The organism is Serratia sp. NA_112.1 (assembly GCF_052691715.1).
In genome coordinates, this window is the sequence record NZ_JBQZFO010000001.1 from 566462 (window position 1) to 623076 (window position 56615).

52 protein-coding genes and 3 pseudogenes (2 of these 55 running past the window's edge) are annotated in these 56615 nt (G+C 54.4%); 24 read left to right on the forward strand and 31 right to left on the reverse strand.

Translation table 11 applies throughout. The features are described 5' to 3' along the window. The 4 genes and pseudogenes from ACUTQ5_RS02835 to ACUTQ5_RS02850 form a co-directional block, all read right to left on the reverse strand. Nucleotides 1-106 (reverse strand): annotated as a pseudogene (locus ACUTQ5_RS02835) (5'-nucleotidase, lipoprotein e(P4) family); its annotated part reaches 299 nt to the left of the window's first position; the annotation flags it as partial. Nucleotides 107-138: 32 nt separating this feature from the next. Then, nucleotides 139-978, reverse strand: coding sequence for a GNAT family N-acetyltransferase (locus ACUTQ5_RS02840; protein WP_445649990.1), 840 nt, complete (start codon nucleotides 976-978; stop codon nucleotides 139-141). A 192-nt stretch (nucleotides 979-1170) separates the two neighbouring features. After that, nucleotides 1171-2268, reverse strand: a complete 1098-nt coding sequence (gene ompC, locus ACUTQ5_RS02845) for a porin OmpC (protein WP_445649991.1) — start codon at nucleotides 2266-2268, stop codon at nucleotides 1171-1173. A 44-nt stretch (nucleotides 2269-2312) separates the two neighbouring features. Further along, complete coding sequence (locus ACUTQ5_RS02850; protein WP_445649992.1) at nucleotides 2313-2459, reverse strand: hypothetical protein; 147 nt, start codon at nucleotides 2457-2459, stop codon at nucleotides 2313-2315. A gap of 181 nt (nucleotides 2460-2640) precedes the next feature. On the opposite strand from ACUTQ5_RS02850, the gene ACUTQ5_RS02855 reads away from it, so the two are divergent. From ACUTQ5_RS02855 to dinG, 3 genes are read left to right on the forward strand one after another with little or no spacing between them, the layout of a single operon-like run. Further along, a complete protein-coding gene (locus ACUTQ5_RS02855; protein ID WP_174353484.1) occupies nucleotides 2641-2958 on the forward strand; it encodes a carboxymuconolactone decarboxylase family protein in 318 nt (105 codons plus the stop codon). A 4-nt stretch (nucleotides 2959-2962) separates the two neighbouring features. Then, complete coding sequence (locus tag ACUTQ5_RS02860) at nucleotides 2963-3397, forward strand: tautomerase family protein (RefSeq protein ID WP_445649993.1); 435 nt, start codon at nucleotides 2963-2965, stop codon at nucleotides 3395-3397. A 14-nt stretch (nucleotides 3398-3411) separates the two neighbouring features. Then, entirely contained in the window at nucleotides 3412-5610 is a 2199-nt protein-coding gene (gene dinG, locus ACUTQ5_RS02865) for an ATP-dependent DNA helicase DinG (RefSeq protein ID WP_445649994.1), read from the forward strand. On the opposite strand, the gene ACUTQ5_RS02870 is transcribed toward dinG, so the two are convergent. After that, nucleotides 5611-6045, reverse strand: coding sequence for an Lrp/AsnC family transcriptional regulator (locus ACUTQ5_RS02870; protein ID WP_012005895.1), 435 nt, complete (start codon nucleotides 6043-6045; stop codon nucleotides 5611-5613). A 136-nt stretch (nucleotides 6046-6181) separates the two neighbouring features. Between ACUTQ5_RS02870 and ACUTQ5_RS02875 the strand changes: the two genes are divergently transcribed. After that, nucleotides 6182-7096, forward strand: coding sequence for a DMT family transporter (locus tag ACUTQ5_RS02875; protein ID WP_445649995.1), 915 nt, complete (start codon nucleotides 6182-6184; stop codon nucleotides 7094-7096). Between the two features lie 70 nt (nucleotides 7097-7166). Next, nucleotides 7167-7796, forward strand: coding sequence for a LysE family translocator (locus ACUTQ5_RS02880; RefSeq protein WP_445649996.1), 630 nt, complete (start codon nucleotides 7167-7169; stop codon nucleotides 7794-7796). 2 nt (nucleotides 7797-7798) lie between these two features. On the opposite strand, the gene ACUTQ5_RS02885 is transcribed toward ACUTQ5_RS02880, so the two are convergent. Next, entirely contained in the window at nucleotides 7799-8029 is a 231-nt protein-coding gene (locus ACUTQ5_RS02885; protein WP_445649997.1) for an MmyB family transcriptional regulator, read from the reverse strand. A 3-nt stretch (nucleotides 8030-8032) separates the two neighbouring features. On the opposite strand from ACUTQ5_RS02885, the pseudogene ACUTQ5_RS02890 reads away from it, so the two are divergent. The 4 genes and pseudogenes from ACUTQ5_RS02890 to ACUTQ5_RS02905 form a co-directional block, all read left to right on the forward strand. Continuing rightward, a pseudogene (locus ACUTQ5_RS02890) lies at nucleotides 8033-8655 on the forward strand (MFS transporter); the annotation flags it as partial. A 64-nt stretch (nucleotides 8656-8719) separates the two neighbouring features. Then, nucleotides 8720-9352 carry an FMN-binding negative transcriptional regulator gene (locus tag ACUTQ5_RS02895; protein WP_445649998.1) on the forward strand — a complete coding sequence of 211 codons (633 nt, stop codon included), beginning with the start codon at nucleotides 8720-8722 and terminating at the stop codon, nucleotides 9350-9352. Nucleotides 9353-9391: 39 nt separating this feature from the next. Beyond that, nucleotides 9392-10351 (forward strand): DNA-binding protein YbiB, encoded by a 960-nt coding sequence (ybiB, locus tag ACUTQ5_RS02900; RefSeq protein ID WP_445649999.1) that lies wholly within the window; start codon nucleotides 9392-9394, stop codon nucleotides 10349-10351. A gap of 49 nt (nucleotides 10352-10400) precedes the next feature. Continuing rightward, a complete protein-coding gene (locus ACUTQ5_RS02905; protein WP_445650000.1) occupies nucleotides 10401-12257 on the forward strand; it encodes a M3 family metallopeptidase in 1857 nt (618 codons plus the stop codon). Between the two features lie 62 nt (nucleotides 12258-12319). On the opposite strand, the pseudogene ACUTQ5_RS02910 reads toward ACUTQ5_RS02905, so the two are convergent. Next, nucleotides 12320-12427 (reverse strand): annotated as a pseudogene (locus ACUTQ5_RS02910) (flavin reductase family protein); the annotation flags it as partial. A gap of 146 nt (nucleotides 12428-12573) precedes the next feature. Here ACUTQ5_RS02910 and rlmF point away from each other — a divergent pair. The 3 genes from rlmF (at nucleotide 12574) to ACUTQ5_RS02925 (ending at nucleotide 18384) form a co-directional block, all read left to right on the forward strand. Then, nucleotides 12574-13539 carry a 23S rRNA (adenine(1618)-N(6))-methyltransferase RlmF gene (gene rlmF / locus ACUTQ5_RS02915; protein ID WP_445650001.1) on the forward strand — a complete coding sequence of 322 codons (966 nt, stop codon included), beginning with the start codon at nucleotides 12574-12576 and terminating at the stop codon, nucleotides 13537-13539. 222 nt (nucleotides 13540-13761) lie between these two features. After that, entirely contained in the window at nucleotides 13762-16770 is a 3009-nt protein-coding gene (locus ACUTQ5_RS02920) for a DUF4214 domain-containing protein (protein ID WP_445650002.1), read from the forward strand. Nucleotides 16771-17079: 309 nt separating this feature from the next. Then, a complete protein-coding gene (locus ACUTQ5_RS02925; RefSeq protein WP_445650003.1) occupies nucleotides 17080-18384 on the forward strand; it encodes a methyl-accepting chemotaxis protein in 1305 nt (434 codons plus the stop codon). A 385-nt stretch (nucleotides 18385-18769) separates the two neighbouring features. On the opposite strand, the gene glnQ is transcribed toward ACUTQ5_RS02925, so the two are convergent. The 7 genes from glnQ to rhtA all read right to left on the reverse strand — a co-directional run bounded on the left by glnQ (nucleotide 18770) and on the right by rhtA (nucleotide 24123). Next, a complete protein-coding gene (gene glnQ, locus ACUTQ5_RS02930) occupies nucleotides 18770-19492 on the reverse strand; it encodes a glutamine ABC transporter ATP-binding protein GlnQ (protein ID WP_445650004.1) in 723 nt (240 codons plus the stop codon). Continuing rightward, nucleotides 19489-20148, reverse strand: coding sequence for a glutamine ABC transporter permease GlnP (gene glnP / locus ACUTQ5_RS02935; protein ID WP_012005911.1), 660 nt, complete (start codon nucleotides 20146-20148; stop codon nucleotides 19489-19491). Before glnP ends, glnQ begins: the two co-directional genes overlap by 4 nt. A gap of 105 nt (nucleotides 20149-20253) precedes the next feature. After that, on the reverse strand, nucleotides 20254-20997 hold the full coding sequence (gene glnH, locus ACUTQ5_RS02940) for a glutamine ABC transporter substrate-binding protein GlnH (RefSeq protein ID WP_046374121.1): 744 nt from the start codon (nucleotides 20995-20997) through the stop codon (nucleotides 20254-20256). A 349-nt stretch (nucleotides 20998-21346) separates the two neighbouring features. Then, nucleotides 21347-21613, reverse strand: coding sequence for a DksA/TraR family C4-type zinc finger protein (locus tag ACUTQ5_RS02945; RefSeq protein ID WP_445650005.1), 267 nt, complete (start codon nucleotides 21611-21613; stop codon nucleotides 21347-21349). 161 nt (nucleotides 21614-21774) lie between these two features. Then, entirely contained in the window at nucleotides 21775-22278 is a 504-nt protein-coding gene (dps, locus tag ACUTQ5_RS02950; protein ID WP_012005914.1) for a DNA starvation/stationary phase protection protein Dps, read from the reverse strand. 344 nt (nucleotides 22279-22622) lie between these two features. Then, nucleotides 22623-23090: an N-acetylneuraminate anomerase gene (gene nanQ, locus ACUTQ5_RS02955; protein ID WP_445650006.1), complete on the reverse strand. Its 468-nt coding sequence runs from the start codon at nucleotides 23088-23090 to the stop codon at nucleotides 22623-22625. Between the two features lie 145 nt (nucleotides 23091-23235). After that, nucleotides 23236-24123 (reverse strand): threonine/homoserine exporter RhtA, encoded by an 888-nt coding sequence (gene rhtA / locus ACUTQ5_RS02960; protein ID WP_445650007.1) that lies wholly within the window; start codon nucleotides 24121-24123, stop codon nucleotides 23236-23238. A 398-nt stretch (nucleotides 24124-24521) separates the two neighbouring features. On the opposite strand from rhtA, the gene ompX reads away from it, so the two are divergent. Then, the gene (ompX, locus tag ACUTQ5_RS02965) at nucleotides 24522-25040 is read left to right on the forward strand and encodes an outer membrane protein OmpX (RefSeq protein ID WP_445650008.1); all 519 of its coding nucleotides are present in this window, start codon (nucleotides 24522-24524) and stop codon (nucleotides 25038-25040) included. A 104-nt stretch (nucleotides 25041-25144) separates the two neighbouring features. Here the strand turns inward: ompX and ACUTQ5_RS02970 are convergent, their stop codons facing one another. Beyond that, the gene (locus tag ACUTQ5_RS02970; RefSeq protein WP_445650009.1) at nucleotides 25145-26128 is read right to left on the reverse strand and encodes a nitrilase family protein; all 984 of its coding nucleotides are present in this window, start codon (nucleotides 26126-26128) and stop codon (nucleotides 25145-25147) included. A 93-nt stretch (nucleotides 26129-26221) separates the two neighbouring features. Here ACUTQ5_RS02970 and ACUTQ5_RS02975 point away from each other — a divergent pair, with 93 nt between their 5' ends. Beyond that, entirely contained in the window at nucleotides 26222-27100 is an 879-nt protein-coding gene (locus ACUTQ5_RS02975; RefSeq protein WP_445650010.1) for a LysR family transcriptional regulator, read from the forward strand. On the opposite strand, the gene ACUTQ5_RS02980 is transcribed toward ACUTQ5_RS02975, so the two are convergent. From ACUTQ5_RS02980 to ltnD, 6 genes are all read right to left on the reverse strand, one after another. Continuing rightward, nucleotides 27095-27625: a GNAT family N-acetyltransferase gene (locus tag ACUTQ5_RS02980; RefSeq protein ID WP_445650011.1), complete on the reverse strand. Its 531-nt coding sequence runs from the start codon at nucleotides 27623-27625 to the stop codon at nucleotides 27095-27097. The two genes, ACUTQ5_RS02975 and ACUTQ5_RS02980, sit on opposite strands and share 6 nt — an antisense overlap. 51 nt (nucleotides 27626-27676) lie before the next feature. Further along, nucleotides 27677-29047 carry a GntP family transporter gene (locus tag ACUTQ5_RS02985; protein WP_445650012.1) on the reverse strand — a complete coding sequence of 457 codons (1371 nt, stop codon included), beginning with the start codon at nucleotides 29045-29047 and terminating at the stop codon, nucleotides 27677-27679. Between the two features lie 107 nt (nucleotides 29048-29154). Continuing rightward, nucleotides 29155-29931 (reverse strand): HPr family phosphocarrier protein, encoded by a 777-nt coding sequence (locus ACUTQ5_RS02990; RefSeq protein ID WP_445650013.1) that lies wholly within the window; start codon nucleotides 29929-29931, stop codon nucleotides 29155-29157. A gap of 3 nt (nucleotides 29932-29934) precedes the next feature. Further along, a complete protein-coding gene (otnC, locus tag ACUTQ5_RS02995) occupies nucleotides 29935-30567 on the reverse strand; it encodes a 3-oxo-tetronate 4-phosphate decarboxylase (RefSeq protein WP_445650014.1) in 633 nt (210 codons plus the stop codon). Beyond that, the gene (otnK, locus tag ACUTQ5_RS03000) at nucleotides 30564-31826 is read right to left on the reverse strand and encodes a 3-oxo-tetronate kinase (RefSeq protein ID WP_445650015.1); all 1263 of its coding nucleotides are present in this window, start codon (nucleotides 31824-31826) and stop codon (nucleotides 30564-30566) included. Before otnK ends, otnC begins: the two co-directional genes overlap by 4 nt. Beyond that, entirely contained in the window at nucleotides 31826-32740 is a 915-nt protein-coding gene (ltnD, locus tag ACUTQ5_RS03005; RefSeq protein ID WP_445650016.1) for an L-threonate dehydrogenase, read from the reverse strand. Before ltnD ends, otnK begins: the two co-directional genes overlap by 1 nt. 281 nt (nucleotides 32741-33021) lie before the next feature. Between ltnD and ygbI the strand changes: the two genes are divergently transcribed. Continuing rightward, a complete protein-coding gene (gene ygbI / locus ACUTQ5_RS03010; protein ID WP_445650017.1) occupies nucleotides 33022-33786 on the forward strand; it encodes a DNA-binding transcriptional repressor YgbI in 765 nt (254 codons plus the stop codon). 166 nt (nucleotides 33787-33952) lie between these two features. On the opposite strand, the gene ACUTQ5_RS03015 is transcribed toward ygbI, so the two are convergent. Genes ACUTQ5_RS03015 through ACUTQ5_RS03025 form a run of 3 tightly spaced genes read right to left on the reverse strand, consistent with a single transcriptional unit; the run spans nucleotide 33953 to nucleotide 35959 of the window. After that, entirely contained in the window at nucleotides 33953-34720 is a 768-nt protein-coding gene (locus ACUTQ5_RS03015; RefSeq protein ID WP_445650018.1) for a molybdopterin-dependent oxidoreductase, read from the reverse strand. Beyond that, nucleotides 34713-35318 carry a cytochrome b/b6 domain-containing protein gene (locus ACUTQ5_RS03020; RefSeq protein WP_445650244.1) on the reverse strand — a complete coding sequence of 202 codons (606 nt, stop codon included), beginning with the start codon at nucleotides 35316-35318 and terminating at the stop codon, nucleotides 34713-34715. The genes ACUTQ5_RS03015 and ACUTQ5_RS03020 overlap by 8 nt, the downstream gene beginning before the upstream one ends. 14 nt (nucleotides 35319-35332) lie before the next feature. Beyond that, nucleotides 35333-35959, reverse strand: a complete 627-nt coding sequence (locus ACUTQ5_RS03025) for a hypothetical protein (RefSeq protein WP_445650019.1) — start codon at nucleotides 35957-35959, stop codon at nucleotides 35333-35335. Between the two features lie 140 nt (nucleotides 35960-36099). On the opposite strand from ACUTQ5_RS03025, the gene ACUTQ5_RS03030 reads away from it, so the two are divergent. Next, a complete protein-coding gene (locus ACUTQ5_RS03030) occupies nucleotides 36100-36771 on the forward strand; it encodes a heavy metal response regulator transcription factor (protein WP_445650020.1) in 672 nt (223 codons plus the stop codon). After that, on the forward strand, nucleotides 36768-38192 hold the full coding sequence (locus tag ACUTQ5_RS03035) for a heavy metal sensor histidine kinase (protein ID WP_445650021.1): 1425 nt from the start codon (nucleotides 36768-36770) through the stop codon (nucleotides 38190-38192). Before ACUTQ5_RS03030 ends, ACUTQ5_RS03035 begins: the two co-directional genes overlap by 4 nt. Before the next feature lie 97 nt (nucleotides 38193-38289). Here the strand turns inward: ACUTQ5_RS03035 and ACUTQ5_RS03040 are convergent, their stop codons facing one another. Further along, nucleotides 38290-40329 (reverse strand): choline transporter, encoded by a 2040-nt coding sequence (locus ACUTQ5_RS03040; protein WP_153857461.1) that lies wholly within the window; start codon nucleotides 40327-40329, stop codon nucleotides 38290-38292. A gap of 414 nt (nucleotides 40330-40743) precedes the next feature. Here ACUTQ5_RS03040 and betI point away from each other — a divergent pair, with 414 nt between their 5' ends. The 3 genes from betI (at nucleotide 40744) to betA (ending at nucleotide 44698) form a co-directional block, all read left to right on the forward strand. Beyond that, a complete protein-coding gene (betI, locus tag ACUTQ5_RS03045; protein WP_445650022.1) occupies nucleotides 40744-41340 on the forward strand; it encodes a transcriptional regulator BetI in 597 nt (198 codons plus the stop codon). Between the two features lie 20 nt (nucleotides 41341-41360). Beyond that, the gene (gene betB / locus ACUTQ5_RS03050; RefSeq protein WP_445650023.1) at nucleotides 41361-42833 is read left to right on the forward strand and encodes a betaine-aldehyde dehydrogenase; all 1473 of its coding nucleotides are present in this window, start codon (nucleotides 41361-41363) and stop codon (nucleotides 42831-42833) included. Between the two features lie 197 nt (nucleotides 42834-43030). Next, the gene (betA, locus tag ACUTQ5_RS03055) at nucleotides 43031-44698 is read left to right on the forward strand and encodes a choline dehydrogenase (RefSeq protein WP_445650024.1); all 1668 of its coding nucleotides are present in this window, start codon (nucleotides 43031-43033) and stop codon (nucleotides 44696-44698) included. 93 nt (nucleotides 44699-44791) lie between these two features. Here betA and ACUTQ5_RS03060 read toward each other — a convergent pair whose 3' ends face one another. The 3 genes from ACUTQ5_RS03060 to ACUTQ5_RS03070 form a co-directional block, all read right to left on the reverse strand. Further along, the gene (locus tag ACUTQ5_RS03060; protein WP_445650025.1) at nucleotides 44792-46414 is read right to left on the reverse strand and encodes an FMN-binding glutamate synthase family protein; all 1623 of its coding nucleotides are present in this window, start codon (nucleotides 46412-46414) and stop codon (nucleotides 44792-44794) included. Nucleotides 46415-46587: 173 nt separating this feature from the next. Then, complete coding sequence (locus ACUTQ5_RS03065; RefSeq protein WP_445650026.1) at nucleotides 46588-47064, reverse strand: helix-turn-helix transcriptional regulator; 477 nt, start codon at nucleotides 47062-47064, stop codon at nucleotides 46588-46590. A 135-nt stretch (nucleotides 47065-47199) separates the two neighbouring features. Next, on the reverse strand, nucleotides 47200-47916 hold the full coding sequence (locus ACUTQ5_RS03070) for an EAL domain-containing protein (protein ID WP_445650027.1): 717 nt from the start codon (nucleotides 47914-47916) through the stop codon (nucleotides 47200-47202). A 471-nt stretch (nucleotides 47917-48387) separates the two neighbouring features. Between ACUTQ5_RS03070 and ACUTQ5_RS03075 the strand changes: the two genes are divergently transcribed. From ACUTQ5_RS03075 to ACUTQ5_RS03090, 4 genes are all read left to right on the forward strand, one after another. Next, on the forward strand, nucleotides 48388-48945 hold the full coding sequence (locus tag ACUTQ5_RS03075) for a fimbrial protein (protein ID WP_445650028.1): 558 nt from the start codon (nucleotides 48388-48390) through the stop codon (nucleotides 48943-48945). A gap of 67 nt (nucleotides 48946-49012) precedes the next feature. Beyond that, entirely contained in the window at nucleotides 49013-49741 is a 729-nt protein-coding gene (locus ACUTQ5_RS03080; RefSeq protein ID WP_445650029.1) for a fimbrial biogenesis chaperone, read from the forward strand. Between the two features lie 72 nt (nucleotides 49742-49813). Then, entirely contained in the window at nucleotides 49814-52375 is a 2562-nt protein-coding gene (locus ACUTQ5_RS03085; protein ID WP_445650030.1) for a fimbria/pilus outer membrane usher protein, read from the forward strand. Then, nucleotides 52372-53415: a fimbrial protein gene (locus tag ACUTQ5_RS03090; RefSeq protein WP_445650031.1), complete on the forward strand. Its 1044-nt coding sequence runs from the start codon at nucleotides 52372-52374 to the stop codon at nucleotides 53413-53415. Before ACUTQ5_RS03085 ends, ACUTQ5_RS03090 begins: the two co-directional genes overlap by 4 nt. A gap of 222 nt (nucleotides 53416-53637) precedes the next feature. Here the strand turns inward: ACUTQ5_RS03090 and ACUTQ5_RS03095 are convergent, their stop codons facing one another. The 3 genes from ACUTQ5_RS03095 to ACUTQ5_RS03105 all read right to left on the reverse strand — a co-directional run. Then, nucleotides 53638-54096, reverse strand: a complete 459-nt coding sequence (locus ACUTQ5_RS03095; RefSeq protein WP_445650032.1) for a helix-turn-helix domain-containing protein — start codon at nucleotides 54094-54096, stop codon at nucleotides 53638-53640. Between the two features lie 201 nt (nucleotides 54097-54297). Further along, nucleotides 54298-55875, reverse strand: coding sequence for a malate dehydrogenase (quinone) (mqo, locus tag ACUTQ5_RS03100; RefSeq protein ID WP_445650033.1), 1578 nt, complete (start codon nucleotides 55873-55875; stop codon nucleotides 54298-54300). Nucleotides 55876-56307: 432 nt separating this feature from the next. Then, nucleotides 56308-56615 carry the 3' end of an NmrA family NAD(P)-binding protein gene (locus ACUTQ5_RS03105; RefSeq protein ID WP_445650034.1) on the reverse strand. The gene runs 532 nt beyond the window's last position, so only the last 308 of its 840 coding nucleotides appear in the window; its start codon lies beyond the right edge, outside the window; the stop codon is at nucleotides 56308-56310.

Below are 56615 nucleotides of genomic sequence, written 5' to 3' on the forward strand. Positions count from 1 at the left end.
GGTTGGAAACGTAGAACATGGTGCCCTGATGGCTGTTGACGTAACGGGCAAATTGCACGGCACCCGGTACCGCACCGGCTTGCTCTGCCTGCGACCATTTGGCCCAGAAGGGAGCGCTCTCTGGTTGTTATTGTAGATTTACAGGCTTATCGTCATCTCGAACTGGCGCATCGCGTCCTGCTGCCAGCCGAGCCGGGCAAAGAAGGGGGCGGCCACTTCGGGAACGTAGACGTTGGCCACTAGCGGTAACGGTGAAAACTTTGCCTGCAGCGCGGTCAACATCGCCCGGGCATGGCCCTGGTTACGGTGTTGTGGTGGCACGTAAATCATACGTAAAAAGCACTTATCCGCGCCGACCTGCACCACCGCGTAGGCCTGGTGCTGTTCAAGGGCAAAGGCATAGGGTTTGCCGGGCAGCTTGAACAGCGTTTCCGGGGCGATCAGCCAGGGCTGGCTGGTGGCCCCTTCGGCAATCAGGCGGTGGGAAACGAACAGCGGATCAATTTCCAGCAATGGCACAATGTCGCCAGCCGTTTGCTCACCTGCCTGATGGCCGGTCAGAGTAGCCACGATGCGCAGCCCAGCCTGATGATACAGTGCAATGGCGGGGTCATTGCCTTCAATCACCTCCAGCGACAGTTGGCGATCGCCGCGCTCACGCGCATCGGCGACAATTCGCTGCATTAGGGCTTTACCCAATCCTTGGCCGCGCATTTCCGGCCGGATCGACAGCGCTGCTACCCGGCTGTGCAAACCACGGCGGCTAATCAGCGCCAGTGCTACCGGTTGCTGCTGATGCGTGACGATAATGCTGTCATTCAGGCTGAGGTCTTCGGCACCGAAGCGACGGGCGAAGGTGTCACCGTCAATGACGAAGCGCACAATGTAGTTTTCAAAACAGTGGCAAAGGATCTGCGCCAGTTGGTCACTGCTGTAGCGTAACGCTGAGTGGTATTCGAATGGGGAAGTGTTTGGCATAGGTCATCTAGGTTGATTTGCGCAACATATACATGTAGACCCGTTTGTTTTGTAAGGCAAGTGTCCAGATGCGGCGATGAGAGACGAAGGGTTGCCAGAGCGCCAAACGAAAAAACCGGGCGTTGCCGCCCGGCGAAGTAACTCTGGATATCAAGTGAAGCTAAGGTTTGCAGTGGTGGTTATTTCATCACATCAGAACTGGTAGGTCAGGGCGACGGCGATGACGTTGTCATCTTTCAGACCCAACTTATTGTTGCTGTCGAGTTGGTTGATTTTATAATCAACATAGGTCGACATGTTCTTGTTGAAATAGTAGTAAGTACCGATATCGATATATTTCACCAGGTCGGCGTCGCCGATGCCTTCAATATCTTTACCTTTCTGTTGAACATAACCCAGCGATGGACGCAGGCCGAAGTCGAACTGGTATTGCGCAACCAATTCCAAGCCTTCTGCTTTATTGGCAAAGCCGCTAACAGAGGTAGAGCTATTATTAATAGTCGCGGTACCGGAAATAGGCGCGATATTACGGCTTTGCGAGTAGGTCGCTGCCAGATAAACTTCTTTGTTGTCGTATTTCAGGCCGCCAGCCCAGATATCCGCTTTATCGCCCTTACCGAAGGTGCCTGCTTTTTGGCCGGCAGTACGGTTGGAAGAAGCGTAAGCAGCACCGACGCTCAGGCCGTCGATGATTTCATAGCTGGAAGACAGGCCCCAACCGTCGCCGTTCGCTTTGCTGCCAGAGCGGCCGTCGTTTTCGTTTTTACCCTGGTACTGTACAGCGAACTTCAGGCCATCAACCAGACCGAAGAAGTCGTTGTTACGGTAGGTTGCCACGCCGTTGGTACGGCCGTTCATAAAGTTGTCGGTTTTGACGTAGGCATCATCACCAAACTCAGGCAACATATCCGTCCAGGCGCCGACGTCATAGATAATGCCGTAGTTGCGGCCGTAGTCGAATGAACCGATGTCTTTATATTTCAGACCAGCAAAGCCCAAACGGGTTTTGGTATCTTTGGTGCCGTCAGCCTCAGCATGGTTGGCAGCAATCTGATATTCCCACTGGCCATAGCCAGTCAGCATATCGTTAATTTGTGTAGCGCCTTTAAAACCGATACGCACATAGGTTTTATCGCCATCATTACCGGCATCGTCAGAGAAATAGTGCAGTGCTTTTACACGGCCATAAAAATCAAGTTTGTTGCCGTCTTTATTGTAGATTTCTGCTGCCTGTGCTGTCTGCGCAATTAAAAGTGCCGGAATAATAACGGCCAGAAGATTAGGTTTCATGATTTACCCTGCTTTATTCGATTGAAAGACGCTTATCATCAGTTTCACTGTGCCGCCCGTTTTGTTTGCAGCGCAGGTTTTTTACCGCAGTTATGTGATCTATTTATGACAAAATATTCATTTCCATGTTGAACGATTAAAAAAGTTGCGGAAAGAGTGAATTTCTTCTCTGGATGGCTGTCGGCTGTCATCGATACACCTCCGGGTATTGTGAGAAATCATGCGTGAGATTTATACATAGCGTCGCCTCGAGCGCCGTCCTCTGGAGCTAACCATCCTGTTTTTCTGAATCTTTAGTGTTAAAAATCCCGATTTTCGCCTGCTGTGTTTGCGGGTAGCGTGGGGCTATCGGTAAATCGACAGGAAAAAATGATGCAACCTTCCCAACAGGCCGGCCAGCAGGCGTTCGGCGACATAGCCCCCAAACTGGCGCAGCTCAGTGACAGCGTATTATTTGACGACGTCTGGCAGCGGCCGATACTCACCCCGCGTGAGCGCAGCCTGATCACCGTGGCAGCGCTGGTAGCGCTTAACCGCGTGGAGCAATTGCCGTTTCATCTGCAACTGGCCCAGCGCAATGGCGTGAACGTCGAACAGCTTGCCGAGTTGATCACTCATCTGGCGTTCTATGCCGGCTGGCCTGCGGCCGCTTGTGCCGTAACGCGCTTGCGCGAACTGAAACAGGAGTAGCCTCATGCCATTTAGCCGCATTGCTTTGCATCAGGGGAAATCTGCGCAATATCTGAAAACCCTGTCAGACAGCCTGCATCAGGCGCTGGTAGAAACCTTCAGCGTACCGCCGGCCGATAAATTCCAGGCCATCGATCAATATCGCCCGGGAGAGCTGATTTACGATCGTGACTATCTGGGCGGCCCGCGTTCGGCGGATTTTGTGCTGTTTTACATTACCGCTGGTCGTCCGCGCGATACCCTGACCAAACAGCGTTTTTATCAGCGGTTGGCGGAGCTGCTGACGGAAAATCTGCGGTTGCGGCCGCAAGATGTGATGGTGGTGATTACCACAACTCAGTTGGACGAGTGGTCGTTCAGTGCGGGTCGCGCCTCAATGATCGAAGGCCAGGCTGACGCGGCCGACGGTCTGTGGGACAATAGCGCCATCATTTCGTAGAGATATAGAGTTGAATGGCGCTCTCCCCCGCAGTTAAAGATCAGATTGGCCAGTGGTACAAAGCCCTGCAGCAGCAAATACCGGATTTTATTTCCCGTGCACCGCAACGGCAGATGATCGCCGAAGTGGCAAAAACGCTGGCCGGTGATTACCCACGCCACCTGGCGATTGAGGCACCGACCGGCGTGGGGAAAACCTTGTCGTACCTGATCCCGGGGATCGCCGTTGGCCGCGCCGAAAGCAAGCCGTTGGTGGTCAGCACCGCCAACGTGGCGCTGCAGGATCAGATCTACAGCAAAGATTTACCCCTGCTGAAGAAGCTCATTCCCGATCTGAAATTTACCGGTGCTTTTGGCCGCGGGCGCTATGTTTGTCCGCGTAACCTGGCGGCGCTCTGCACTGACGTCAGCGAGCAGGGTGACCTGATGCTGTTTCTGGGCGACGAACTGGCACCTTCTAGCGGTGAAGAACAGGCGCTGTGCCAAAAGCTGAGCAAGGCGCTTGGCCGCCATGAGTGGGACGGGCTGCGCGACCATTATCAACTGTCGATTGACGATCCGCTGTGGATCAAGCTGAGCACCGATAAAGCCAACTGCCTGGGCCGTAACTGCCATTACATTCGTGAATGCCCGTTTTATATCGCCCGTAAAGAGATTGAAACCGCCGACGTGGTGGTGGCTAACCATGCGTTGGTGATGGCGGCGCTGGAAACCGAGTCGGTGTTGCCGAACCCGAAAGAGTTGTTGCTGGTGCTGGACGAAGGACATCATCTGCCGGAAGTCGCGCGTGACGCGCTGGAGATAGAAGGCGAAATCACCGCCTTGTCGACCAATTTGCAGTTGGACATGATCGTGCGCCAGGTTGAGCAGTGCATGACGCAATACCGGCCGAAAAGTCCGCCGGGGTTGGCGAATGGCGAACGTTTGAAGAACCACTGCGAAGAACTGCGCGAACTGATCCAAATCTTCGAGCATCAGGTCAGCGCCTATCTGCCGACCGATACGGTCATCGCCGAACATCGATTTGAAATGGGGGAACTGCCGTCGGAGATGGTAGAAACCTGCGCACGATTATTCAAGCTGACCGACGCCTTGCGTGGGGTGGCGGAGTTTATCGTCAATGACCTCAGCGAACAGACCGGCAAGCACGACATTGTGCGGCTGCACCGTTCCATCATTCAGATGAGCCGTACCCTGGGCTATCTGGAGGCGATGAGCAAGCTGTGGCGGCTGGCCGCGCTGGATAAATCTTCCAATGCACCGATCTCCAAATGGGTCACGCGGGATCTGCGCGATAACGTGACCCACCTGTACCTGCACTGTGTGGGCATTCGCGTCAGCGATCAGCTGGAAAAACTGCTGTGGCGCAAGGTGCCGCACGTGGTGATCACCTCGGCGACGCTGCGTTCGCTGAACAGCTTTGCACGCCTGCAGGAAATGAGTGGGTTGAGTGAAACGGCCGGCGATCGCTTTGAAACCCTGTCTTCACCCTTCAATCATGTGGAACAGGGCAAAATTGTTATTCCGAATATGCGCTTTGAGCCGGCGATGGCCAATGAAGCTGAACATTTGGAAGAGATGGCGCGCTTTTTCCGTGCCGAGCAGGCCACTGGCAAGCACAAGGGAATGCTGATTCTGTTCAGCAGCCACCGGGCGATGCAGACCTTCCTTAGCTATGTGACCGACCTGCGCCTGATGCTGCTGGTACAGGGCGATCAGCCGCGCTATCGGCTGGTGGAAGAACACCGTAAACGGATCGAAAAGGGCACGGCTAGCGTGTTAATCGGCTTGCAGTCGTTTGCCGAAGGGCTGGATCTGAAAGGTGAGCTGCTGACGCAGGTCCATATTCACAAAATCGCCTTCCCGCCGATCGACAGCCCGGTGATCCTGACCGAGGGTGAATGGCTTAAATCGCTGAAGCGTTATCCGTTTGAGGTACAAAGCCTGCCGAGCGCTTCGTTCAATTTGATCCAGCAAGTGGGGCGACTGATCCGCAGTAATGAATGCCACGGCGAGATCGTGATTTACGATCGTCGCCTGCTGACCAAAAGCTATGGTTCGCGCTTGCTGGCGTCACTACCGGTATTTCCTATTGAACAGCGGGAAGTGCCGGAAGCCGACAAGGCGCACCTGGCTGCGGTCAAGTCTGCCGCTGCGGCGGAGAAAAAAGACAAAAAGCGCAAGAACCCATTCGCCCGCCGGCGTACGCGTTAATCAAAGCAGCGGGGGCAGGCGGCGCTTCACCGGCGTAGTTTTGACGATGGAAGTGTTGCTCTGCGCGCGCTCGGCCAGCCGATCGAGGATCTGGTCGAGTTGCTCCATCGAGTGCGCCACCAGCCGCACGATAAAACAGTCCTCGCCGGTCACCTTGTCACACTCAATCACCTCCGGGATATCCTGGATCAGCTGTTCGACCTTCTTGAGCATGCCTGGCAGCGGCTTGATGCGCACCAGCGACTGAAAAGCGTAGCCCAACGCCTGTAAATTGACGTTCAGAGTGTAACCCTGGATCACGCCATTTTCTTCCAGCCGCCGCAGGCGTTCTGAAGTACTGGGTGAAGACAACCCGGCTCTGGCACTGAGCGTTTTCAATGACACTCGTGCGTCCTCGGCCAGCAGGGTCAGGATTTGGCGATCGATATCATCCATAAAATCTCCATTAGGTTAATTAAGCTTTACTCCTTTAATAAAAAGGTAGTTAAGCATTTTTGCCTTTTTTATGCCATGGAAACCGGCGCGAGAAAGTCGCAAGCTAAGCGTATTGAGTTATTCTGAGGAAACAACCATGAATACAGAGATAAAACGCGGCTCGCTGGAGATGATTGCCGCGATGCTGATTTCCGGCACCATTGGTTGGTTTGTGCTGATGTCCGGCCAATCGGTAGTGAACGTGGTGTTCTGGCGCTGTGCGGTGGGGGCGCTGGTATTGCTGGCAATTTGTGGGGCGCTGGGCCAATTACGGCGTGGCAGTTTAACCCGCACCACACTGTTGGTGGCAATTGCCGGCGGTATTGCACTGGTGGTCAACTGGCTGTTGCTGTTTGCCGCTTATTCCTATGCGTCGATCTCCATCGCTACGGCGGTCTACAACACCCAACCCTTTATGCTGGTGGCGCTGGGGGCGTTGTTTCTGGGTGAGAAGCTGACTGCCCGCAAGCTGTTATGGCTGGTGCTGGCGTTTATCGGCATGATGCTGGTGGTGTTGGCGCAGCCGAAGCAGGCGGGCGGACAGAACAACTACCTGATCGGTATTCTGCTGGCGTTAGGGGCGGCGTTTTTCTATGCCCTGATGGCGCTGGCCGCCAAACGACTAAAAGGAACGCCGCCGCATCTGATTGCGTTGATTCAAGTGACCGTCGGCGTAGTGATGCTGCTGCCGCTGGTGGATTTCCATGCACCGACCAATGCGGGGCAATGGGGCATACTGCTGACCCTCGGGGTATTGCACACCGGCTTCATGTACGTGTTGTTGTATGGCGCGATCCAAAAGTTGCCGACCAACCTGATCGGCTCGCTGTCGTTTATTTATCCGATTGCCGCCATGCTGGTGGACCGGTTGGCGTTTGGGCATCGGTTGGTGGCGCTGCAGTTTGCCGGTGCAGCCCTCATCCTGCTGGCAGCCGCAGGCATGAACCTGCTGGGTGAGGGCCGCGTGCGGCTAACGGCTGCGCCAGGCGGCAAGCAGGCACCTGAACAGTGATAGTGCTGGCAAACGGCTGCGGCAGAGCTATGATAAAGCCTGTTTCCCGCTACGCGGTACCAGGTGATTTATGGTTGATGCTTCCACACTTTTGTTGTTTTCCGGTGCCTGTCTGGCGCTGACGGTTACCCCCGGTCCGGATATGCTGCTGATTGCTTCGCGCAGTGTCAGTCAGGGGCGTCGCGCGGGTTTCGCGTCGCTGGCAGGGATCCAGCTCGGCACCTATTGCCACGCTTTGGCGGCAGCGTTAGGTTTGTCACAACTGTTCGTCGCGGTGCCGCTGGCCTATGACGGGGTGCGTATATTAGGGGCGGCCTATTTGCTGTATCTGGCCTGGAAGACGCTACGAACCGGCAGCAGTTTGCAGGCTTCCTCCGGGTTAGCGGCGGTACCTGTCATGCGGATTTTTCGGCAGGGGTTGTTTACCAATATCCTCAATCCCAAAATGGCGCTGTTCGTTCTGGCATTGTTCCCGCAGTTTATCGATCCGCAGGCCGGTTCGTTGGTGGTGCAGATGCTGTTACTGGCGACGGTGCTGAATCTGGTGGGACTGCTGATTAACGGCGGGGTGATTATGGCGGTCAGCAGTATGAAAAGCCGTTTTGTCGGCCGTCGCTTCAGTGCGCGTTGGCCGAATTACCTGCTGAGTGGTGTGTTTGCCGGGCTGGCCTGCAAGCTGATTTTTGACAGCCGTAAATAGCTTCACGACTGTAACAACGCTTCAAACGCCGCGCTGGCCGGGCCTTGTGCCAGCGCGCTGTACATCACCAGGCGTAAATGATTCTCCTCATCGACAATGAACGACGCATGTTCAAAAGTCACCTGGCCGACCCCCGGCACCTTGAAAGTACGCTGCCCCTGGCAACGACCATGAATATCATGCTGCTGCCACAGTTGGCGGAACTGCGGCGACACTTGTTCCAGTGCCTGCACCCGTTGCTGCTGGTTCTGCTGCTGGAAGGACCGTCGCGTGGCTGGCCCTGGTGGGTGTTGCCTACGTTGGCGCTGAGTATAGCGGTGCTGTGGGTCTTTATCCGCTGGGAAAGACGGTTGGCGCAGCGTGGAGGTGACGTGGTACTCGATCCGGCGTTGTTGCGGCAGGGGAGCTTTTCCCTGGGCGTGGCGGTGGTGCTGGTGATTTACTCGACCGCCTCTTCGTTCTTTCTGTGTTTTGTCCTGCTGTTGCTGGCGGGCATTGGCCTGACGCCGTTTCAGGCCGGTAGCCTGTTTGCTCCCGCCAGCGTGGCTTTTATGCTGGCCTCGTTGTTGGCACCGACGCTGGTACAGCGCTGGGGAAATGGCGTGCTGGCGCTTGGCGTGGTGATTTATGCCACCGGGATGGCATTGCTGGTGGCGCAGGTGCTGTGGAGCACGGCGTTGCTTCAGCCAATGTGGCTGTTGCCGGGGCTGGTAATCCTGGGCTTTGGTCAGGCACTGAGTATGACGCCGCTGCTTAATCTGGTTCTCGGATTGGCAAAAGAACAACAGGCGGGGGGATGGCCGTTGCACTGGTGCTGCTGAGGTGGATCATCCAACAACAGCGCAAAGTGGATCTTTAGTAAAGCTGTGGCGGGTGTTATTGATATTCATCTTATCCGATAACGCTGAAGGACGCTTAACGCCATGTACCAACCCGCCTCATTTCGCGATGACCGCCTGGAAAGTCAAATTGCTCTGGTACGTGCCCACCCGCTGGGCATGTTAATCAGCCACGGTGAACAGGGACTGGTAGCGGATCCGCTGCCGTTTTTGATTGATGTCGACCAGCAGGGCAACATTGTGTTGCGGGCGCACCTGTCCCGCGCCAACCCCCATTGGTCCTTGCTGCAGACCGTGCAGGAGTGCCTGGTGGTGTTTCAGGGGCGGGAGGGCTATATCTCGCCGGGCTGGTATGAAACCAAGCGTCAAACCGGCAAAGCGGTACCTAGCTGGAATTACAGCGTGGTGCAACTGCGCGGTGTGCCGCGGGTAACGGAGGACGCGGGCTGGTTGCGACAACAGCTGGACGGGTTGACAGCGTTGCAGGAAGGCCGCCAGCCGGAACCCTGGCATATCGACGATGCTCCGGCCAATTATATCGCTGCGCAGATCAGGGGCATTGTCGGAATCGAGATCGTCGTGACTCACCGTGAAGGCAAATGGAAGATGAGCCAGAACCGCAACGCCGAAGATGTTGAGGGGGTGATCACCGCGCTGCGTGTCGGTGATGTCGACCAGCAACAACTGGCAGATGAGGTTGAGCGGCGGCGTGGATAAGGTATGCTGACTCCAGACTGAATCAGGGGAAAGCAGAGCATGGATTACACCAAAATTATTAAAGAGATCGGCCGTGGCAAGAACCATGCGCGCGATCTGGATCGGGAAACCGCCTTTCAGCTCTATCAAAAGATGCTGACCGATGAAGTTGGCGAATTGGAACTGGGCGGCATCCTGATTGCCATGCGTATTAAGGGCGAAGCCGAAGAGGAAATGATCGGCTTTTATCAGGCGATGCAACAGCAGGTGATCCGCCTGCAGGCACCGTCTGGGCGACCGATGCCGGTGGTGTTGCCGAGCTATAACGGTGCGCGCAAACAGGCGAACCTGACGCCGCTGCTGGCGCTGTTGCTCCAACGCGTCGGTTTGCCAGTGGTGGTACATGGCGTGCTCGATGACAGCACCCGCGTCACCAGCGCCGAAACCTTCCAGGCGTTGGGCCTGCCCTGGTCGCAAGATGCTGCTCATGCTCAGCAGCGTCTGGATGCGGGAGATGTGGTGTTTATCCCGGTTTCCACCTTGTCTGCCCCACTGGAGCGTCAACTTGGCCTGCGCTGGCGCATGGGGGTGCGTAACAGCGCCCATACCCTGGCCAAACTGGCAACGCCGTTTGCCGAGCAGGATGTACTGCGTATTGCTAGCGTGTCGCACCCGGAATATGTCGGTCGTGTGGCCTCGTTTTTCCGCCAAATCGGCGCTCGCGGGTTACTGATGCACGGTACCGAAGGCGAGGCCTATGCCAACCCGCAGCGATGCCCTCAAATCCATTACATGGTTAACGGCGAGCAGCAGGTGCTGCTGGAACGACCGGCGCAGGATGAAATTCCCGAGCTGCCGGCGGCAAAAGATGCCGAGACCACCGCACGCTGGACCGAAGGTTGCCTGGCGGGTGAGGTGGCGATCCCGCTGGCGCTCCAACGGCAAATTGCCTGCTGCCTGCTGGCCGCTGGAGAGGTAGAGACCCTGGAACAGGGACTGGAACGTTTACGCAGCGCGTAAATCCCTTGGCTATACTGGAACACTTCGCTATTCGGCTGAAAGGATGGTTATGCAACAGGCTCTCGATTACTTCAATCAATTGAATCAGGACTACCTTGAGGTTCACCGCACCAAAGAAGATCTGTTCTGGCACAACTACATGGGTACCGGTGGCGACGATGTTTCCGCCCGTTTTTCGGCGGCGGAAAGCGCCTATAAACGCTTTATCGCAGAACCGCGCCGATTGGCGGAAATTCGTCAGTTGTTGGCTGGGCTGGAAGTTCTGCCGCAGGACGCACAGCGCGACGCGCTGCAACATGGGTTGAACGGCTGGCTGCGTTTCTTTGACTGTAACGCCATTGAAGATGCCGAGGCCCAGACGCTGCTGGATCAGATAATCAGTGCCGAGGCGGACCTGTATACCCGGCGCAAGGCCAACCCGGTCAGCCATCTGAATGCCGCCGGGCAGCGGGTGAACGCCTCGCTCGGTGAGCTGCTGACCAACCAGGCCACCAATGAAAATGAAGACTACCGCCGCAGTTCGCAGAATGCGCTGCGTGAGCTGGAGCAGTGGCTGTTGCACAACGGTTTGCCGGAGCTGATTAGCCTGCGTAACCGCTTTGCACGCCAGATGGGTTTTCGCAACTATTTCGACTACAAGGTCAACAAAACCGAGCGCATGACGCCGGAGCAGTTGTTCACCATTCTGGACCGCTTCGAACAGCAAACCCGTGAAGCCAATTCACGCAGCCTGCAGCAGTTGGCGGCGCAAAAGGGCGAGCAGGCGCTGGAGCCCTGGAACATCCGTTTTGCCAGCGCCGGTGACGTGACCCGACAACTGGATCCTTACTTCCCGTTTGCCCAGTCGTTGGGGCGTTGGATCAACAGCTTCAAACGACTGCACATCGGTTTTCGTGGTGCGCAGATGGATCTCGATCTGTTGGTGCGGCAGGGCAAGTATGAAAACGGCTTTATGCACGGCCCGGTACCGCCGTTTATCCAGCAAGGGAAATGGCTGCCAGCGCGGATTAACTTCACCAGTCTGGCACAGCCGGATCAGGTGGGCAGTGGCGCTCATGGGCTGAATACGCTGTTCCACGAGGGCGGCCATGCCGCGCACTTTGCCAATATCTGCCAGAACGCGCCCTGTTTCTCGCAGGAGTTCCCGCCGACCTCAATGGCCTATGCGGAAACCCAGTCGATGTTCTGTGACAGCCTGTTGGACGACGCCGATTGGCTGAAACGCTATGCGAAAAACGCCGCCGGTGAGCCGGTGCCGGACGCGTTGATTGAGGCCAGTATTGCGGCACGCCAGCCGATGCGTGCGTTCAACGAACGTCATATTCTGCTAGTGCCTTACTTTGAATGGGCGCTGTATCAGTGGGATGAGCAACAGCTGACACCAGAGGCGATTACTGCACTGGCACGCGAGGTTGAGCACAAAATTCTGGGCATCAGTGGCAGCCCGCGTCCGACGCTGGCGATCCCGCATTTGTTGTCGTTGGAGTCGGCCTGTTCCTATCAGGGGTATCTGCTGGCGCTGATGGCGGTCGAACAGACGCGTCATTTCTTCCTGCAGCGTGACGGTTATCTTACCGATAACCCGGCGATTGGCCCGGATCTGGCACATCACTACTGGCTACCGGGTAACGGTGTCAGCCATGATGAGACACTACGCAGCCTGACCGGCGAAGGCTTTAACCCGGACTATCTGGCGCGGGCTTGTAACCAGACGGTGGCGCAGGCCTGGCAAGACGCACAGCAGACCATAGCCACGGCTGCCGCTCGGCCGCAACCGGCGGCAGACTTCGATCTGGCGGCGCATATCCGCGTGGTGGATGGTGAGCAGGTGCTGGCGGATAACGCCGACGGCGATGAAAAGATGTGCCGTGACTTCGCCGAAGCGATTAACGCGCGCCTGGCCTGAAGCCGCTGAAAAAACCGCCGAGTATTTATATCGGCGGTTTATTTATCCGAACTCGTGATCGCTCAGCGATTTTGCGCATCCGGGCGGGTCATGTCGAAACGGTGCTGTTCCGAGATGCCGTAGTAGGCGCTCGGGCCACCGGCACGCAGAATAGGTTCGGCGGCGGGTTCAGAGTAATAACGGGACTTACTGCTCATAGGTGGCCTGAGATAGGAAAACAGAGCTAATATTTTGACGTGTTTCCCACCGCCTGCAAGTTTGCCGTCGCTTTATGGTATCTTAAGCGCCAGAAATACCTTTAAGAGAGCCCGTCACGGTGGAAAAAAAGAAAAGCTTCCCGCAGCAGAAAAGCGGGCTGCACCCGCGTAACCGTCATCGCTCACGCTATGACTTTCCGGCGCTGATCGCCAGCTGCCCTTTGCTTGCGCCGTTCGTCAAGCCGAACGCCTGGGGCGATATCTCGGTAGATTTTGCCGATCCGGCGGCGGTTAAAATGCTCAACCGTGCGTTGCTGCAACATTTCTATGGTATCGAGCACTGGGATATTCCCGCCGATTACCTGTGCCCGCCAATCCCGGGGCGCGCCGATTACCTGCACCATCTGGCCGACCTGCTGGCGAGCAGCAACGACGGTGAGATCCCGCGCGGCAAAGGCGTGGCGATCCTCGATGTGGGCGTTGGTGCCAACTGCATTTATCCGATCGTTGGTTTGCGCGAATACGGCTGGCGTTTTACCGGTTCTGAGATTGACCCGGTATCGCTCAATTCGGCCAAAATGATCGTCGAAATGAACCCGACGCTGAGAAACAGCGTGCGCCTGCGCCTGCAAAAACAACCGGAGTTGATCTTTAACGGCATCATCGGTGTGGCTGAGAAGTTTGACGCCACGCTGTGCAACCCGCCATTCCACGGCTCTGAGCAGGAAGCGCAGGCCAGCACCCGTCGTAAACTGCACAAGCTGGGCAAGGGTGAAGTGGCCGACAAGCCGGTACAGAACTTTGGCGGCAAAAATAACGAACTTTGGTGTGAAGGCGGCGAAGAAGCCTTCGTGCGTAAAATGGTCGAAGAAAGCGTCAGCAAGGCGCAGAACTGTCTGTGGTTCACCTCGCTGATTTCCAAACACACCACCTTGCCGTCGATTTATCACGCGGCGAAGTTGGCCGGGGTGGCGGAAGTGCGCACCATCGAGATGGCGCAGGGGCAAAAGATCAGCCGTTTTGTTGCCTGGACATTCCATGACGCCGAGCAGCAGGCCGCCTGGGCGGCAGAACGCTGGCGCTAATTTCGGAGTTTGCACAGATTTTTGCCGGTATGGGAGGCAACTCCCATACCGGCTTCAGGCTTAATGCCCTTTCTTGACATATCCTATTAAGGTTCCTTAACTGTAGCCATACCAATAATAGCTATCCCAGCAGTGTGCATCGTCTCTCTCTCCCTGCAGCAGGAGACAGGTTGCGGCACTGATGTGCCGTATCTTTCATTCGACACATTAGTGGGAGTTATTATGATTCCTTTATCTACTCAACAAGAAGTCGGCGCTCTGATCATCGGGATTTTTGGACGTCTGCCGACGGTTTCTGAAATTGACTATTACGACAGTCAGTTTGATATCAGCAGTCAGCCACCGGCTTATATGGCCAGTATTTTAATGAGTCAGCCTGATGCCGACTGGATGAACGGCCAGAGCGAATACGATATTCTCACCTCAGTGTACCTTTCGGTTTATAACGCCTACCCCGATCCGGATTATATCAACGAGCTGCTTATGCAGGGCCATTTCAATAGCGCGATCGCCAGTGTGGTCATCAGCCTTTTCAATTATCTGGGGGACGATCCGGTTATCCTCGCGCAGCGTGACGCATTGGATCAAAGGATTGCCGAGGGGCTGTTCCCGTCCGTTGCCGATGATGCTGTCGGAGGGGCCGGTGATGCGATAGCCATGTTTTACCTACTGAAAGCCTCTTGGCTGGCTGACGAAATCAATTCATATGGCCGCCAGCTTAATCAGGGGGGCGATCTGGGCGTTCTGGCACAGGAAAAAATAGAGACGTTGCCAATCAATAATCTTTCGGACAGCGACTTTATTTTGCAGTTGTTCGAACAGGGTTTCGAGCGTCCGCCAACGGCGGCTGAACTGACCGATTATCAACATCGACTGGCGGAAGGGGCGACGCGTGGCGATCTGCTGGTTGCCATGATTGAGCAATTACGTGGCGAAGTGGCACCGGAAGATCAAGCTGCGCAGCAGCATTTCAATGATGCAGGCTATCAATACCCATCGGGGGAGCTGCCTGCCACGGTTTATTTGGAACAAGTGGCAGCGCTGTTTCGCGCTATTCCTGAACGGAGTATTGATGCCGCTTCACTGGATACCTGGAGCAAAACCCTGGCCTCCGGCACCCTGAGTTATCCTGAGTTGGTCGCTGCCCTGTTGGCAACCCCCGAGTTTCAGGGGCAGATCGGTGATTTGCAGGGGGATGCTTTTATTCAATACGTGTATCAGGCCGTTCATGGCAGAGCCGCGGATGAGCAACAACTGGCGCATTATCGGGCATTGGGCGACGACAAGGGATTGATTACGCAGGCGGTCGTTGAGGATCTGCTGACTAACGACGTCACTGGCGGAGTGACTCAGAGTGAGCAATGGGCGTTTGCCCGTGAGATTGGCCAAAGCCTGGCCTATAAAACCACGGCTTCGCTTGGCACCAGCGAAGAGGGTGGAAATGCTTACGGGACGGTAAACACCCATGTCGGGCACTCGCTGAGCAATGCGGAAACTGCTGTCCTGTTCCGGGTTTTCCTCAATGCAGATAGGGATGTCTCTGTGGATCTGAGCTATGCCTCCCAGCTTTCCTATTTGACTATCAATGGGGAGGGGGCTGCGGCCATTCAGTTGCACCATAACCCGAACGTTAAATATGGCGTGGCGGTGACCGTCAATAACGCCAACGTCACTCTCGACGGTACCTACGGTAGCGATCAGGTACAGTTAACGGCGTTGGCCGATGTGGCTGCCGCCAGCGGGAATTTTAATCTCAGTGAGGGCAATGACAGCCTGTTATGGGCCGGGAATGCTACCGGGGGGGCCAATCATGTCGGTTGGGCGCTGCTAGCCGACGGTGGTGCGGGCATGGACATCCTGTCGGCTAATCTGATCGTCAAACTCACTTCTACACTCGATCTCTGGGGAATGCGCGTCAGCACGGTGAGCAGCAACGCTGCCAACTTCAACCATTTTGAACAACTCGATCTGGCCGGTTATATCGGCCAGGCTGAAGCGACACTGAATAAGATCGGTTGGAGTGGGATTAAGACAGAAAAACTGCTGACTGAAGCGCATGTTTTTGATTACGGCGTACTAAATGGCCATGCGACGGTGGAGGGCATCCTGGGGGGTTATGTCGTCCAGGATCGGGCTGCGAACGATCTGGGTAGCGGGGGGCTGTTGCTTTCCGGTCGGGCGGATAACGTCAAAGTGATTAACGCCAATGCGGATGCTGCACGGCTTGAAATAAGCAGCGTGGGCGATCAGGCCGACAGCCGGCTCGAAATCGATTTTCTGGCGAATGCCACTCACCGCGTCGATCTGTTATTTTCCGGCAGCGGAAACGCCGGGTCTTTGGCGCTGGGTTCTCACGGCAGTGAAAATCCGCTGGAGCTGATTGCCATCAATGCCGCGGGTTGGGGGCGCAGTGCACTGACGTTGACCGGTAGCAATGACCAGGTGCACGACATTGTACTTTCGGGGCAAGCGAACTTTAACCTGACGCTGGAGGAGGGATACCACAATGTGGGGTTGATTGACGCTTCAGCCTTTGCCGGTAACGCGTTCACCCTGAATTCGGCCCATGGCGGCAGCGGAAACGGTACGCTGATCCAGATGCTGGACTTACTGCCGCTTAGTGGTGGCAGCCAGGCCAAATTGGATCCGTTATTGGCAGAATTGGGACTGGTGGGTGAGCAACTGTTTGTCAAAGGTGGGGGCGGCAATGACCAGTTCAACATCACGGGAGATACCACGTTAATCGCAGGTGCTGGGCACAATAGCGTAACCTTGCAATCAAGTACTGCGGCTTCCGGCGTCACCTTCAAGGGTTTTTCACTGCAACAGGACAGCATTACTGACGTTTTGTCTGGCGTGCGCTTATCCCATGATGCCGGAGGTCGTTCATTAGCAGATTACGGCACCAGCGATGGCCAAAATATCGAAGCCCGGATTGGTATGCTGGGGGATGAACAGATGGGGAGTGCCAGCCAACTGCTGGCGGCACTGCTGGATCTGGGCAAACCGGGGGCTCTCAGCGCCAAGGTGGGGGTGAGCAGCGTATTGGCTGATCAAAACAGCAGTTATATTATTATCGACAATAACGACGATCACCGGCTGGATGCTGCTGACAGCGTGATCTTGCTGTTGGGCCAGGATCACCAGATGCTGCTTAGTGAGCTGCGCTATATCCCGCCGGAGGTCACGATCACCGCTACGGCAGCGACGGAGGAATTATTGGTCGCCTGAATTTTGGTTGTCGCATTAATGTCCATTGGCGCCGGTTATTTAACCGGTGCCAATAATACTTTGCGTTTTTCTTTCAATTTCTTCAAGTTGCGTTATTCTCAATATGGTTATCACTAATAAAAATTCTGATTTATTTAAAAAATAATAGTCACTTTGCTAAATTGATATATTTATCCCGGTTAGCGTTATCTGTCTAGAGAATAAGGGCTGCCCGTTTCTCTGGTTGATGCGCGCCTGCGTGTGGGCGCGGCGTGCAGAAAAATAAAAATATGTGTTCGCTAAATCATCTGCCAGAAGGATTTTTACCCTATGCTGTTACGATTCAGTCAGTTAAATACCCACAGCCGTGAGGAATTGAACGCGATAGAAAATGCCATTGTCATGATTGTATTTAAGCCCGATGGCACCGTGCTGCGCGCCAATGATTTATTTCTGCAAACTATGGGATTCCAACGCCAGGAAGTGGTCGGCCAACATCACCGTATTTTTTGCGAGCCGAAATATGCGCAGAGTGTGACCTACCGCCAGCACTGGGATAGGTTAAATCAGGGCAAATCGATTACCGATAATATCAAGCGCATTCGCAAAGATGGGGAAGTGGTATGGCTACAGGGGACCTACACTCCGGTATTGAACAGGCAGGGGCGGGTGATGGAGATCGTCAAGATCGCCAGCGTGGTGACCGAACGCATTACCCAGGCGCAGGAACATCAGAGTTTATTGGCAGCGTTAAATCGATCCATGGCGATGATCACTTTCAACGCACAGGGAAAGATCCTTGACGCTAATGACAATATGTTGAATTTGATGGGTTATCGGCTGGAGGAGGCGTGCGGGCAGTCGCATGCGGTGCTCTGCACGCCAGAATTTGCCGCCTCTGACGATTACCGCCAACACTGGCAGCGTTTGGCACGCGGCGAGTTTATTACCGGACGTTTCGAACGTGTGAACCGACGCGGTGATCGAGTTTGGCTGGAGGCCAGCTATAACCCGATCCTTGACGAGGAAGGACGGTTGGTGAAGGTAGTAAAAATCGCTCAGGACATTACCCGGTTGATGATCCAGCAGCAGCACGAGGAAGAGATGGTTCGCAACGCGCATCACCTTTCTCTGGATACCGACAGAACCGCTGCGCAAGGAGCGGCGATCGTGCAGCAGGCGGTGGCGGGCATGCAGCAGGTGGAAACGGCTGCGCGCGATACTTCTGCCGTGGTCAGCGAATTGGGCAATGGGTCACAGCAAATTGGCACCATGGTGGAGGCGATCCGCAAAATTGCCTCGCAAACCAATTTGCTGGCAATCAATGCTTCTATTGAGGCCGCCCATGCGGGGGAGCACGGGCGCGGTTTTGCCGTGGTCGCCAACGAAGTGCGCACCCTGGCGGAGCAGTCCCGCCTGGCGGCGACGGAAATCGAACGGATTACCAAAGCGATTCAACAGGGCGTGGCGGCAGCGATTGCCGGAATGGCGGTCTGCGTGGAGCAAGCGGGCGGTGGCGTTGCCCTGACGCAGGACGCCGGTGAGGTGATCAATCAGGTGAATGTGGGCATGCAGGATGTGGTGAAACTGATGCAGACATTTGCCTCGGTAAAGCAGCCAGAAGCGCTGCACTGAGGCCGCAGGCGCTAATCCCGATGGCCAGGGTTAGCGCCATTTTCTCTCAACTCATTTTGCTGCCGGGGGGGCTGGGCCAGGAGCATAAGAAAGCTGCCTGTCTTAGGTGGCCGATCAGCGCGGATTGCGCCATCGCCAATGGGGAAACTGTGCAGGCGAGCAGCAGCAGTAACAAGGGAAACCAGCGTTCTCGCAGATGAGAACCTAACCGGGAGCATGCGGTTGCGGGCATTTAGCCTCTTTTGGGGCTCTGTAAATCGGCGGATTAAAGAAAAATGTTAATAAAAACAATAAATAAAGTAGAAAATGATGCGAGGCGGGGAGTGGGAACGCGTGCTAAATAGAAACGGCGGCGCTGAGTGCGTCCGCCGTTGAACAGGATAAATCAGGAAACGTGCTGCAGGAACTCTTTCAAACGTGGGCTTGGCGGGTTGTTGATCAACTCGTGAGGGTTGCCATCTTCCGCAATCCGTCCCTTATCAATAAAGATCAGCCGTGACGCCACTTTTTCGGCAAAGCCGACTTCGTGGGTGACGATCACCATGGTCATACCTTCTTCCGCCAGATCCTGCATTACCTTCAGCACTTCATGGCGCAGTTCCGGGTCAAGCGCCGAGGTAGGCTCATCGAACAGCATCATTTTCGGCTTCACTGCCAACGCGCGGGCAATAGCCACGCGCTGCTGCTGGCCACCAGAAAGCTCTGAAGGATAGTGGTGAGCACGCTCCGCCAGGCCAACTTTGGCCAGCAGGTCACGAGCCAGCTTTTCCGCATCCGACTTTTTCAGCCCACGTACGCGAATAGGGCCAAAGGCGACGTTTTCCAATGCGGTCAGATGTGGGAACAGATAAAACTGTTGGAACACCATACCGGCTTCTTGACGGATCACCCGATCGTCAACCTTGGGATCGTTAGCTTTCAGACCGTCGACGATCAGATCGCCGCTAGTGATCTCTTCGAGCTTGTTGATACAGCGCAGCAGCGTAGATTTGCCGGAGCCGGAAGGCCCGATAATCACCACCACTTCACCCTGGTTAATTTTCAGGTCGATGTTATGCAGCACCTGGGTTTGCCCAAAGTGCTTGGAGACGTTTTTAAATTCAATCACAGGATTTTCATCCTTCTTTCCAGACGACGCAGCACGAAGCTCAGCACCAGGGTAATAATCAGATAAATAACTGCCACGGCGCTCCAGATTTCCAGCGCGCGGAAGTTACCGGCAATAATCTCCTGGCCCTGACGGGTCAGTTCCGCCACGCCGATCACGATAAACAGCGAGGTGTCTTTAATGCTGATGATCCACTGGTTACCCAGCGGCGGCAGCATGCGGCGCAGCGCCAGCGGCATAATGACATAACGGATGGTCTCACGGCGTGACAGGCCCAATGCCAGGCCGGCCTCGCGGAAGCCGCTATGAATCGACAGCACGGCACCACGGGTAATTTCCGCAATATAGGCCCCGGAGTTGATCATAATGGTGACTACCGCCGCACTGAAAGGATCGATGCGTAAATCGCTGAACGCCATCGGCAGGGCGAAGTAGATAAACATCACCTGCACCACGATTGGCGTACCGCGGATAACTTCAATGAATACCAGAGCCACGTGGTTGGCAATCCAACCGCCGTAGGTACGGGCAAAGCCGGCAACCAGGCCAATGATCAGGCCGCCAATCAGACCGAGGACCGAAATCCACAGGGTCATTTTGGCGCCTTCTAACAGGATGGGGATGGCGGGCCAGATGGCGCTCCAGTCGAACTGCATGGTGTTTTCTCCCGGTGTTCCCAAAGGTGGGAATCAGATACAACAAAGCGCAGGGGCTAAGACACCACCCCTGTGCTCAAGTGAATCAGTGGCTGACTTCATCCGTTATTTAGGTTCGGTACCGAACCATTTTTTGTAGATTTCGTTATAGGTGCCGTTGTCGCGCAGCGTTTTCAGCGCGCCATTGACCTTTACGCGCAGCTCGTCACTGCCTTTCGGGAAGGCGATGCCGTATTGCTGAGCTTCCAGAGAATCACCGACGGTTTTGAATTTGCCTGCACCGGCCGTTTTGATGAAGTACAGGATGTTTGGCGTGTCGTGCAGTACTGCGTCGGCGCGCTTGGTGCCCAGTTCCATGTAGGCGTTATCGATGTTCGGGAACTGACGCAGGTCTTTGGTTTTGATGTGTTGTTTGGCGTAATCAACGGAACCGGTGCCGCTCTTCACTGCCACCACTTTACCGTTCAGATCGTCAATGCCCTTGATGCTGTTGTCGTTGGCATTCACCATCACCAGCAGGCCGCTTTTGTAGTAGCCGTCGGAGAATTCGATGGCTTTTTTACGTTCTTCGGTAATGGTGATACCGGCTAGCGCCAGATCGATATTTTTGGTTTGCAGTGCCGGAATGATGCCGCTGAAGTCCATTGGCTTCAGGGTGTAATCCAGTTTCAGTTCTTTGGCGATGGCGGCCCACAGGTCAATATCGAAGCCAACGTATTTATCGCCTTGTTTGAACTCAAAAGGCACGAATGCGGTGTCGGTGGCGACAACCAGTTTGTCTGCTGCGTGGGAGCTTACGGCAAAGGCCAGCGAAAGGGCGGCCAGGGAGACTTTAAAAATTGACTTCATGAGAGGAATTTCCTGTACAGGTTGCGGATTACCCATTTTTTATATTGCAGTTGGTGCCATGAAAAAATCGTGCCATGTTTTCAACTGCTATAAAAACAAAGAGTTATGCTGTGATGTTGTGCTTGAAGATCGAATTATTATTTTTTTGCACCAAATTGAGGCCCCAAAATGGTGCTTATTGTCGCCTGTTGGTGCAGGGGTCTATCATTAACCAAATAATGGCGCTGAAACAACCGATAGTTAACCATTTCGCTTCAATACTGATACCTAAATCTAACTTTTGTGCCGCGAGGCTGTTGCATTTGGTGCAGGAGTGTTCAGTTTAGGCGGATGCCGGGCATCTATCAGCTCAACGCAATTGGCTGTCTTTGCTGCCGCGGCGGTTATATAAGCTGCTCGCCGCCTGTTTTTTATCCAGCCCGGTTTGGCAGGCCAGACAATAGCGCACGCCTTTTAGCGCTTGCCGGCGGGCTAAAGGAATTTCTTCTCCGCATTCCTGGCAATAATGTTCGCTTTCACCCCGGCCCAGCGCCTGTCTGGCACGCTGTACGGCGTCATCTACGGTGGAGTCGATTTGATCCTGCACGGCGCCTTCCGCCGCCCATCCGCTTGCCATAGTCACCTCACTTTTGTGATGCTGCCCATTGCCTGTTTTATCTACTATGGGCGGTTTTTTGAGCAATTCAAGCTGCGTAAAAAGAAAAGCAGGCCGCGGGCGAAAGCCCGCAGCCCTGCCGAGTCCCGCGATGCGGGCCGTTTTTATCGGTACTATCGGTTTTATTCGATGTTGGACTCGATAAACCACAGGAACTTGTCCAGATCGCGGGATGCGGCGGTGAACATATCCGCGGTATCTTCATCCGCCACTTCAGTGATGGCCTTGCGAATGTCATTGGCCACGGCACCGTAACGATCGGCCAGCGCTTTCAGATGTTCCTGCACGCTGTGGATATTGGTCGGATAGCTTTTCAGCGGGGTCTTGTCGTTCACAACCTGCACGGTGCCCAAGGCAACGCCGCCCAACTGTACGATGCGTTCAGCAAAAGTATCCTGATGATCGATGATGGCCGTACGGAACCCGTCCAGCATTTCATGAACGGCAATAAAGTTGGCGCCGCGCATGTTCCAGTGGGCCTGTTTGGTGATCAGTGACAGGTCGATAAACTGGATAACCTGGCGGTTCAGCGCCTTGATGGCGTCCAGCTTGGTTTTTTCGTCCATGTCATTGCGGGTGTAAAGCAGTTCAGAAGATTTCGTTTTCACCAGTTTAGCGGTACTCATATCAGATCTCCTCTTGTTGTGGCGTAGCCCTATTTTGGTACGGGAGTAATTATAGTAATGATATGAATTTTTTTAGGTCGAAAATGGCTATCGGATAAATAGGGAGTAACGAATTGAAAGTGAGGAATAATAAGGGTGGCTTAACGTTTGTAAATTTTTTTATTTAAAATTTTGTTTTTATTGATTTTTTTATATTTATTGCGTGTTTAATAATTTAAAAACGCAATTTATCACTCTGTTTGCTTGTATTTTATTCAGATGAATCTGTTTTTAAAATTTAAACCCCATCATTGCAGTTATCAATAGAGCGGCGAGAAAACCGGCCATCTCGACCGGCTCGCCGGTCACTGCAACAGGGTGTAATGCATTTTAACCACCGCTTTTTTGATCAGCATCGGTGCACTCAACTGGCATCCGACCTGATGTGGTTCATGAGGGAAAAATATGGCATACATGCCGGGGAACATCGTCAGCGTCTGGCGATGACGGATGATGTCCAACAGTTGCAGATCGCGGACCTCGTCATAGGGCAATTCGCTTTGCCAGTCACCCAGCATGCCGTAATCAATACGTTCTTCGCCGCTGATCAACAGATGTATTTCGGCATATTCCTGATGCAGCTTTGCGCGCCGGGTTTCCGTCGGTCCGGTGGTTAGCATCATCACGTCCATAAAAATCTTTTCACCGTCAATCTCATGCCGCCCCAGTGCCAGCTCGGGCAGATCGTATTGACGAAGGGCGGTGAGGGTTTCATTCAGTATCGGTGACAGCCCACGGCCGTAGCGTGGGTTAAACAGAGTGTTATAGATCACTTTAATTCTCCATGTGTTGAACCCTGCCGGGTTCGGTTCCATAAAACGTGGGGGATATTGCGCGGAAAAGTATGCCTGTTTGCCAGTGTGAAAACAGTTAACCCGCTTGCATTCCGCTTTTGGCAAATGCAGGCGAAGCCGATCTTCAGGACAGTTTTTCGATTTGTGGTTTTGGCCTGATGGTCAGAGTGGCGCCCATGGAGGCTGCGATGATCGCTGCCAGTGCCAGCCATTGCACCGTTGTCAGATGTTCATTAAGGAACAACATGCCGGACAGCGCCGCCAGTGCCGGCTCCAGGCTCATTAGGGTGCCGAAGGTACGCGCCGGAATTTTCGGCAGTGCGATAATTTCCAGGGAATAGGGTAGCGCCGTAGACAAAATGGCTACTGCCAGTGCAATGGGCAGGATGTCGATGTTCAGCAGCGCGCTGCCGGTTTGCCAGGCACCAATCGGGCAGAACACCACGGCGGCGATCAGCGAACCGACCGCTACGGTGCCGGGGCCGTGGTCACCACCTGCTTTTTGCCCGCAGATAATATAGACCGCCCAGCAGGCACCGGCACCCAACGCACAGGCCGCACCCACGGGATCGATACTGCCCATGTCATGACCCAGTGGCAACAGGAACCATAATCCGGCAATCGCCAATGCGACCCATAGAAAGTCAATCGGGCGGCGTGACGAGAACATGGCGACCGCCAGTGGCCCGGTGAATTCCAGGGCGACGGCGATGCCCAGCGGCAGGGTGCGCAAAGAAAGATAGAACAGGTAATTCATCGCGCCCAGCGTCAGGCCGTAGATAAATAGTGGCAGACGGCTGCCGGCGGCGAAACGCATGCGCCATGGGCGGAAGATAATAAACAGGATCAGCGTGCCGATACTCAGGCGCAGCGTGGTGATGCCTTCAGCGCCGACCAGCGGGAACAGGCTTTTGGCCAGTGAGGCGCCGGTTTGAATCGACACCATGGCAATAATTAGCAAACAGACAGGCACCAGCGTGGAAGACGCTTTAGCGGTTGCAGACGAGGACATCCTTAAGAGCCTTTTATGGGGTTCCCACTACCTGGGAAGACCGTCGAAATTCGGATGATGGCAGTGTAAATGAAATGAGGTAAATGTGTCTGAGAAAAGCGTTCGCAACGGAGAAAAACGTCAGATTTAGCATGGCCGGCTGGGTTTTATGTTCAAAAAGTGCGCTTTTTTTAAGAATCATCTGGATTTTAAATAGGTGATTATTGTCACAGAAACGCGTAGAATACGGTTCGAAAATAGAGCGAAAAGAAGAAGATACACTGTTCTTGAAATCTAATGTTACACGATATAAAGCATTAGACACTCATTTTAAGGCAGAGTTTCACGCTAATTTTTGTTATATTTTCAATGCATGAACAAATGGATTTACTTAAAAATATAACGCGTTTGAGGTGGTTATGAAAAAAATTGCATGTCTTTCCGCAGTAGCAGCCTGTGTATTAGCAGTAACCGCAGGTACCGCATTCGCTGGCCAGAGCACCGTATCCGCAGGCTATGCGCAGGGTGATCTCCAAGGCGTTGCCAACAAAGCCGACGGTTTCAACCTGAAGTACCGTTACGAGTTCGACAACAACCCACTGGGTGTGATCGGTTCCTTTACCCACGTGGAAAAGAACGCTTCTGAGAACGGTTACTACGGTAAATCTCAGTACAACTCTATCACTGCCGGTCCAGCTTACCGCTTCAACGACTGGGCAAGCATCTACGGTGTGATCGGTGTTGGCTACGGCAAAAACATCGACAATGCTCAGAACGGTACCGACCGTAACGGCAACAGCGACTACGGCTTCACCTACGGTGCTGGCCTGCAGTTCAACCCAATCCAGGACGTAGCTCTGGATGTGGGTTACGAGCAGAGCCGTATCCGCAGCGTTGACGTTGGCATCTGGAGCGTTGGCGTAGGCTACCGTTTCTAAGATTTCTCCACGCCTACGGGTGTGAGCGTGTGGCGCAGTTGGCCGCATCAGATAAAAATCCGCCCTCGGGCGGATTTTTTTTGCCTGTCATTCGGCGCGGGTGACTACTTGCCCAGTTTTTGCACCGGCTCTGACGAAAAGCGTGCGCTGCGGGCATCCCGCTCGTAGCCCTGTGGCTGGGTAAGAATACCGTACAGCGCGGGCCGACGGCCGTGGATCCAGCGGCGCCCGGTACTGAGCGGGATCAGCGACAGATTCAGTTCGGCTGTGACCATCCGATTCTCCGCCGCCCAGGTTTCCGCCAAAATACGGCCATAGGGGTCGAGGATCATCGCATTGCCGGTGCGAACTTCGTCGTCATCGCAGCCCACACCATTGCTGAACAGAACAAACAGGCCATTGTCATGAGCGCGAGCCGGTAACCAGCGCAGTAGCCAGCCGCGACCATGCTCGCCCCGAAACACTGCTTCTATCGCCGCCGGATTTGTCTGCCGTTGTTGCCAGACTTCCAACGGGATTGGCTTCATACCGTGCGGGCTGCGGGAATGGGTGCCGCCCGTTTGATGTGGGGCCAGCAGGACTTCTGCCCCCAGCAAAGCGGTCGCCCGCACGTTCTCCACCAGGTTATTGTCCCAGCAGATCAATACTCCCATCCTGACTCCCCATGGAGTGTCGAATACGGTAAAACTGTCGCCGCTGGCTATCGCCGGGTGTTCAAAAGCGTGGAGTTTTCGGTGGACGTGAAGCTTGCCATCGGGCAGGCAAACCGCGTAGGCATTGTAATATTTACCGTCTTCGCCCTGTTCGATAAGCCCGACACCGATCGCCATGTTATAGCGCTCCGCCAACGGACGAATACGCGCCAGCGAAGGGCTGGTGGTAATCGGCTCCGCCAATGCGCCAATTTCGCCGGCGCTGAGGTGTCGCACGTGCCAATAGCCGGTAATGCACATTTCCGGGAAGGTCAGCACCTGGATTTTTTCGGCGGCGGCGCGAGCGATAAAGCCCTCGATCACCGACAGGTTGTAATTTTTATCGTTGGCGCGATGCTGGAATTGCACCGTCGCGGCGCGCAGAGAGTTTGTCATGGGATTACCTTTGGTCGTTGTCTGGCGTTGATTACAGCAAAGCTATTGATTACTGTATAATCAATTAAATTCTTTATTTGATAACCAAACGGAATGGATATTCGACAACTGCGCGCCTTTGTGGTGCTGGCCGAACAGGGTAATTATCGCCTGGCGGCAGAACGGCTGTGTATTACCCAGCCGGCGCTGAGCAAACAGATCCAGGCACTGGAAGCGCTGCTGGGTTCCCGGTTATTTAACCGTGGCCGCCAGGGGGCGCAGCCCACCGCCAGCGGACAGCGACTCTATCCCGAGGCGCAGGCACTGGTCGGTCAGCATGTGCAGTTTCAACAGCGTGCTTTGAAGATCGTGCAAGGTGAAGCGGGGCGATTGGCTATCGGGTTCGGGCTGTCCAGTTTTCATCTGGCTCCGCAATTGGTTGCCGCCTTCCGCCAGCGTTTTCCTGAGGTTGCCGTGGGGCTGGAGGATTTGCCTTCAGAGCGGCAGTATCAAATGTTGTTGCAAGGAGAGTTGCAGGTGGGATTCGTGCGCCTGCCGGTCAGCACGCCGTTGCGAGCTACCGTACTGCTGAGCGATCGGTTGGTGCTGGCGGCACCCGCTGCGTTGGCGCTGAAGGCGGAAACGATCATCAGGCAATTCAACACCCTGCCGCTGTTGCAACTGACGCCAAAACGCGGACGCGGTCTGAGCGAACAGTCGCTGCGTTTTATTGCTGCCCATCAACTGACGCCCAATGTGGTGCAGCAGGCGGGGGACATCCAGACGCTGTTGGCGCTGGTTGCCGCCGGTATTGGCGTTGCCCTGTTGCCGCACAGCGTCAGCCATATTATTCCGGTGGGCATCGATATTCTGCCGCTGAGCGGTGAACAGACTGAGTGGCAGGTCGGCATTGCCTGGAACCCGCAGCAGGCTGATGCGCTGCGGGATAATTTTATTCAGGTTGCTCAGGCCACGGCAACGGCGAGTTTATAGCGGGCAGTGCATCACCAGTATCGGGTTCTGATGGTACTCGCTGCGGTGGCTTTCACTAAAACCGACTTTTTTCGCCAGGGCCACGGAAGCTTGATTATCCGGCGAAATAATACAGACCGCCTTATCGCCTGGTAAATGGTCTTTCCCCCAGGCCAGGGCCGCCCGCAATGCTTCGGTGGCATAGCCTTTGCCCTGCGCCGATGTCACTAGCGTCCAGCCCATTTCCGGGGCGTCGAGCGCCGGGGTGATATGCCGCTGGAAGTCAGAAAAGCCGATGCCGCCGAGGTAATCGCCGCTGACTTTATCGCGCACCGCCCAGTAGCCATAACCTAATAGCGCCCAGTGACCGACGTAACGCATTAGCCGACCCCAGGAGTCTTCCCGATCTCTAGGCGTGCCGCCGATATAACGTACCACTTGAGGATCGGCCCACATGGCAGCCAAGGCGTCAAAATCGTCCAGCGTATGGGCATCCAGGCGTAAACGTTCGGTAAGCAACTGCGGTGCGGCGGTAATAAGGGGCATTATTTTTTCCTGCACAGAACCAAAGGCGGTCTGTGCAGTATGCCAGAGAAATTACACCGCCAGCCACAGCAACCAGGTGAACAGGAAACCGCTCAGGCCGAGGATAGTGGTCAGCACCGTCCAGGTTTTCAACCCATCAGCTACTGAAAGACCGAGATATTTGGTGACGATCCAGAAGCCGGAATCATTCACGTGCGATAGCCCTAGCCCGCCGAAGCAGGTGGCGAGGGTGACCAGCACCAACTGTAAATGGTTCAGTCCGCTGACCGCTTCCGACAGTAACCCTCCGGTCGTCAGGATCGCTACGGTGGCGGACCCCTGTGAGGCACGCAGAGCCAGCGAGATAATAAATGCCGCCGGGATCAACGGCAGGCCAATGGTGGTCAGAACCTCCGCCAATGCCTTACCCACGCCAGACTCCACCAGCACTTTGCCGAACACGCCACCGGCACCGGTCACCAGAATCACCACCGCAGCAGTGGGCAGCGCACCGCCCATGACGTCGCTGGTGTGTTGCAGGCTCCAGCCACGGCGAATGGCCAGGAAATAGAACGCCAACAGCAGAGCGATCATCAGCGCTACCGCAGGGGAACCTATCAACGATAAAGTGTCACACAGTACCGAGCCTGGCTCAAGCAGGGTGGCGGAAACGGTACCCAGCATGATGATCGCGATAGGGATGACGATCAGCGCGGCCACCAGTCCGGCACCCGGCGGGTTGATGCGATCGCTTAACGGCGCTTTGCCTGTCGGGGCGGGCTCGGGGGCCGCCAACTGCAACTGTTCCAGCACTTCAACCGATAACGGGTAGGGCTTACGGTTCAGCCATTTGGCCGCGAAGTAGCCGATAACACCGACCGGAATGCAGATAGCCAGGCCGATAATGGTCAGCCAGCCGATATCGGCACTGAGTAACCCGGCAGCAGCCACCGGGCCAGGGTGTGGCGGCAGCGCGACGTGCACCGTCAGCATCACGCCGGCCATCGGCAGGCCGAATTTCAGCGGGGAAACTTTGGCCACTTTGGCAAAGCCGTAGATGATCGGTGCCAGAATGATAAAGCCGACGTCGAAGAACACCGGAATACCGAGAATAAACGCGGCGATGGTTAGCGCGGCGATGGTACGTTTTGGCCCTAAAGCCTGACTAAAACGCTGGGCCAGCGACTCGGCCCCGCCGGAATGCTCGATCATCCTGCCGAGCATCGCGCCCAGACCGATAATAATGGTTACCGAGCCCAGCACGCCGCCCATTCCGGCGGTCATCACTTTCATCACCTCGCCGGTCGGAATACCGCTGGCCAGCGCCACCAGCAGGCTAACCACCAGCAGGGCGACAAATGGCTGGATCTTGGCCTTGATCACCATCAGCAGAAGCAGTACTACGCCTAATGCGGCAATTATCAAAAGCAGGGAAGTCGACATGGGATAGCCTTTAATCGGGTAAGAGTCAGGCACCGCGATCGCCAGCTGGCGATACGGGTGCGTTTAATTTTTATAGGGTTGCTGTGCAGGTACGGAGGAGCGGCCTGTTACCGATAAGTCCTTATCCAACCCAGTCCGGCTCGGGTATCGCCACGCGGTTTGTACTCGCAGCCAATCCAGCCGGTATAACCGAGGCGGTCCAGTTGGGCGAACAGCCACGAATAATTCAGTTCGCCGTCGTCCGGTTCATGGCGTTCTGGTACTGAAGCTATCTGAATATGGGCATAGCGCCCGGCCAGTGCGGCCATCAGACCGCTGATATTGCCGTCGACCAACTGTGCATGGAAAAAATCGAACTGGATAAACACATTTGGGCGATCGACGGCTTCGACCAGTTTTGCTGCCTGATGCTGGCTGGAGAACAGATAGTTGGGTTTTACCTGCGGGCTGAGCGCTTCGATCAGTACCTTGATGCCGTGTTGGGCGAAGCTGTCGGCGGCGTAGCGGATATTGTCGATAAAGGTCTCGCGGTAGCGTTGCCAATCTTCTCCGGGTGGAACCACACCGGCCATGACGTGTACGCTGGGGCAGTTCAGCGCGATGGCGTAGGCCAGAGCTCTGTCGATATCGGCACGCGCGGCCTGTTCGCGGCCAGGTACCGCCGCCAGGCCCCATTCCCCGGCATCGGCATTACCGGGGGCGGTATTAAACAGCACCTGCTGCAGGCCGTGGCGGCGAAGCTTTTCCGCCAGCAACTCGGCCGGATAGTCATAGGGGAACAGGAACTCCACTGCGGTGAACCCTTCGGTAGCCGCGGCTTCGAACCGCTCCAGGAACGGCAGTTCGGTAAACATCATCGATAAATTGGCAGCAAATTTAGGCATGATTCAGCTCCGTAGCTCGGCAATCTCATCATCAGTCAAATAACGAATCGGGCGTTCGCCGAGGGTGAAAATCAGCTTCGCCGCATCCTCCATCTCTTCGGTGTTGTCCGCCGCCGCACGCAGACTCTTACCTGTGACCACAGGTCCGTGATTGGCCAGCAAAAAAGCACGGTGTGTCGGTGCCAGCCTGGCCAGATCCTCCGCCAGTCGCAAGTCACCGGGGCGATAGTAAGGCACCACCGGCACCTTGCCGACCCGCATCACCACATAAGGGGTGAAGGGTTTGATGGCATTCTCCACGTCTAACCCCTGCAGGCAGGACAGGGCGGTGAGATAGGTACAGTGCAGGTGCACCACCGCTTTGCATTCCGGGTTGTTCAGATACAGCGCGCGGTGGAAACTGATCTCTTTTGAGGGTTTATCCCCGGACAACCATTCGCCGCTCAGGCTGACTTTCGACAACCGATCGGCCTGCAGTTCACCCAGACAGGATCCGGTGGGGGTGGCCAGTAGCATGCCATCCGTCAATAACAGCGAAAGATTACCGGCAGACCCGGTGGCGTAGCCACGCTGAAAGAACGAGGCCCCCAAACGCACCATTTCTTCACGCGCCTGCTGTTCAGTGGTCAGTGTCATAGAGGGAACTCCGTTTGCGCCCGGGCGAAAAAGTTCTCGTCGCCAAAATTGCCCGATTTCAGGGCCAGTGAAATAGACTTATCGATGGCACGCACCCAGGGCACGCCGGGAGAAATGCAGGGGCCAATGTGGAAGCCGCGAATACCCAGAGCCTGTGTGACCACGCCGGAGGTTTCGCCACCGGCGACGATAAAGCGGCTGAACCCCCGCTGCTGGAGCTGTTTGACCACCCCGGCGAACAGCGACTCTACCGCCTGGCTGGCGGCGGCCATACCATACTGCTGTTGCACCTGCTGCAGTTTTTCCGGCTCTGCGGTGGCGTACAGCAGCGGGGCCAGCGGGGCACTTGCCTGCTGTTGCACCCAGTCGGCCAGTTCAGTGATATAGGCCGTGCGCTCGGCGTCGTCCAGGCAACGCGCCACGTCGACCGCCATAGCGGCGGCCTGTTGACGATAACGTGCCACTTGTTGATTAGTCATAGTGGAACAGGAACCTGACAAAACCACGGCTTTTACTCCTTGCGGCGCTCCAGCGGCCTGTGGGCTGCCTTGCCCCGGCTGCGCCCATTGGCGTGCCAGACCCATCGCCAGGCCGGAGCCACCGGTCACCAGCTTCATCTCTTTCAGCGCCGCACCCTGGGTCAGCAAATGCTGTTCATTCAGCGTATCGAGCACGGCATAACGCATGCCCTGATGTGCCAATTGCCGCAGTTTTTCAGTCACCGCCCCGGCGCCGCGATCCATTTCTGTGGCGTTCACCAGCCCACAGCGTCCCTGAGCCTGTGTTTCCATCAGCCGTAGCAGGTTACTGTCGGTCATTGGCGTTACCGGGTGGTGGCGCATGCCGGATTCTGCCAACAACTGATCCGACACGAACAGATAGCCCTGATATACAGTGCGGCCATTCACCGGCAACGCGGGTGAAATCACCGTCTGGCTTTCGCCCAGCGCATCAAGCAGGGCGTCGGTCACCGGGCCGATATTGCCCCGCGCGGTGCTGTCGAAGGTCGAACAATATTTGAAGTAAAATTGCTGGCAACCCTGGCGTTGTAGCCAGGCCAGTGCCTGCAACGACTGCTCAATGGCCTGCGCCACCGGGCAGGAGCGTGACTTCAGACTGATAACCACCGCCTGCGCTTCGATCGGCAGGTCATCCTGTGGCACGCCGTTCAACTGCACCGTCGGCAGGCCGTTTTCTACCAGAAAGCTGGCAATATCGGTGGCTCCGGTAAAATCATCTGCAATGACGCCGAGCAGCATTATGCGTTCTCCTTCTTTTGCGGCAGGTCGATACCGGCGAAGATCTTGATCACCGCACTGTCGTCCTCTTTGCCGAAACCGGCATTGCTGGCGGCGGTGAACATATTGAAGGCGGTGGAGGCCAGCGGCAGCGGGAAATGCAGCGCTTTGGCGGTGTCCGCCACCAACCCCAGATCCTTCACGAAGATATCAACCGCCGATTTAGGCGTATAGTCACCGTCGACCACGTGGCTCATGCGGTTTTCGAACATCCATGAGTTACCGGCGGCGTGGGTGACCACGTCGTACATAACGTCCAGCGGGATGCCGGCGCGGGCGGCCAGCGCCATGGCCTCGGCCCCGGCGGCGATATGTACCCCGGCCAGCAGTTGGTGGATGATTTTCACCGTAGCTCCCAGACCAATCTCTTCGCCAATGCGGTAGACCTTACCGGCAATAGCGTCCAGCACCGGTTGCAACTGCCGGAAAGTGGATGCGGCACCGGAGGCCATCACCGTCATCTGGCCTTCGGCAGCTTTGGCTGCACCACCGGAAACCGGGGCGTCCAACATGTTAAGGCCCAGGGCCAGCAACTGCTGTTCGATCTGTTTGGCATCGGCCGCAGAAATGGTGGAAGACACCATCACCGGCGTATTCGGTTTCAGCTTCGCGGCCAGGCCGTTATCGCCAAACAGGATCTGTTTCACTTGGGCAGCGTTGACCACCAGTAGCAGCAAGGCATCCAGCTCGGCTGCAAAGTCATCCGCGCAGGTGGCAGCCTGTTTTGCTCCGGCCTGTTGCAAGGTGGTCAGCGCCTGCGGGTTAAGGTCGACGCCGTAGGTGGTCAGCCCCGCATTAATGCACGACTTTGCCGCTCCCATGCCCATCGAACCTAATCCTACGATGCAAACTGCAAAATCCGCTGGCTGTGTCATACTGCACCTCATGTTAACTTTAGTTATAATTTGTTTTGTTGTGTTAAATATAAGCGCTTTTTGGTGTGTCATCAGCGATCTTTGTCACAATTATTAACAGTGAATGGATGAGGCTCACATCAGCCAATAATATGAATTCTTTTCTATCTGTTTGTTTTAAAATATTAAAATTAAATCACAGATAACATGTGCAACTTCACGGCCTGAAAACAGCAGGCTTTCGCCGAGCGAAAATTGACGTAAAATCACAATTATTATCACTGCGGTAAAGAGAGGGAACCGTGATACCTGTAGAACGCCATCAACAAATCTTAGCGCTGGTATCAGAACGCGGAGTGGTCAGCATTGCAGAATTGACCGAGCGGCTGGGGGTGTCGCACATGACCATTCGCCGCGATCTGCAAAAGCTCGAGGAGCAGGGCGCGGTACTGGCGGTGTCGGGTGGCGTGCAGTCGGCAGAACGGGTGGCGATTGAGCCTTCGCATCAGGACAAGGAAGGGATGTACAGCCAGCAGAAAGCGGCCATCGGGCAGTTGGCTGCCCGGCAGATACCCGCTGACAGCTGTATCTATCTGGATGCGGGTACCACGACGCTGGCGCTGGCCAGGCACATTAGCGATCGCGATGACCTGACGGTGGTCACCAATGATTTCGTGATTGCGGGTTACCTGATTGAGCACAGCCAGTGCAAAATCATTCACACTGGCGGTACCGTCTGCCGTGAAAATCGCTCCTGCGTGGGGGAAGCGGCAGCACAGGCATTGCGCGGGCTGTTTATCGATCTGGCGTTTATTTCCGCTTCGTCATGGGGGATGCGCGGGTTGTCGACGCCGAACGAAGACAAGGTGGTGGTCAAGAAAGTCATTGTGGATGTCAGCCGCCGCTGCATTCTGCTCAGCGATACTTCTAAATACGGTAAAATCGCCACTTATCTGGCGCTGCCGATAACGGTATTTGATGCGATTATTACCGATGACAACCTGCCCGCCGCCGCGCGCGAGGCGATCCTGCAGGCGAATATTACGCTGATGACGGCCGGAGAGTGAGTGGCTAAAAGTGTTACTCATTATTATGTGATAGGGCGCAGCCTGCAGCGCCCCTACCATGAAGCTATTGGCCAACTGCCGAGGATTATGGCATTTCTTCTGAGCGGTCGCGGTGGATCATCGAGCCAGCCATCAGCGGGGATCCTGCGCAGTGTTGCGCAGAAAACTAAATACCGCTGAACCAGTTATAGCCCTGATCTTCCCAGTAGCCGCCGGGGTTGGTATCGCTGACAAAAATAGCGGCGATATGTTTGGCGTTCTTGAACCCCAGCTTGGTGGGTACCCGCAGCCTTAGCGGGTAACCGTAATCTGCCGGCAGCGCTTTGCCACCGAAGTCCAGCGCCAGAATGGTCTGCGGATGCAGCGCGGTGGTCATGTCGATGCTGGAGTAATAACGGTCCGCGCATTTGAAGCCAACATAGCGCGCGTTCAGATCCGCCCCGACGTGCTGCAGGAAGTTACGCAGCGGCACGCCGCCCCATTGGCCGATGGCGCTCCAGCCTTCGATACAGATCAAGCGGGTTATCTGGCTTTGCTGCGGTAGGTGCTGCAGCTGTTCCAGCGTCCAGGACGCTTTTTTCTCTATCTTGCCGGAGACTTCTAGCCGATAGCCGGCGAGATCCAATTCCGGCACGTTGTACGCGGGGTAAAACGCATTGAACGGGAAGGGATCGGTAATCTGATCCGGACGATAGGTCTGTGCCAGCTTTTGACCGTTGAACAGCCAGGCTTGTACCCGATCGTTCCAGCGTGACATTGCCCACAATACTTTATCGACCTGATCACCGTCCTGCAGGTTGCAGCCGGTCAGCAGAGCGACACCGCCCAATGTCAGACCGGAACGCAGCATCAGGCGGCGCTGCAGATTCACCAATTGTTTCTTTTGCGCCGGCTCAAGTGTGAGTGCCACAGGGCGCTGTTTTTTATCACTCATGCTTGCCACCTGTAATCATTGCCCATAGCGTGCGCGGCACGATCATCACCATCAACAGGTGGATCACCACAAATAAACCAATGCCGGACATAGCGAAAAAGTGCACGTAACGCGCGGTGTCAAAACCACCGAACAGGCTTACCAGCCCTTGTAACTGCACAGGTTTCCAGATTGCCAGCCCGGAGAGCACCAGCAACAGCCCGAGAACCAGCACGCCGAGGTACATTAGCTTTTGAATGGCGTTATAACGGCCGTGCTGATGCTTTAGCCGCAGCGTTAACGCCTGCCAGATATCGCGCCGTAACATACCGGCGGTGAGCGGCAGCAGATCCCGCCGGAAATGGCCGCTGAACAGGCTCCACAGGAAATAGCACAGCGCGTTGCCTGCCAGCAGCCACATGACCGCCAGATGCCAACCAATCGCGCCCCCCAGCCAACCACCGAGCGTAACCTGCGGCGGGAAGAGAAAGCCGAACAGCGGTGAGGCGTTGTAGATTTCCCAGCCGCTCATGAACATGCAGACCATGGCAAACAGATTAATCCAATGGGTAAGGCGTACCGGCCAGCGGTGCACCGGTCGCGGCGCGTTGGTTTTCATCATTGGCTCCCGAGTTACATCGGCGGAACGGTGCCGTCTTTGCCGGCAGAAATGCGGGTGGCGACGCGTTCACCCTTATCGTCAGTGGCGGAGAACAACACGATGTGCGCGCCGGGTTTCAGCAGGCTGCGATCGCCGGGATCAAGCGTCACGATTGGCACATCTTCCGGCACGTTAACGGTTTTCTGCTGGTTGCCGTAGGTTACGGTCAGAGTGCTGCCGTTGGATTTAACCAGTTTACCGACGGTGCCGTTGGTCATGGTATCCACCTTGCCGTCGGCAGATTCCCAGGCCGAATGGCCCTCACCGGTGCCGCGCAGGCTGGCGGCGAAGACGTGGACTTCCAGCGCTTTCAGGCTGCCGTCCGCTTGGGGTACTGCGGCGGTGCCGATAAAGCTGTCCGGTTTAATGTCATCCAGCGTACCTTTTGAAACGCTCAACACCTTTGTCTGGTCGTTGAGTTTGACATTGACCTTCTCCCCTTTACGGTCGGTAACCTGCAGGCTGCTGTCGGTCACTTGATCAATAGTGCCGCGCAGTGGAGCAATCACTTTCCCTGGTGTTTGAGCCGCAGCGGCGGCTCCGCTGCACAGCATCAGGGTGGACAGCAGTAAACCGGCAAAACGATGACGGGTAATCATAATGTTCTCCTCTGTTTAGGTTGCCGGTTAAGCATGGTTGAACAACAGGGACAGCACCATGTCCGTTTAATGACATTAATGTCATCAAGCATGTCTGCCGAAGCTGCTAATATTTCGGCTGGCGTAATGAGGTGGCGACAATGCGGATATTGGTAGTTGAAGACGACATCAGCACGGGTGATTACCTGAAGAAAGGGCTGAGTGAGGCCGGGTATAGCGTCGATTTGGCGCGTAACGGCACCGACGGCCTGTTTCGGGCGCTTGAGGATGCTTACGACGCCATTGTGCTCGACGTGATGCTGCCAGGGCTGGATGGCTGGCAGATCATTGAGGTACTGCGCAAGAAAAGCGACGTGCCGATTCTGTTTCTGACCGCCCGCGACGGGGTGCAGGATCGTATTCATGGCCTGGAGCTGGGGGCCGATGATTATCTGATCAAACCTTTTTCCTTCACTGAACTGGTGTTGCGATTGCGCACGCTATTGCGGCGCGGCACGGTACGTGAGGCCGACCACTATGCGATTGCCGATCTGCAGCTTGACGTCCTGCGCCGCAAAGCGGTACGGCAGGAACAGGTGATCCCGCTGACCAACAAAGAGTTCATGTTGCTGCATCTGTTGGTGCGCCGCGAAGGAGAGGTGTTGTCACGCACCATGATCGCCTCGCAGGTCTGGGATATGAACTTTGACAGCGATACCAACGTGGTGGATGTGGCGATCAAGCGGCTACGCGCCAAGATTGATCGGCCATTTGACGTCAAGTTGATCCACAGCGTGCGCGGCATCGGCTACGTTTGCGAGCCGCGCTCATGAAGGCTTTGGCACAATGTTGGCGGGCGCTGTCGTTGACGCTGCGCAGTGCGATGCTGTTTGCGCTGGTGGCGGCACTGGTGGTTAGTAGCGCAGGATGGTACCTGTATAGCGCGATGCGCGAGGAGATGACTATCCGCAGCGATTTACAGGTCACCGGACGGGTGGAGTATTTTCGCCACTTACTGAGCCGGCGCTTTCCTCTCGAGCGGCTGACGGCGAATACCGGCCTGTTCGAAAATATGCTGGGTAACGAACAGGACGTACTGATTTTTCAGCTAGCGGGGCAAAAACCGTTAATCAACGTTAACCCGGCCAGGTTGAGTTTGCCGGCGATAGTCCCGACGCCGGTTGGCACGCCGCAGCGCTTGAGTGCTGTGCAGGGGGGGCAAACGCCACAGGGCGTGCCACTGCGGGCCGTATCGGCGTTGGTCAAACTGGAGGACGGCCGCCTACTGCAAATCTCGGCCGCACATGTGTTGGTCAATGAACAGAAGATGCTGGCTCGTTATCTTTGGCGAATTGTGGCCGCGGTGGCGATGGCGTTTGTGCTGATTGCATTGCTGGGGTATTGGGTGATGCGTTGTGGGTTGCAGCCGTTATGGCGTATGGCGGCGCAGGCGGCGGTGATCACACCGAATACACTGTCGACTCGCCTGAGCGAGCAGGGAGCGCCGAAGGAATTGCAGCAACTGACTCGTTCGTTTAATGCCATGCTCGATCGCCTGAACGAAGGCTATCAACGGTTGACGCAGTTTTCCGCCGATCTGGCGCACGAGATCCGCACTCCGGTGGGCGCGCTAATGGGGCAATGTCAGGTGGCGCTGTATCAGTCACGCAGCGTGGAAGAGTATGAAACCCTGTTGTCGAACAACATGGATGAACTGGAACGTATTTCACGCATGGTAGAAAATATTCTGTTCCTTGCGCGTGCCGGCGAGGGGCAGGCGGTGCTGAACGTCAGTCGCCTTGATATGGCGCATGAGCTGCAACGGGTGGCGGATTATTTTGAAGGCCTGGCGGAAGAACGCGGCATTACGCTGGTTTGTCAGGGCGAAGGGCAATTGCTGGCGGATGCCATGCTGTTCCAGCGTGCACTGAGCAATCTGGTGGCCAATGCGGTGCGTTATGCCGATGAGAACAGCCAGATATTGCTGCAAACCCTCAATCAGCAGACTGGCGAAGTGGTTGTACAGGTGGTTAATCAGGGGCCGGCTATTGCCCCGGCCCATCTTGATAAGTTGTTCGACCGTTTCTACCGCGCCGATGCTGCCCGCAGTGCCGGCAGCCATGCCAGCGGTCTGGGGTTGGCGATCGTCCGCGCAATCATGACGCTGCACGGCGGTAAGGCCCGCGCAGAATGTGCGCATGAGGATAAGGCGGCTCGAATAACCTTTAGCCTGATATTTCCCGCTTCCGATTAATTCAATGTGGTTTGCGCAATGACCTGCAATCGGCTTCAGTGGCGAACTTCGCAGAAAAAAGGCCACGTGGTGTAGCCTTTTGGGTTTTAGCGGGGGGTTACATATCCGGGAAGGTTAGGGTATTGCCCGGTGCTTCACGGTGGATATGTACAAAGTTCAGGTGTTTCTCGTACTGATCGAGGATATCGCCGATCACCTGTTCTTTGCTGTAGTCCATCAGGTCATTGCCCTGGGTGCCTTCCATCAGGAAGGTTTCCAGCCGGTAGTAGTGCGACTTGCCGGAACGGGCGCGATAGGTAAAGCCCGGCACCGAGTAACGCTGTGGCCAGATCTGATAGATAAAGTTCTGCTCCTCGCCCAAATGCACCAACAGTTCCAGATGGTTCAAACGCTCATCTTCGGTTGGCGGCACATCACTGAATTCCACTTTGGCCCCGCGCAATTCCAACTCTCGCGCTACTTCCTGCATCGCCGGTCGGCAACGGGTATCCATCATTTTCTGTGTGTATTGGGTACCCGGATAATTCATCACCCGTGACAGACGCTGCTTCCAGTTCAACACGTCATTGCTGGAAACCGGCATTGGCGCGGTGGTGTTCAGGGCGCTGGCCTTGCGGTAATCCTCTACCCGTAGCGATTTATACAGCCCGGCCATCACAAAGAAGATCACAAAGCTGAACGGCAGGCCCATGATCACCGTGGTTTTCTGTAGTGCGGGCACGCCGTCGGTCATCAACATACCTATGGTCAACAGGCCAATCGCCACCGACCAGAAAATACGCAGCCAGTTGGGAGCGTCATTATTGATATCACTCAGGCGCGAGGTGAAGTTACCTAGTACCAGCGAGCCTGAATCTGCCGAGGTGACGTAGAACAACAACCCGGTGATAGTGGCCACCGAAGCGCTGAAGGTAAAGCCCGGATACTGCGCCAACAGGCTGTAGAAGCCCCGTTCCGGGTACTGCATCACTTCCTGCGCGAAGGCGGCGTTGCCGTGAATAATCTGGTACAGCGCGCTGTTACCGAAGATTGACAGCCACAGCAGGGTAAACACAAATGGAATAATCAGCGTGCCGACCACGAACTGGCGGATGGTGCGCCCGCGTGAAATTCGCGCCAGGAACAGGCCGACAAACGGTGCCCAGGCGACCCACCAGGCCCAGAAGAACAGGGTCCAGTTGTTCATCCACTCCACCGGGCGATCGAAGGCGAAGCTGTTGAGCGTCATGCCCATAAAGCGGTTGATGTAATCACCGACGTTAAGCACCAGCGCATTGAGCAGGAACTCGGTATCGCCGAAGAACAGCACGAATAAAATCAGCCCCAACGCCAACAGCACGTTGAGCTCGGAAAGAATACGGATGCCCTTATTGACGCCGGAAGTCACCGAAATGGTGGCCATGATCACCGAAAGCAGGATCAGCGCGGCCTGAACCGTCAGGTTTTCCGGTATATGGAACAGCACTTTCAGCCCGTAGTTCAACTGCACTACGCCAATACCGAGCGTGGTGGCGATACCGAAGATGGTACCCAGCACCGCGGCGATATCTACGCTGTGGCCAATCGGGCCATTGATGCGTTTACCGAAAATCGGGTACAGGGCAGAGCGGATGGTCAGCGGCAGGTTATAGCGGTAGCTGAAGTAGCCAAGGGCGATGCCCATCAACGCGTACATCGACCAGCCGGTCAGGCCGTAGTGGAACAGCGTCCAGACCATGGCCTGGCGTGCGGCTTCCAACGTCTGACCCTGACCTTCCGGCGGCATCATATATTGTGTCACCGGTTCGGCGACCGAGAAGAACATCAGATCGATGCCGATACCGGCGGCGAACAGCATCGCGGCCCAGCTCATCAGGCTGAATTCGGGTTTTGATTGCTCAGGCCCGAGCTTGATCGAACCAAAGCGCGAAGCGGCGATAAACACCACAAATACGATGTACAAAGTGGCGGCCAGCAGATAATACCAGCCAAAGGTGGTTGAAACCCAATTCAGAGTGCGGGTTATCCATCGCCCGGAGAAATCGGTAAAAAAGATGGTCATCAGCGAGAAGGCCAAAATCAGCCCTGCCGAGGTAAAGAAAACCACAGGATTAAGGCCATCCTTTTGCGGTTTTGAGGAGGTTTCGCGTGTTGTCATCGTCTTCCTCTGTTTTTTAACAACTGAGTAAAATCGTGCCCACATACCAGCCTGAACGACACGCAGGTGTCGCCCGGAAACCGTGCGGATAAAAACGCCGCGGCAATCGCCATTCTGCTTGCCAAAGATTGCCGCTTTGCTTGTTAACGAAACGGAAAATCGTTTCGTGGTGGGAACCGCTTACAGACACTGATTTTGGTCAGATTCGTTAAATACCTCACAAAAATCAGCCAGTTCCACAACCGAAAAGTACATATTTGTAACCAAGCGGTAATAAAATATATGCAATTTTTATTGAACGTTCAATCAAAAAAAAGTTTAATAGTTGTCATGAAGACCAAGTTCAGCAGGCGGAAAGACGGTGAAATCCCGCCGCTGAGACGAGGCCGAAGTCGGTTTTGTGAGAGTCGAATTATGCCAAAGGTAGGAATGCAGCCGATCAGAAGGCAGCAGTTGATAGATGCCACGCTGGCCGCAGTCAATGAAGTTGGAATGCATGATGCCACCATTGCGCAGATAGCGCGGCGGGCGGGAGTTTCCAACGGCATCATCAGCCACTATTTCAAGGACAAGAACGGTCTGCTGGAAGCCACGATGCGCTATTTGATTAGTCATCTGGGCGAAGCGGTGAAGATAAGGCTGCTGGCGCTGAGCAACCACAGCCCGGCATCGCGGCTGCAGGCGATTGTCGCCGGCAACTTCGACGACAGCCAGATCAACAGCGCGGCGATGAAAACCTGGCTGGCCTTTTGGGCCAGCAGTCTGCATCAGCCGCAGTTGAACCGGCTGCAGCAGGTGAATGGTCGTCGTCTGTATTCCAACCTGTGCGCCGAATTTAGCCGGGTACTGCCGCAGGCGCAGGCACGGCTGGCGGCCAAAGGGCTGGCGGCGTTGATCGACGGCCTGTGGTTGCGTAGCGCGTTGCGCGGTGCGGCATTTAATCAGGCGCAGGCGCTAGCGCTCACTACCGATTACATTACGTTTCAACTCCGGGGGCACACGCCACCCTGAGGATAACCCAAGGAGAACCTATGCCCCGTTTTGGCTTACAGAAGCTCTATATCAATGGCGCCTATGTAGACAGTACCGATGGAAAAACCTTCAACGCAGTGAACCCGGCAAACGGCGAAGTGCTTGCCGAAATCCAGTCCGCCAGCGCTGAAGACGTCAACCGTGCGGTGGCCAGCGCAGCCAGCGGACAAAAGGTGTGGGCGGCGATGACGGCGATGGCGCGTTCTCGCATTTTGCGTCGTGCGGTGGATATCCTGCGCGAACGTAACGACGAACTGGCCGCGCTGGAAACGCTGGATACCGGCAAGGCGATGTCGGAAACCACTGCAGTAGATATTGTCACCGGTGCTGATGTGCTGGAGTATTACGCTGGCCTGATCCCATCCATCGAGGGGCAGCAGATCCCGCTGCGCGATAGCTCCTTTGTTTATACCCGCCGCGAACCCCTGGGTGTGGTGGCCGGTATCGGTGCCTGGAACTACCCGATCCAAATCGCCTTATGGAAGTCTGCCCCCGCACTGGCGGCAGGCAACGCCATGATCTTCAAACCCAGTGAAGTGACGTCTTTGACTGCGCTGAAGCTGGCGGAGATCTACACTGAGGCTGGTCTGCCGGATGGCGTATTCAACGTGGTCACCGGCAGCGGCGCAGAAGTGGGCCAGTACCTGACCGATCACCCTGGCATCGCCAAGGTGTCGTTCACTGGTGGGGTGAAAACCGGCAAGAAAGTGATGGCTAACGCCTCCGGCTCGACGCTGAAAGAAGTCACCATGGAACTGGGTGGGAAATCGCCGCTGATTATCTTTGACGACGCCGATTTGGATCGCGCCGCTGATATCGCCATGATGGCCAACTTCTACAGCTCCGGCCAGGTGTGTACCAACGGCACGCGCGTATTTGTTCCCGCAGCGTTGCAGTCACAATTTGAAGCCAAAATCCTCGAGCGTGTAAAACGCATCCGTCTGGGAGACCCTAGCGACCCGCAAACCAACTTTGGCCCGCTGGTCAGCTTTGCGCATATGGAATCGGTGCTGCGCTTTATCGAAAGCGGCAAGAACAGCGGTGCGCGTCTGCTGTGCGGTGGCGAGCGTGTCACTGAAGGTGAATTTGCCAAGGGCGCTTATGTGGCGCCGACGGTGTTTACCGATTGCCGTGACGAGATGGAAATTGTGCGTGAAGAGATCTTCGGGCCGGTGATGAGCATCCTCAGCTATCAAAGTGAAGAAGAAGTGGTGCGCCGTGCCAACGATACCACCTTTGGTCTGGCCGCCGGAGTGGTCACTAATGATCTGACGCGTGCCCACCGGGTTATTCATCGACTGGAAGCCGGCATTTGCTGGATTAATACCTGGGGTGAATCGGCGGCAGAAATGCCGGTCGGAGGTTACAAACAGTCCGGCGTCGGCCGCGAAAATGGCCTCGGTACGCTGGAACACTACACCCAAATTAAGTCGATTCAGGTCGAGCTGGGTGAATATATTTCCATCTTTTAAACACCCCATTATCGATTAAATGCTTGTCCGGGCATCCTAAGCTATTAATCATAAAAATATATACCCAATGGATTTCAAGTCACAGCTAGGCGGCAAGTGCGGGAGTCCCCAGGAGCTTACTTAAGTAAGTGACTGGGGTGAGCGCATGCAGCCAACAACGCTGTGGCTTGAAAGACGAAGGGGATAAGGAGATATCGATGGAATACGATTACATTATCATCGGGGCCGGCTCGGCCGGTAACGTATTAGCCACCCGTTTAACCGAAGACGCTGACGTCAGCGTGCTGCTGCTGGAAGCTGGCGGCCCGGACTATCGGATGGATTTTCGCACTCAGATGCCGGCGGCGTTGGCCTTCCCGCTGCAGGGCCGCCGTTACAACTGGGCCTATGAAACCGACCCTGAGCCGAACATGAACAATCGCCGCATGGAATGTGGCCGTGGTAAAGGACTGGGCGGTTCGTCGCTGATAAACGGCATGTGCTACATCCGCGGCAACGCGATGGATTTCGATAACTGGGCGAAGGCACCGGGTCTGGAAGACTGGAGCTACCTGGACTGCCTGCCGTATTTCCGCAAGGCGGAAACCCGCGATATCGGGCCGAACGATTTTCACGGCGGCGATGGCCCGGTCAGCGTTACCACGCCGAAAGCCGGTAACAACGAATTATTCCACGCGATGGTGGAGGCTGGCGTTCAGGCGGGCTACCCGCGCACCGAGGATCTGAACGGCTACCAGCAGGAAGGCTTTGGCCCGATGGATCGCACCGTCACGCCGAAAGGCCGTCGTGCCAGTACCGCTCGCGGTTATCTCGATCAGGCGCGTTCTCGCCCTAATTTGAAGATTGTGACCCATGCACTGACCGACCGCATCCGTTTCGAGGGTAAACGTGCCGTGGGCGTTGACTACTTGCAGGGGGAAGCAAAGGAAATCACCAGTGCTCGTGCGCGTCGGGAAGTGCTGTTGTGCGCCGGGGCGATCGCCTCGCCACAGATCCTACAGCGATCCGGCGTGGGGCCGGCCGACTTGCTGAACCGGCTGGATATTGATTTGGTGCATGAACTGCCGGGTGTGGGTGAGAACCTGCAAGACCATCTGGAAATGTACCTGCAGTACGCCTGTAAAAAACCGGTGTCTCTGTACCCGGCGTTGCAATGGTTTAACCAGCCGAAAATCGGTGCGGAGTGGCTGTTCAATGGCAGCGGTATTGGTGCAAGTAACCAGTTTGAAGCCGGTGGTTTTATCCGCAGCCGTGAAGAGTTTGCCTGGCCGAACATTCAGTATCATTTCCTGCCGGTGGCGATTAACTACAACGGCAGTAATGCGGTGAAAGAGCATGGTTTCCAGGCACATGTCGGTTCGATGCGCTCCCCGAGCCGCGGCCGGGTGCAGGTCAAATCCAAAGATCCGCGTCAGCATCCGAGCATCTTGTTCAACTATATGGCGACTGAGCAGGACTGGCAGGAGTTCCGCGATGCTATCCGTATCACGCGTGAAATCATGGCGCAGCCGGCGCTCGATGAGTACCGTGGTCGCGAAATCAGCCCGGGGCCGGAAGTGCAGACTGACGAACAGTTGGACGCGTTTGTGCGTGAGCATGCCGAAACCGCTTTCCATCCTTCCTGCTCATGCAAAATGGGCGAAGATGAAATGGCAGTAGTGGATGGTCAGGGCCGGGTGCATGGCATGGAAGGGCTGCGGGTGGTGGATGCGTCAATTATGCCGTTGATCATTACCGGTAATCTGAATGCCACCACCATCATGATCGCCGAGAAAATCGCCGACCGTATCCGCCAGCGTCCACCGCTTCCGCGCAGCACTGCCGAATACTATGTGGCCGCTGACGCCCCGGCGCGTAAACAGTAACCAACATGTCCTCTTGTCGCTAAGGGGGAGGGCTGCTGTAGCAAGCACCCCCTCTCCAAAGTCCTTCCCTGAAGCGAGGGGACAATCCACCGCTTAAACCGGCAGGGAGATCGCCTGATCGAAACTGTTTGGTGTCGCCATACGCCACATACGCGCATAGAAATCGCTTTCAATCTCTTTTTGCAACAGTGCCCCAGGTTTCAGGTAGTAATAGATATTGGCATAGACTTTGATTTCCGTTGAGGTAATACGGCGCAGCATATGGTGTGAAGTCAGCTGCTCCGGACGGCTGACCCCGGCTGCCGCCAACATTTCCGCCAGCGCTTTTACCGTGTTCTGGTGAAAATGGTAAACGCGCTCCGCCTTATTTGGCACCACCAGTGCTTTCTGCCGTAGCGGATCCTGGGTGGCGACGCCGGTCGGGCAGTGGTTGGTGTGGCAACTTTGCGATTGAATGCAGCCTACAGCGAACATAAAGCCGCGCGCTGAATTCACCCAATCGGCGCCCAGTACCAATACGCTGGCGATGTCGAAGGCGCTGATAATCTTGCCGCTGGCACCGATTTTGATTTGGTCACGCAATCCACAGCCAACCAGCGTGTTATGCACGAACAACAGCCCTTCGCGCAGGGGCATGCCCATATAGTTGGACAACTCCAGCGGAGCCGCCCCGGTGCCGCCTTCTTTGCCGTCCACCACGATAAAGTCCGGCAATATTTGAGTCTGCAACATGGCCTTGGCGATGGCGACAAACTCCCAGGGGTGGCCGATACACAGCTTGAAGCCCACGGGTTTGCCGCCAGACAGCTCGCGCAGTTGCTCGATGAAGTGCATCATTTCTACTGGGGTGCTAAAGGCGCTGTGTGAGGCCGGTGAAATACAGTCGATCCCTTCTGGTACACCGCGCGTCGCGGCAATTTCTGCATCCACTTTTTTCGCCGGCAGAATACCACCATGACCCGGCTTGGCGCCCTGACTGAGTTTGATTTCAATCATTTTGACCTGTGGGTTTTTAGCCTGCTCGGCAAAGCGCTGTGGATCAAAATGGCCATCGCTGGTGCGGCAACCGAAATAGCCGCTACCCAATTCCCACACCAGATCTCCGCCGTTCTCACGGTGATAGCGGCTGATACTGCCTTCACCGGTGTCATGATAGAAATTACCCTTGGCCGCGCCCAGATTGAGGGCACGAATGGCATTGGCCGACAGCGCACCGAAACTCATGGCTGAGATATTGAAGATAGAAGCGGAGTAGGGCTGGCTGCAGCCGGGGCCGCCGATCGCCACGCGAAAGCTGGTCGGATCGGATACCGCTACCGGGCACATGGAGTGGCCGATGCATTCATAGCCGGTTTGATACACGTCCAATTGGGTGCCGAATGGTTTGTCACCCATCTCGTTTTTAGCGCGTCGATAGACCAGCGTGCGTTGGGTACGGGAGAATGGGATCTGTGCGTTATCTTCTTCCAATAAATACTGGCGTATTTCCGGGCGGATAAATTCGAAGAAGAAGCGCAGGCGGCCAATGATCGGATAGTTACGGCAGATGGCGTGGCGTTGTTGGGTCAAATCGCAAATCCCCAGTACGCTCAACCCTCCAAAAATGATCGCCGGCAGCCAAAACCAGGGTCGGTGTGGCAACAGTGCCAATGATGTCAGCGTCAACAAGAGACTCAACACAAAGCAGGTATAACGGCTGAATAAGGATGACTTCATAACATCTCCTGATGTTTTTTTAATCCAGACGACATGACTTACGGGAAAATTCCGTGGCGGGATCTTAACCAATGAACAGGAGTGTTGTGTGACTGTTTCTGCTTTGTTTCCACTTGTTGCATTAATTTAACGTGAGCGGAGAGGGGCAGGCCGCCGGGCGGCGGCCTGAAAGGTTATTTACCGGCGACGAAGATGGTACTCATGCTGCGCAAACGCAGTTTCTTCATCGCGCTGTACTTCTGCGAGAAAATGGTTTTGGGGTGAGTGCCGCGCTTTTGGGCAATGTGCAGCAGGCTGTCACCGCGCAGCAGATTGAAAATAACGTCACTTTCCGCTGGGCTGAGTTCCCGGGTTTTCTGCATTTTTATCCCGCCGGGCTCTTTGCTTTCCAACAGGGTTTGTATTTTTTCCTGCAGTGAATAAAGTGGGATGCGGGTAGAGACCAGCTCAACGGAAATGCCCAGAATCGACAACAGTTTCACTACGCGCTCATCGTCATAAAACACCAGCAGGCGTGTTTTCGAGTTGTATTGCTGATGCAAAGACACCAGGCTTTCAATGACGTTGACGCTTTGTTCCAGATTCTGGGAGGTGAAGATCAGCGCGATGTCGTGCTTGATTATTTTCTCCGCCTTAGCGCCACCGTGCATAAAATCCGAAAACAGTCTGATATCGTACTTGCCGTAATGTTTTTTCAGTAATACCGAAAGGCCGACATAGCTGTACTTACACTCACTAATAACAAGGACATTGTTTTAGACATAATGGTAAATACCCATAATGAGTTAAAAGTATTCAGCTGTAAGAAGCGAGTTCAAATCCTTGATGTCGGATTCCTTCCACAGCTTTCCCTGCAGTGCGTAATATGGCATTTCGTCCAGCCATTTTTTATGTTCGGGAGTTTCTACTCCTTCGATAATCACCTTATAATTATTAAGGTGAAAAAAGCGCAATAAAGCGCGCATTAAACCTTCACCGCCGGACTTTTTCATAAAGTTCCATAGTAAAAAACGGTCCAATTTAACGAAGCGAAATTGGCTGTTATACAATGCGGAAAAGCCCGCATAGCCAGAACCAAAATCATCAAGCCAAAATGAATAACTCTTGAGAGAGGGATCGCCGTGGACACGATCCTTTACCAATCGGGTTGAGTTCTCGCTGATTTCAAAATGAATACAGCGAGTAGCACTAATTCTTTCTGCAAAATGGCTATTAGATAAAGACCTCAGAGAATGATCATCCACATTTAATGTGGCTATAACCTGATTATCACGAAACCAGTGATTATATTTTTCTATCAGACTGACCTGCTCTAACAGAATCTCAATACGGGTGGCGCTATCGGCAGATCGAAAGAACTGTTCAGGAGAGAAATGTGCATATCCACTATTAAAATTGAATCGTGACAGGCACTCAACGGCCAGCAATTGTCCGGACTTTGCGAACATTGGCTGGAAAACATAATTAATCCCGTTATTTTTCTCTCTAAAAGAACTGTGCATTCCTCAATCCCTCGATTGATATACAACCATATGTTTTATAACGAAAATAAAATTAAATATGTCTATTTTTGGGTAAGATTCTTATTTAATGTAGTCAGGATGAGCAATGCCGCTTACAGGCAGTTAAACGCGCAATTTGTTGCCAAGTCCAAACCACTAAAAAAGTAACAAATCGTAAGTATTTAGAATAATATGCTGCTAATCAGGTCTTAGGGTAAAACATCCAACTGCATGAATTTCCCAAACACAGATTATTCCTATTCGATTGAATCGTCAACATCGATCGATAGGTATTTGTTGATAGTTTATTCCTATCAAGAGGGATGTTATGAATGTTTTAAACGATTTAACAATAAGAATACGCTTAGTCTATATTTCGGCGGGTAATGGATTCATCGGGCTTCATTCCTGACAAGGAGTTGCATCGCTGAATGTACTTAATGGTTGTATTAATTCATCGAGAGTCTAAATATGAAAATCTCTAAACTTTCTGCTGTATTAGCATTGGCTGTAAGCACCGTGGGTATTTCTTCTTTCGCTGCACAAGCTGCGGACGGTACTATTACTTTCAACGGTAAAGTGACCGATCAAACTTGTACTATCAGCACCCCAGGCGGTAAAGATTTCACCGTAACTCTGCCAACTGTTTCTGCTTCTACTCTGGCAACTCAGAATTCAACTGCTGGCCGTACTCCATTTGCGATCAACCTGACCCAATGTTCTAGAGGCCAGGTAGCGACTTATTTTGAACCAGGTGCAACTGTTGATTTCAACTCTGGCCGTCTGAATAACCAGGCACGGACTGACGCGGCAACTAACGTGCAGATTCAACTGCTGGGTAGCAACAACCAATTCCTGCCTATCCTGGCAGCTGGTGCTAATGGCGCACAGCAGAACTCCCAGTGGGTTACTGTTGCTAACGACGCTGGCTCTGCTAACCTGAACTACTATGCAGAGTATTTCGCGACTAGCGCAGCAGGTGCTGGTGATGTTACTTCTAGCGTGCAATACACCATCATTTACCAATAAGTAATATTCTTATTCTGGCGGGTGGTTAATTCCTCCCGCCGTTTTTCCCTACCGTAGTGATAAAATAATGAAAAATTCATTTAAAAAATACAGTGTATTGTTGATCGCCGCGCTATTTAGCAGCAGCGTTTTTTCCAGTGTCATCATTAACGGTACGCGTATTATTTATCCGGGAAAACAACGGGAAGTTACCGTCCAATTATCAAATAATGGAGCTTCACCGGCATTAATCCAATCCTGGATTGACGAAGGCGATGCGAAAACCACGCCTGAAAACAGCAAGGCGCCATTTATCGTTTCTCCACCAATCAGCCGTGTTGAACCAGCTACAGGTCAGGCACTGCGTGTATCACTGACCACTTCTGCATTGGCTCAAGATAAAGAATCCCTGTTCTGGTTGAACGTATTGGAGATCCCTCCTGCACCGACCGGGGCAAACAGTACCACGCCTGAGAACTTTCTCCAGGTGGCTTTCCGCACCCGCGTCAAACTGCTGTATCGTCCGGCCGGCCTGACTGGCGAAGCGAACGATGCCCCAGAAAAATTGCAGTGGCGCTTTAGCAGCGCCGGCGTCAGCGTGAAAAACCCAACGCCTTATTACGTGTCGTTTACCGAAATCGATGCCGTCGTCAACCAGAAGAAAGTACCGTTGGCACCCCATGGCGACATGCTGGCCCCAGGCCAGGAAAAAACCCTGTCGTTCTCCGGTGACAGCTCACGTATTGCCGACGTTGCATTTACCACCATTAACGATTTTGGCGGACGCGTGTCCCGCACTAAGAATAAGCAAAAGTAGCTCTTGGAAGAGAGCCTCTTACCCCAGAGTTTGCGGATAGGGGGAGCTTAATTTGGTAAAGGAATGCTTTATATGAAAGAGTTACCTATCTCTGCAGCTATTAAATTGGCGCTATTTAACTGCAAATCAATTTTATTGGTATCCGGTAGCGCACTCTGCCTGGTTTCCTCCGGTTTTGTCTGGGCGGAAACGGCCGCCGACAACAAGAAACCGGCCGCGCCTGTTGAAGCTTCCTTCAACAGTAATTTCTTAATCGGGGATGCACAGGGCGTCGATCTTTCGCGTTTCCGTGATGGCAACCCTATTCTGGCGGGTAAATATTCACTCGATATTTATGTGAATGGTGAATGGAAAGGCAAAAAAAGTATCGACTTTAAGAACGTGCCGGGAAAAAACAGTGCAGATACCTGTTTTAGCCTGTTGTCGTTGGATGAGTTTGGTGTTGATACCGCCGCGATGAGCAGCGATCCTTCTATTAATACCGACACTTGTAAAAGTTTGTCTCAGTGGGTACCAGAAGCTTATTACCGCCTTGATACCAGTTCGTTACGTATGGATATCAGTATCCCGCAGGCGGCCTTGCGCCGTAGTGCCCGTGGCTATGTCGATCCAAAATTCTGGGATCGCGGCATTACCGCCGGCAGCCTGTCGTATAATTTTAACGCTTTCAATACCCGCAGCTCTGCTAACGGCAGCAATTCTGACTCAACCAATGCTTACCTGACGTTGAATGCAGGGTTAAACGTAGCTGGCTGGCAGTTGCGTCATGATTCAAACGTTAACTGGCGTTCCAACGAAAGTACCCACTGGCAAAACACTGCCACCTACGCGCAACGGGCCATTCCGGGGGTGCGTGGCATGCTTACGTTGGGCGACAGTTACACCAGTGGCGACTTCTTTGAGTCGATTGGTTTTCGTGGTGTGCAAATCGCTACGGATGACCGCATGTTGCCGGATTCTCTCACTGGCTATGCGCCAGTCGTTCGCGGCGTGGCTCAAAGCAATGCCCTGGTAGAAATTCGCCAGAATAACCAGCTGATTTATCAAACTACCGTTGCCCCGGGCGAGTTCGTCATTAACGATCTGTACCCTACCGGTTACGGCGGCGATCTGAATGTTACCGTTAACGAAGCCGATGGTAGCAAGCGCCAGTTTAGCGTGCCTTACGCATCCGTGGCGCAGATGCTTCGCCCAGGTATTCAGCGTTATGCCATGACCGCAGGCCGAGTGCGCGATGATAATTTGAGCAAGGAACCCGACATGTTCCAGGCGACTTATCAGCGCGGGTTTACCAATATTATTACCGGTTACACCGGTGCGATCGCCAGCGATGGTTATGGTGCGGTCTTACTGGGAAGTGCGGTGGCAACGCCGGTCGGTGCCTTTGCTCTGGATGTGACTCAGTCCAACACTCGTCTGAAGCAAGGTGACCAATCAGGTCAAAGTTATAAGCTCAGTTACAGTAAGTTGATGACGGAAACCAACACCAACTTCACGATTGCTGCTTATCGCTATTCGACTTCGGGTTATCTCTCCTTGCGCGATGCCGTGTTCTCACGTGACAACGAACGAAAAGGTTTGAGTGCAGATGCGGTTAACCGTCAGCGCAGTGAATACAAACTGACTCTAAACCAGGGGCTGGGCGACAACTATGGTTCCATGTACATCACTGGCTCGGTGCGTGATTACTGGAACCGCGGCGGCAACACCAAGCAGTACCAGGTGGGTTATAACAACTATTATGGGCGTGTTACTTACGGTCTTTCCGCCATTCGCACCTCGGATATGTATAACCGTGATGAAACTCGTTATTACCTGACCATGTCGATTCCGTTCAGCGTAGGTTCACAAACCCTGAGCCTGAACAGCTCATTGGGCTATACCGATAACGGTTATGACAGTAGCCGCCTGGGTATTAACGGTTCTACCGGTGAAGACAACAACATTAGCTACAGTGCAACGCTGGCCAACGATCAATACGGCGGTACCAATAGCAGCGTGAGCGGTGAATATCGTAGCCGGTTCTCGACGCTTAACGGCTCTTACAGCTACGGCAAAGATTATCGTCAGTCGTCGGTTGGAGCCTCGGGTAGCATAGTCGCCCACAGTGGCGGCGTTACCATGACGCCACAGCGCGGTCAGACCATGGTTCTGGTAGAAGCACCAGACGCCGCTGGCGCTATTGTGACCAATTCACCGGGGGTGCGTATCGACGATAACGGTTATGCAGTAGTCCCTTATGTGGCGCCATACCGTATGACTAACGTCACGCTCGATCCGGGCGGCATGTCGCGCGACGTGGAGCTGGAGAGCAGCAGCCAGCAGGTTGCTCCTTATGCTGGAGCTATTACCCGACTGGAATTTAAGACCACCAAAGGGCAGGCAATGATCATTCATGCCCGCGGTCCTGATGGCAATGCGTTACCCTTTGGTGCCGAAGTTCTGGACACCCGCAATCAGGTTGTCGGCATTGTCGGTCAGGGCAGCCGTATTTACATGCGTACCGAAGCGCGCAAAGGTTTGTTGCAGGTTAAGTGGGGCACGCAGCCAACGCAACAGTGTTCAGTCAGCTACAGTGCCAAAGCGCAGAACAATAATACTGACTACGAAATTATTGAAGCGAGTTGCAAATGATAAAATTAACGTGGGTTCCATCGCTGCATAAAAGGTCAGCGAAATACCTGATGCTGTTCGGGCTGATGTTGGTTGGCAGTCAAAGCGCATATGCCGCCTGTTTCGTTAGGTCTGGTTACCAGGCTCAGGTGATCAATATGAGGCTTGGGCGTGTGTTGGTAACACCTGGCCGTCAGGTCGGTGATACCCTGGCCACCGGTCAGTTCCCGATCAATCCGGTTATTAATATCGCCAGTTGTTCAAGAGGCGGCATCGCGATGGGTAGGATTATGCAAGGCAGCTCTACCAGTTTTACCAATGTGTGGAGCACCAATATTCCGGGGATCGGTATCCGTTTGTACCGTGAAGCAGGTTCTGTCAGTAACTTCTACCCGCATGATCTGAGATTTCCCAATACTCCTAATAATAATGTTAACCTTAACGGCGGTTATTTCAAGATCGATATTGTTAAAACTGCTGCGCAGACCGGCACCGGCCAACTGACCACTGGGCTTTATACCAATTATTATATGGATGGTAGCGGCCCAGGATTGCCATTGCTGCAATCGATTGTCGACGCCAATAGTCTGACAATCGTGACTTCAACCTGTAATGTCGACAGCGGTTCCAAAAACAAGGTTGTTCCTCTGGATTCTGTCACGGCAGCTTCTTTTGGTGGTGTTGGTTCAACTCAGGGTGAGAAGGCTTTTGATATTAATATCAATTGCGTAGGTGGCGTGGGTGAGAATCTGTTGCCTGGGAGTGCTGGGCAGGGAATTGTGAATGTGCGTTTCGATTACACACAGGATCCTTCGAATGCGCCGGGCGTGATCAAATCAGAGGCCGGTGCCAACACAGCATCTGGCGTTGCCATACAGCTGCTGGCCGGCAATACCACACAGCCGATTAAGAAGGGTGATGCGGTCAATGCCGGACGTACTATCCCTAATCAAGCCAATACATTAACCCTGCCTCTAAAGGCGCGTTATTATCGTACTGGCTCGACGATTAAAGGCGGTAATATAACGTCGACCGCCGTTTTTACCATCGAATACAACTAAGTTTGCCGGTATTAAAAAAAGCCAATGGATTAGCCCATTGGCTTTTAGGTTGCTGACAAAGCAGGAAAAAGCGTGGTTTTTCCTGCTTTGTGGTGATCGGCCGAAAATCAATAAATTGATTTTCCTGATTTTTATTTATCGGCCTCTACTCGCTCTGGGCAGGAATGAGGTTTGTCATCAGTCTGAAAGCCAATGGATTAGCCCATTGGCTTTTTGTTTCTCTCAGTGCTGACCAACCCAGTTGGTGTAGACCCCGTCCAGACACTTATCTGCATACCACAGATGCACCCCCGGCGACTCGTGGCGATGGCCGCTCAGCGGTTCGATAACCTGTGGGCGCATTTCTGCGACATCCCAGCGTGTAGTACGGCGATACACCGCCGGCGTTTTGCCGAACTGTTTTTTAAATGCGCGCGAAAATGACGGTTGGGAATCAAAGCGGAACTGCAGGGCGATGTCGAGAATAGAACGAGGGCTTGAACGTAACGCCTGTGCCGCCTGCGAAAGACGACGCTCGCGGATATAGCTGCCCAGTGCGTGGCCAGTGGTGCTGCGGAACATCCTTTGCAGATGCCATTTGGAGTAGCCTGACTTCGCCGCTACGTTGTCTAACAGCAAGGGTTGATCCAGATGATTTTCAATCCAGTCCAGCAAATCGTGAATGATATTGACGCGATCCATGTTTGAGTTCTCCCGCAGTACGACATTCAGGTCAGTGTAGGTAAGAGTAATTATCCAAGATTATTCTTTGATAATAAGCCGCAGCACAGGGTTAAGCAAGTGTTAACTAGGGTGCTAAAGGGTGCTAAAAGTGCTCTTGCCGTCGCGGAAAAATGAAAAAGGCCGCACGAGGCGGCCTTAAAGCGAGTAGGGAAACGGCTATCAGTTAGTTTCCGGCTTCACTTCGATGTAGTCCAACTGCAACACGCTGCTGGTGTAGCCACGGATCTTGTTGGTCATTTCAATATTGCCGTTCAGCTTGTGGCCGTAGGACGGAATGATCTCTTTCAGCTTGCTCTGCCATTCCGGCGTCGCCACTTTATCTTTGAACACGGTTTCCATCAGGTGCAGCATGATCGGTGCCGCAGTAGATGCGCCCGGTGATGCACCCAGCAGGGCGGCAATGCTGCCATCCTTAGCGCTGACCACTTCGGTACCGAACTGCAACAGGCCACCTTTTTCATCGTCTTTCTTGATGATTTGCACGCGTTGGCCAGCAGTCCACAGCTTCCAGTCAGCCTGTTTGGCCTCAGGGAAATACTCTTTCAGCGCGGCGAAGCGGTCGTCGTCGTTCATCATCAACTGACCCACCAGGTATTTCACCAGGTCGAAGTTATCCAGACCGACGTGAGTCATTGGCATTAGGTTGGAAGTGCTCAGAGAATGCAGCAGATCGAACAGTGAACCGTTTTTCAGGAACTTGCCGGAGAAGGTGGCGAACGGCCCGAACAGCAGGACGCGTTTGCCATCAAGCATACGGGTATCCAGGTGCGGAACCGACATTGGTGGCGAACCTACGCTGGCCAGGCCATAAACCTTGGCCAGATGCTGGTTGGCAATTTCCGGGTTGGTGGTCACCAGGAACTGACCGCCGACCGGGAAGGCGCCGTAACCTTCGGCTTCAGGAATGCCGGTTTTTTGCAGCAGCGTCAGGGAAGCACCGCCCGCGCCGATAAACACGAACTTGGCGTTAACGGTGGTTTCTTTGCCGTCACGGTTCAGATCGGCCACGGTTACGCGCCAGGTATTGTCGTCGTTGCGTTTGATATCGCGCACTTCATGGCTGAGGTTCAGCTTGAAGTTTGGATTTTTGGTCAGCGTATCCACCAGTTGGTGGGTGATCACGCCAAAGTTAACGTCAGTGCCCAGCGGCATGCGGGTGGCGGCAATTTTTTGCTTAGGATTGCGACCGTCCATGACCAGCGGTGCCCACTGTTTAATCTGGTTGACGTCCTCTGAGTACTCCATACCACGGAACAGGGTGCTGTGCTGCAGCGCCGCATAGCGTTTGCGCAGGAAGTTGACGTTATCGTCACCCCAGACAAAGCTCATGTGCGGCACGCTGTTGATAAAGGATTTTGGATCTTTCAGGACGTTATTTTTAACCTGATAAGACCAGAATTGACGAGAGATTTCAAAAGCCTCGTTCACCACCACGGCTTTGCTGATATCAATGCTGCCGTCTTTTTTTTCTGGGGTGTAGTTCATTTCAGCGAAGGCTGAGTGGCCGGTACCGGCGTTATTCCAGCCGTTGGAGCTTTCTTCCGCTACGCCATTCATGCGTTCATACATGTCGATGGACCAGTTTGGCTCCAGCTCATGCAGGTAAGTCCCCAAAGTGGCGCTCATGATGCCGCCGCCGATCAGAACCACATCAACGGTCTTATTCTCTTCTGCTGTTGCCTGTTGCGTGACGCCAAATAGGTTCAGACAGAAAATTAGGACGAGTAATTTTCTCATTAATTCAAATCTCTTGTGTGTAAATTCTACTCATTGCAGGTGAAAGAATTTATCGGGAGCTACCCTGGAAATAAGTGAAATCAACCCGTCCGGCAAAACCGGATTGCAGTGATAATGTCTTTTTGTTAATCATTTTTTTAACGAAAAGTGGATTATTACAGGCTGCCTGGGGACAGATTGTTCAACTCTGGTTACTGAGGGGATATTATTGTTTGCAATATTGTTAAAAACTACTTTTGTAATTAAAAAAAGCGGATTAAAGGCAGGAATAATTCATTTGTTATTTCTATTTAAATATAACCGCTATATTTACAGGGTTTAATTGCCGCGGATTTATACGATATTCAGCTATCACACAATATTTATAGAACAATTGCAAATGTCCTCGTAACAAAAAGAAAATGGCCGCCGCGCGGGGCGACCATTAACCGGTTAACGCGCTTGCCAAACTCCGCTGGGGAGGGTGTCGGCGATGTAAGTGCTGAAATCGCGCGGTGCACGCCCAAGGCTACGCTGGACATCATCGGTCAATGACGCGTTGCGTCCATCCAGTACGGTGCTGAACAGATACTCCAGCAGCGTGACCATTTCTGCCGGCAGTTGCGCCTCGCGCAGATATCCGACGTAATCTGCCACCGGCACCTGCTGATAGTGGATTTCACGCCCAGCGGCGGCGGCAATCTCGCCAATGGCCTGTTCAAAGGTCATCAGACGCGGGCCGGTCAATTCATAATGCGTAT

What these genes read in the sequence shown, in the direction of transcription:
- ACUTQ5_RS02840 (WP_445649990.1), bottom strand. Translation starts at nt 978, where the DNA reads ATGCCAAACACTTCCCCATTCGAATACCACTCAGCGTTACGCTACAGC.
- ompC (WP_445649991.1), bottom strand. Translation starts at nt 2,268, where the DNA reads ATGAAACCTAATCTTCTGGCCGTTATTATTCCGGCACTTTTAATTGCG.
- ACUTQ5_RS02850 (WP_445649992.1), bottom strand. Translation starts at nt 2,459, where the DNA reads ATGACAGCCGACAGCCATCCAGAGAAGAAATTCACTCTTTCCGCAACT.
- ACUTQ5_RS02855 (WP_174353484.1), top strand. Translation starts at nt 2,641, where the DNA reads ATGCAACCTTCCCAACAGGCCGGCCAGCAGGCGTTCGGCGACATAGCC.
- ACUTQ5_RS02860 (WP_445649993.1), top strand. Translation starts at nt 2,963, where the DNA reads ATGCCATTTAGCCGCATTGCTTTGCATCAGGGGAAATCTGCGCAATAT.
- dinG (WP_445649994.1), top strand. Translation starts at nt 3,412, where the DNA reads ATGGCGCTCTCCCCCGCAGTTAAAGATCAGATTGGCCAGTGGTACAAA.
- ACUTQ5_RS02870 (WP_012005895.1), bottom strand. Translation starts at nt 6,045, where the DNA reads ATGGATGATATCGATCGCCAAATCCTGACCCTGCTGGCCGAGGACGCA.
- ACUTQ5_RS02875 (WP_445649995.1), top strand. Translation starts at nt 6,182, where the DNA reads ATGAATACAGAGATAAAACGCGGCTCGCTGGAGATGATTGCCGCGATG.
- ACUTQ5_RS02880 (WP_445649996.1), top strand. Translation starts at nt 7,167, where the DNA reads ATGGTTGATGCTTCCACACTTTTGTTGTTTTCCGGTGCCTGTCTGGCG.
- ACUTQ5_RS02895 (WP_445649998.1), top strand. Translation starts at nt 8,720, where the DNA reads ATGTACCAACCCGCCTCATTTCGCGATGACCGCCTGGAAAGTCAAATT.
- ybiB (WP_445649999.1), top strand. Translation starts at nt 9,392, where the DNA reads ATGGATTACACCAAAATTATTAAAGAGATCGGCCGTGGCAAGAACCAT.
- ACUTQ5_RS02905 (WP_445650000.1), top strand. Translation starts at nt 10,401, where the DNA reads ATGCAACAGGCTCTCGATTACTTCAATCAATTGAATCAGGACTACCTT.
- ACUTQ5_RS02920 (WP_445650002.1), top strand. Translation starts at nt 13,762, where the DNA reads ATGATTCCTTTATCTACTCAACAAGAAGTCGGCGCTCTGATCATCGGG.
- ACUTQ5_RS02925 (WP_445650003.1), top strand. Translation starts at nt 17,080, where the DNA reads ATGCTGTTACGATTCAGTCAGTTAAATACCCACAGCCGTGAGGAATTG.
- glnP (WP_012005911.1), bottom strand. Translation starts at nt 20,148, where the DNA reads ATGCAGTTCGACTGGAGCGCCATCTGGCCCGCCATCCCCATCCTGTTA.
- glnH (WP_046374121.1), bottom strand. Translation starts at nt 20,997, where the DNA reads ATGAAGTCAATTTTTAAAGTCTCCCTGGCCGCCCTTTCGCTGGCCTTT.
- ACUTQ5_RS02945 (WP_445650005.1), bottom strand. Translation starts at nt 21,613, where the DNA reads ATGGCAAGCGGATGGGCGGCGGAAGGCGCCGTGCAGGATCAAATCGAC.
- dps (WP_012005914.1), bottom strand. Translation starts at nt 22,278, where the DNA reads ATGAGTACCGCTAAACTGGTGAAAACGAAATCTTCTGAACTGCTTTAC.
- rhtA (WP_445650007.1), bottom strand. Translation starts at nt 24,123, where the DNA reads ATGTCCTCGTCTGCAACCGCTAAAGCGTCTTCCACGCTGGTGCCTGTC.
- ompX (WP_445650008.1), top strand. Translation starts at nt 24,522, where the DNA reads ATGAAAAAAATTGCATGTCTTTCCGCAGTAGCAGCCTGTGTATTAGCA.
- ACUTQ5_RS02970 (WP_445650009.1), bottom strand. Translation starts at nt 26,128, where the DNA reads ATGACAAACTCTCTGCGCGCCGCGACGGTGCAATTCCAGCATCGCGCC.
- ACUTQ5_RS02975 (WP_445650010.1), top strand. Translation starts at nt 26,222, where the DNA reads ATGGATATTCGACAACTGCGCGCCTTTGTGGTGCTGGCCGAACAGGGT.
- ACUTQ5_RS02980 (WP_445650011.1), bottom strand. Translation starts at nt 27,625, where the DNA reads ATGCCCCTTATTACCGCCGCACCGCAGTTGCTTACCGAACGTTTACGC.
- ACUTQ5_RS02985 (WP_445650012.1), bottom strand. Translation starts at nt 29,047, where the DNA reads ATGTCGACTTCCCTGCTTTTGATAATTGCCGCATTAGGCGTAGTACTG.
- ACUTQ5_RS02990 (WP_445650013.1), bottom strand. Translation starts at nt 29,931, where the DNA reads ATGCCTAAATTTGCTGCCAATTTATCGATGATGTTTACCGAACTGCCG.
- otnC (WP_445650014.1), bottom strand. Translation starts at nt 30,567, where the DNA reads ATGACACTGACCACTGAACAGCAGGCGCGTGAAGAAATGGTGCGTTTG.
- otnK (WP_445650015.1), bottom strand. Translation starts at nt 31,826, where the DNA reads ATGCTGCTCGGCGTCATTGCAGATGATTTTACCGGAGCCACCGATATT.
- ltnD (WP_445650016.1), bottom strand. Translation starts at nt 32,740, where the DNA reads ATGACACAGCCAGCGGATTTTGCAGTTTGCATCGTAGGATTAGGTTCG.
- ACUTQ5_RS03015 (WP_445650018.1), bottom strand. Translation starts at nt 34,720, where the DNA reads ATGAGTGATAAAAAACAGCGCCCTGTGGCACTCACACTTGAGCCGGCG.
- ACUTQ5_RS03020 (WP_445650244.1), bottom strand. Translation starts at nt 35,318, where the DNA reads ATGAAAACCAACGCGCCGCGACCGGTGCACCGCTGGCCGGTACGCCTT.
- ACUTQ5_RS03025 (WP_445650019.1), bottom strand. Translation starts at nt 35,959, where the DNA reads ATGATTACCCGTCATCGTTTTGCCGGTTTACTGCTGTCCACCCTGATG.
- ACUTQ5_RS03030 (WP_445650020.1), top strand. Translation starts at nt 36,100, where the DNA reads ATGCGGATATTGGTAGTTGAAGACGACATCAGCACGGGTGATTACCTG.
- ACUTQ5_RS03035 (WP_445650021.1), top strand. Translation starts at nt 36,768, where the DNA reads ATGAAGGCTTTGGCACAATGTTGGCGGGCGCTGTCGTTGACGCTGCGC.
- ACUTQ5_RS03040 (WP_153857461.1), bottom strand. Translation starts at nt 40,329, where the DNA reads ATGACAACACGCGAAACCTCCTCAAAACCGCAAAAGGATGGCCTTAAT.
- betI (WP_445650022.1), top strand. Translation starts at nt 40,744, where the DNA reads ATGCCAAAGGTAGGAATGCAGCCGATCAGAAGGCAGCAGTTGATAGAT.
- betB (WP_445650023.1), top strand. Translation starts at nt 41,361, where the DNA reads ATGCCCCGTTTTGGCTTACAGAAGCTCTATATCAATGGCGCCTATGTA.
- betA (WP_445650024.1), top strand. Translation starts at nt 43,031, where the DNA reads ATGGAATACGATTACATTATCATCGGGGCCGGCTCGGCCGGTAACGTA.
- ACUTQ5_RS03060 (WP_445650025.1), bottom strand. Translation starts at nt 46,414, where the DNA reads ATGAAGTCATCCTTATTCAGCCGTTATACCTGCTTTGTGTTGAGTCTC.
- ACUTQ5_RS03065 (WP_445650026.1), bottom strand. Translation starts at nt 47,064, where the DNA reads ATGCACGGTGGCGCTAAGGCGGAGAAAATAATCAAGCACGACATCGCG.
- ACUTQ5_RS03070 (WP_445650027.1), bottom strand. Translation starts at nt 47,916, where the DNA reads ATGCACAGTTCTTTTAGAGAGAAAAATAACGGGATTAATTATGTTTTC.
- ACUTQ5_RS03075 (WP_445650028.1), top strand. Translation starts at nt 48,388, where the DNA reads ATGAAAATCTCTAAACTTTCTGCTGTATTAGCATTGGCTGTAAGCACC.
- ACUTQ5_RS03080 (WP_445650029.1), top strand. Translation starts at nt 49,013, where the DNA reads ATGAAAAATTCATTTAAAAAATACAGTGTATTGTTGATCGCCGCGCTA.
- ACUTQ5_RS03085 (WP_445650030.1), top strand. Translation starts at nt 49,814, where the DNA reads ATGAAAGAGTTACCTATCTCTGCAGCTATTAAATTGGCGCTATTTAAC.
- ACUTQ5_RS03090 (WP_445650031.1), top strand. Translation starts at nt 52,372, where the DNA reads ATGATAAAATTAACGTGGGTTCCATCGCTGCATAAAAGGTCAGCGAAA.
- ACUTQ5_RS03095 (WP_445650032.1), bottom strand. Translation starts at nt 54,096, where the DNA reads ATGGATCGCGTCAATATCATTCACGATTTGCTGGACTGGATTGAAAAT.
- mqo (WP_445650033.1), bottom strand. Translation starts at nt 55,875, where the DNA reads ATGAGAAAATTACTCGTCCTAATTTTCTGTCTGAACCTATTTGGCGTC.